The 55,676-nt window shown below is 70.8% G+C and carries 52 protein-coding genes (1 of these 52 only partly in view); 21 read left to right on the forward strand and 31 right to left on the reverse strand.

Annotation, left to right across the window (positions count from 1 at the left end; translation table 11 throughout):
- The 3 genes from ACFYWS_RS06355 to ACFYWS_RS06365 form a co-directional block, all read left to right on the forward strand.
- On the forward strand, nt 1–542 hold the 3' portion of the coding sequence (locus ACFYWS_RS06355) for a Scr1 family TA system antitoxin-like transcriptional regulator (RefSeq protein ID WP_389270178.1). The gene continues 286 nt to the left of window position 1, outside the view; the window shows 542 of its 828 coding nt (coding positions 287–828); its start codon lies beyond the left edge, outside the window; the stop codon is at nt 540–542.
- Entirely contained in the window at nt 526–819 is a 294-nt protein-coding gene (locus ACFYWS_RS06360; RefSeq protein ID WP_389270181.1) for a DUF397 domain-containing protein, read from the forward strand. Before ACFYWS_RS06355 ends, ACFYWS_RS06360 begins: the two co-directional genes overlap by 17 nt.
- Nucleotides 820–1,037: 218 nt before the next feature.
- Nucleotides 1,038–3,515 (forward strand): N-acetylmuramoyl-L-alanine amidase, encoded by a 2,478-nt coding sequence (locus ACFYWS_RS06365; protein ID WP_389270184.1) that lies wholly within the window; start codon nt 1,038–1,040, stop codon nt 3,513–3,515.
- Between the two features lie 83 nt (nt 3,516–3,598).
- Here the strand turns inward: ACFYWS_RS06365 and ACFYWS_RS06370 are convergent, their stop codons facing one another.
- The 3 genes from ACFYWS_RS06370 to ACFYWS_RS06380 form a co-directional block, all read right to left on the reverse strand.
- Entirely contained in the window at nt 3,599–4,165 is a 567-nt protein-coding gene (locus tag ACFYWS_RS06370) for a hypothetical protein (protein ID WP_389270187.1), read from the reverse strand.
- A gap of 94 nt (nt 4,166–4,259) precedes the next feature.
- Complete coding sequence (locus tag ACFYWS_RS06375) at nt 4,260–4,769, reverse strand: hypothetical protein (protein ID WP_389270190.1); 510 nt, start codon at nt 4,767–4,769, stop codon at nt 4,260–4,262.
- Nucleotides 4,770–4,871: 102 nt separating this feature from the next.
- Complete coding sequence (locus tag ACFYWS_RS06380; RefSeq protein ID WP_389270193.1) at nt 4,872–6,464, reverse strand: glycoside hydrolase family 20 protein; 1,593 nt, start codon at nt 6,462–6,464, stop codon at nt 4,872–4,874.
- A gap of 192 nt (nt 6,465–6,656) precedes the next feature.
- On the opposite strand from ACFYWS_RS06380, the gene ACFYWS_RS06385 reads away from it, so the two are divergent.
- The 7 genes from ACFYWS_RS06385 to ACFYWS_RS06415 all read left to right on the forward strand — a co-directional run bounded on the left by ACFYWS_RS06385 (nt 6,657) and on the right by ACFYWS_RS06415 (nt 12,542).
- Complete coding sequence (locus ACFYWS_RS06385) at nt 6,657–7,304, forward strand: 2-oxo-4-hydroxy-4-carboxy-5-ureidoimidazoline decarboxylase (RefSeq protein ID WP_389270196.1); 648 nt, start codon at nt 6,657–6,659, stop codon at nt 7,302–7,304.
- Nucleotides 7,305–7,453: 149 nt separating this feature from the next.
- A complete protein-coding gene (gene sdhC, locus ACFYWS_RS06390; RefSeq protein WP_326016431.1) occupies nt 7,454–7,834 on the forward strand; it encodes a succinate dehydrogenase, cytochrome b556 subunit in 381 nt (126 codons plus the stop codon).
- Between the two features lie 8 nt (nt 7,835–7,842).
- A complete protein-coding gene (locus ACFYWS_RS06395; RefSeq protein ID WP_389270201.1) occupies nt 7,843–8,328 on the forward strand; it encodes a succinate dehydrogenase hydrophobic membrane anchor subunit in 486 nt (161 codons plus the stop codon).
- A gap of 19 nt (nt 8,329–8,347) precedes the next feature.
- Complete coding sequence (gene sdhA, locus ACFYWS_RS06400; protein WP_389270204.1) at nt 8,348–10,102, forward strand: succinate dehydrogenase flavoprotein subunit; 1,755 nt, start codon at nt 8,348–8,350, stop codon at nt 10,100–10,102.
- The gene (locus tag ACFYWS_RS06405; protein ID WP_326016435.1) at nt 10,102–10,878 is read left to right on the forward strand and encodes a succinate dehydrogenase iron-sulfur subunit; all 777 of its coding nucleotides are present in this window, start codon (nt 10,102–10,104) and stop codon (nt 10,876–10,878) included. The genes sdhA and ACFYWS_RS06405 overlap by 1 nt, the downstream gene beginning before the upstream one ends.
- A 90-nt stretch (nt 10,879–10,968) precedes the next feature.
- Nucleotides 10,969–11,370 (forward strand): VOC family protein, encoded by a 402-nt coding sequence (locus tag ACFYWS_RS06410; RefSeq protein ID WP_389270207.1) that lies wholly within the window; start codon nt 10,969–10,971, stop codon nt 11,368–11,370.
- A 44-nt stretch (nt 11,371–11,414) separates the two neighbouring features.
- Entirely contained in the window at nt 11,415–12,542 is a 1,128-nt protein-coding gene (locus tag ACFYWS_RS06415; RefSeq protein ID WP_389270210.1) for a D-alanyl-D-alanine carboxypeptidase family protein, read from the forward strand.
- A gap of 24 nt (nt 12,543–12,566) precedes the next feature.
- Here the strand turns inward: ACFYWS_RS06415 and ACFYWS_RS06420 are convergent, their stop codons facing one another.
- Both ACFYWS_RS06420 and ACFYWS_RS06425 read right to left on the reverse strand, forming a co-directional pair.
- Nucleotides 12,567–13,811, reverse strand: coding sequence for a metallophosphoesterase (locus ACFYWS_RS06420; protein WP_389270213.1), 1,245 nt, complete (start codon nt 13,809–13,811; stop codon nt 12,567–12,569).
- Nucleotides 13,812–13,823: 12 nt separating this feature from the next.
- A complete protein-coding gene (locus tag ACFYWS_RS06425) occupies nt 13,824–14,066 on the reverse strand; it encodes an SCO4848 family membrane protein (protein WP_326016443.1) in 243 nt (80 codons plus the stop codon).
- 109 nt (nt 14,067–14,175) lie between these two features.
- Between ACFYWS_RS06425 and ACFYWS_RS06430 the strand changes: the two genes are divergently transcribed.
- Entirely contained in the window at nt 14,176–15,408 is a 1,233-nt protein-coding gene (locus ACFYWS_RS06430) for a D-alanyl-D-alanine carboxypeptidase family protein (protein ID WP_389270216.1), read from the forward strand.
- On the opposite strand, the gene ACFYWS_RS06435 is transcribed toward ACFYWS_RS06430, so the two are convergent.
- Complete coding sequence (locus ACFYWS_RS06435) at nt 15,395–16,321, reverse strand: YihY/virulence factor BrkB family protein (RefSeq protein ID WP_389270219.1); 927 nt, start codon at nt 16,319–16,321, stop codon at nt 15,395–15,397. The two genes, ACFYWS_RS06430 and ACFYWS_RS06435, sit on opposite strands and share 14 nt — an antisense overlap.
- A 101-nt stretch (nt 16,322–16,422) precedes the next feature.
- On the opposite strand from ACFYWS_RS06435, the gene ACFYWS_RS06440 reads away from it, so the two are divergent.
- On the forward strand, nt 16,423–17,823 hold the full coding sequence (locus ACFYWS_RS06440) for an FAD-binding protein (protein ID WP_389270221.1): 1,401 nt from the start codon (nt 16,423–16,425) through the stop codon (nt 17,821–17,823).
- A 40-nt stretch (nt 17,824–17,863) separates the two neighbouring features.
- Nucleotides 17,864–18,619 (forward strand): decaprenylphospho-beta-D-erythro-pentofuranosid-2-ulose 2-reductase, encoded by a 756-nt coding sequence (locus ACFYWS_RS06445; RefSeq protein WP_389270224.1) that lies wholly within the window; start codon nt 17,864–17,866, stop codon nt 18,617–18,619.
- Nucleotides 18,620–18,642: 23 nt separating this feature from the next.
- On the opposite strand, the gene ACFYWS_RS06450 is transcribed toward ACFYWS_RS06445, so the two are convergent.
- Together ACFYWS_RS06450 and trpS are read right to left on the reverse strand one after the other, a co-directional pair.
- Nucleotides 18,643–19,227, reverse strand: a complete 585-nt coding sequence (locus ACFYWS_RS06450; RefSeq protein ID WP_389270227.1) for a 2'-5' RNA ligase family protein — start codon at nt 19,225–19,227, stop codon at nt 18,643–18,645.
- Nucleotides 19,228–19,275: 48 nt separating this feature from the next.
- Nucleotides 19,276–20,292, reverse strand: coding sequence for a tryptophan--tRNA ligase (gene trpS / locus ACFYWS_RS06455; protein WP_389270229.1), 1,017 nt, complete (start codon nt 20,290–20,292; stop codon nt 19,276–19,278).
- 107 nt (nt 20,293–20,399) lie between these two features.
- Between trpS and ACFYWS_RS06460 the strand changes: the two genes are divergently transcribed.
- Complete coding sequence (locus ACFYWS_RS06460) at nt 20,400–21,101, forward strand: hypothetical protein (RefSeq protein WP_389270232.1); 702 nt, start codon at nt 20,400–20,402, stop codon at nt 21,099–21,101.
- Between the two features lie 107 nt (nt 21,102–21,208).
- Here ACFYWS_RS06460 and ACFYWS_RS06465 read toward each other — a convergent pair whose 3' ends face one another.
- Complete coding sequence (locus ACFYWS_RS06465) at nt 21,209–22,657, reverse strand: glycine hydroxymethyltransferase (protein ID WP_389270235.1); 1,449 nt, start codon at nt 22,655–22,657, stop codon at nt 21,209–21,211.
- Between the two features lie 324 nt (nt 22,658–22,981).
- On the opposite strand from ACFYWS_RS06465, the gene rocD reads away from it, so the two are divergent.
- Nucleotides 22,982–24,166, forward strand: a complete 1,185-nt coding sequence (rocD, locus tag ACFYWS_RS06470; RefSeq protein WP_389271731.1) for an ornithine--oxo-acid transaminase — start codon at nt 22,982–22,984, stop codon at nt 24,164–24,166.
- 16 nt (nt 24,167–24,182) lie between these two features.
- Here rocD and ACFYWS_RS06475 read toward each other — a convergent pair whose 3' ends face one another.
- Genes ACFYWS_RS06475 through ACFYWS_RS06485 form a run of 3 tightly spaced genes read right to left on the reverse strand, consistent with a single transcriptional unit; the run spans nt 24,183 to nt 27,232 of the window.
- A complete protein-coding gene (locus ACFYWS_RS06475) occupies nt 24,183–25,376 on the reverse strand; it encodes a glutathionylspermidine synthase family protein (protein ID WP_389270238.1) in 1,194 nt (397 codons plus the stop codon).
- Nucleotides 25,377–25,391: 15 nt separating this feature from the next.
- Nucleotides 25,392–25,760, reverse strand: a complete 369-nt coding sequence (locus tag ACFYWS_RS06480) for a hypothetical protein (RefSeq protein ID WP_389270240.1) — start codon at nt 25,758–25,760, stop codon at nt 25,392–25,394.
- 47 nt (nt 25,761–25,807) lie between these two features.
- Nucleotides 25,808–27,232 (reverse strand): PLP-dependent aminotransferase family protein, encoded by a 1,425-nt coding sequence (locus tag ACFYWS_RS06485; RefSeq protein WP_389270243.1) that lies wholly within the window; start codon nt 27,230–27,232, stop codon nt 25,808–25,810.
- 46 nt (nt 27,233–27,278) lie between these two features.
- Here ACFYWS_RS06485 and ACFYWS_RS06490 point away from each other — a divergent pair, with 46 nt between their 5' ends.
- Genes ACFYWS_RS06490 through ACFYWS_RS06500 form a run of 3 tightly spaced genes read left to right on the forward strand, consistent with a single transcriptional unit; the run spans nt 27,279 to nt 28,962 of the window.
- Nucleotides 27,279–27,791: a carboxymuconolactone decarboxylase family protein gene (locus tag ACFYWS_RS06490; RefSeq protein ID WP_389270245.1), complete on the forward strand. Its 513-nt coding sequence runs from the start codon at nt 27,279–27,281 to the stop codon at nt 27,789–27,791.
- Complete coding sequence (locus ACFYWS_RS06495; protein ID WP_389270248.1) at nt 27,788–28,240, forward strand: carboxymuconolactone decarboxylase family protein; 453 nt, start codon at nt 27,788–27,790, stop codon at nt 28,238–28,240. The genes ACFYWS_RS06490 and ACFYWS_RS06495 overlap by 4 nt, the downstream gene beginning before the upstream one ends.
- Nucleotides 28,234–28,962 carry an isocitrate lyase/phosphoenolpyruvate mutase family protein gene (locus tag ACFYWS_RS06500; protein ID WP_389270251.1) on the forward strand — a complete coding sequence of 243 codons (729 nt, stop codon included), beginning with the start codon at nt 28,234–28,236 and terminating at the stop codon, nt 28,960–28,962. The genes ACFYWS_RS06495 and ACFYWS_RS06500 overlap by 7 nt, the downstream gene beginning before the upstream one ends.
- A gap of 87 nt (nt 28,963–29,049) precedes the next feature.
- Here the strand turns inward: ACFYWS_RS06500 and ACFYWS_RS06505 are convergent, their stop codons facing one another.
- The 12 genes from ACFYWS_RS06505 to ACFYWS_RS06560 all read right to left on the reverse strand — a co-directional run bounded on the left by ACFYWS_RS06505 (nt 29,050) and on the right by ACFYWS_RS06560 (nt 43,606).
- The gene (locus tag ACFYWS_RS06505) at nt 29,050–30,024 is read right to left on the reverse strand and encodes an ABC transporter substrate-binding protein (protein WP_389270254.1); all 975 of its coding nucleotides are present in this window, start codon (nt 30,022–30,024) and stop codon (nt 29,050–29,052) included.
- A 1-nt stretch (nt 30,025) separates the two neighbouring features.
- Nucleotides 30,026–31,981, reverse strand: a complete 1,956-nt coding sequence (locus ACFYWS_RS06510; protein WP_389270257.1) for an ABC transporter permease — start codon at nt 31,979–31,981, stop codon at nt 30,026–30,028.
- Nucleotides 31,981–33,180, reverse strand: coding sequence for a glycine betaine/L-proline ABC transporter ATP-binding protein (locus ACFYWS_RS06515; RefSeq protein ID WP_389270260.1), 1,200 nt, complete (start codon nt 33,178–33,180; stop codon nt 31,981–31,983). Before ACFYWS_RS06515 ends, ACFYWS_RS06510 begins: the two co-directional genes overlap by 1 nt.
- Nucleotides 33,180–34,721: a GMC family oxidoreductase gene (locus tag ACFYWS_RS06520; protein WP_389270263.1), complete on the reverse strand. Its 1,542-nt coding sequence runs from the start codon at nt 34,719–34,721 to the stop codon at nt 33,180–33,182. Before ACFYWS_RS06520 ends, ACFYWS_RS06515 begins: the two co-directional genes overlap by 1 nt.
- Before the next feature lie 120 nt (nt 34,722–34,841).
- Complete coding sequence (locus tag ACFYWS_RS06525; protein WP_389270266.1) at nt 34,842–36,344, reverse strand: aldehyde dehydrogenase family protein; 1,503 nt, start codon at nt 36,342–36,344, stop codon at nt 34,842–34,844.
- A 201-nt stretch (nt 36,345–36,545) separates the two neighbouring features.
- The gene (locus ACFYWS_RS06530; RefSeq protein ID WP_389270269.1) at nt 36,546–37,388 is read right to left on the reverse strand and encodes a hypothetical protein; all 843 of its coding nucleotides are present in this window, start codon (nt 37,386–37,388) and stop codon (nt 36,546–36,548) included.
- Nucleotides 37,385–37,750 (reverse strand): hypothetical protein, encoded by a 366-nt coding sequence (locus ACFYWS_RS06535; protein ID WP_389270272.1) that lies wholly within the window; start codon nt 37,748–37,750, stop codon nt 37,385–37,387. The genes ACFYWS_RS06530 and ACFYWS_RS06535 overlap by 4 nt, the downstream gene beginning before the upstream one ends.
- Complete coding sequence (locus tag ACFYWS_RS06540) at nt 37,737–39,497, reverse strand: hypothetical protein (protein WP_389270275.1); 1,761 nt, start codon at nt 39,495–39,497, stop codon at nt 37,737–37,739. The genes ACFYWS_RS06535 and ACFYWS_RS06540 overlap by 14 nt, the downstream gene beginning before the upstream one ends.
- Before the next feature lie 195 nt (nt 39,498–39,692).
- Nucleotides 39,693–40,685 carry a malate dehydrogenase gene (locus tag ACFYWS_RS06545; protein WP_267069475.1) on the reverse strand — a complete coding sequence of 331 codons (993 nt, stop codon included), beginning with the start codon at nt 40,683–40,685 and terminating at the stop codon, nt 39,693–39,695.
- A 291-nt stretch (nt 40,686–40,976) separates the two neighbouring features.
- Nucleotides 40,977–42,011: a DUF2690 domain-containing protein gene (locus tag ACFYWS_RS06550; RefSeq protein WP_389270278.1), complete on the reverse strand. Its 1,035-nt coding sequence runs from the start codon at nt 42,009–42,011 to the stop codon at nt 40,977–40,979.
- A 265-nt stretch (nt 42,012–42,276) separates the two neighbouring features.
- On the reverse strand, nt 42,277–42,723 hold the full coding sequence (locus ACFYWS_RS06555; RefSeq protein WP_389270281.1) for a DUF3017 domain-containing protein: 447 nt from the start codon (nt 42,721–42,723) through the stop codon (nt 42,277–42,279).
- 19 nt (nt 42,724–42,742) lie between these two features.
- The gene (locus ACFYWS_RS06560) at nt 42,743–43,606 is read right to left on the reverse strand and encodes a bifunctional methylenetetrahydrofolate dehydrogenase/methenyltetrahydrofolate cyclohydrolase (RefSeq protein ID WP_389270284.1); all 864 of its coding nucleotides are present in this window, start codon (nt 43,604–43,606) and stop codon (nt 42,743–42,745) included.
- A 228-nt stretch (nt 43,607–43,834) separates the two neighbouring features.
- Between ACFYWS_RS06560 and ACFYWS_RS06565 the strand changes: the two genes are divergently transcribed.
- The gene (locus tag ACFYWS_RS06565; RefSeq protein WP_389270287.1) at nt 43,835–44,512 is read left to right on the forward strand and encodes an RDD family protein; all 678 of its coding nucleotides are present in this window, start codon (nt 43,835–43,837) and stop codon (nt 44,510–44,512) included.
- A 67-nt stretch (nt 44,513–44,579) separates the two neighbouring features.
- Here the strand turns inward: ACFYWS_RS06565 and purH are convergent, their stop codons facing one another.
- Nucleotides 44,580–46,163, reverse strand: coding sequence for a bifunctional phosphoribosylaminoimidazolecarboxamide formyltransferase/IMP cyclohydrolase (purH, locus tag ACFYWS_RS06570; protein ID WP_389270290.1), 1,584 nt, complete (start codon nt 46,161–46,163; stop codon nt 44,580–44,582).
- On the reverse strand, nt 46,160–46,831 hold the full coding sequence (gene purN / locus ACFYWS_RS06575; RefSeq protein ID WP_389271734.1) for a phosphoribosylglycinamide formyltransferase: 672 nt from the start codon (nt 46,829–46,831) through the stop codon (nt 46,160–46,162). Before purN ends, purH begins: the two co-directional genes overlap by 4 nt.
- Before the next feature lie 288 nt (nt 46,832–47,119).
- Here purN and ACFYWS_RS06580 point away from each other — a divergent pair, with 288 nt between their 5' ends.
- Nucleotides 47,120–47,905 (forward strand): hypothetical protein, encoded by a 786-nt coding sequence (locus ACFYWS_RS06580; protein WP_389270293.1) that lies wholly within the window; start codon nt 47,120–47,122, stop codon nt 47,903–47,905.
- A 15-nt stretch (nt 47,906–47,920) separates the two neighbouring features.
- Here the strand turns inward: ACFYWS_RS06580 and ACFYWS_RS06585 are convergent, their stop codons facing one another.
- Nucleotides 47,921–49,297, reverse strand: a complete 1,377-nt coding sequence (locus ACFYWS_RS06585) for a DUF6350 family protein (protein WP_389271737.1) — start codon at nt 49,295–49,297, stop codon at nt 47,921–47,923.
- Between the two features lie 122 nt (nt 49,298–49,419).
- On the opposite strand from ACFYWS_RS06585, the gene ACFYWS_RS06590 reads away from it, so the two are divergent.
- The gene (locus ACFYWS_RS06590) at nt 49,420–50,538 is read left to right on the forward strand and encodes a helix-turn-helix domain-containing protein (RefSeq protein ID WP_389270296.1); all 1,119 of its coding nucleotides are present in this window, start codon (nt 49,420–49,422) and stop codon (nt 50,536–50,538) included.
- Between the two features lie 86 nt (nt 50,539–50,624).
- On the opposite strand, the gene sucD is transcribed toward ACFYWS_RS06590, so the two are convergent.
- The 4 genes from sucD to ACFYWS_RS06610 form a co-directional block, all read right to left on the reverse strand.
- On the reverse strand, nt 50,625–51,506 hold the full coding sequence (gene sucD, locus ACFYWS_RS06595; RefSeq protein ID WP_389270299.1) for a succinate--CoA ligase subunit alpha: 882 nt from the start codon (nt 51,504–51,506) through the stop codon (nt 50,625–50,627).
- A gap of 20 nt (nt 51,507–51,526) precedes the next feature.
- Entirely contained in the window at nt 51,527–52,705 is a 1,179-nt protein-coding gene (gene sucC / locus ACFYWS_RS06600) for an ADP-forming succinate--CoA ligase subunit beta (RefSeq protein ID WP_389270302.1), read from the reverse strand.
- 431 nt (nt 52,706–53,136) lie between these two features.
- A complete protein-coding gene (locus tag ACFYWS_RS06605) occupies nt 53,137–54,333 on the reverse strand; it encodes a hypothetical protein (protein WP_389270305.1) in 1,197 nt (398 codons plus the stop codon).
- 90 nt (nt 54,334–54,423) lie between these two features.
- The gene (locus ACFYWS_RS06610) at nt 54,424–55,641 is read right to left on the reverse strand and encodes a hypothetical protein (protein WP_389270308.1); all 1,218 of its coding nucleotides are present in this window, start codon (nt 55,639–55,641) and stop codon (nt 54,424–54,426) included.
- Nucleotides 55,642–55,676: the final 35 nt, after the last annotated feature.

Below are 55,676 nucleotides of genomic sequence, written 5' to 3' on the forward strand. Positions count from 1 at the left end.
CGACGACGATCAGGGTGTACGGGCCGAAGCTGGTGCCCGGCATCCTCCAGACCAGGACATACGCAAGCGAGGTACTGGCCTCCGGCTTCCCGCCGAAGACCCCGGAGGAACGTGACAAGCTCCTCGTCACACGCCTCAACCGGGCCCGAATTCTCGACGATTTCGAGAGCCCGGTCGTGTGGACGCTCCTCGACGAGGCGGTGCTACGGCGCCCCGTCGGCGGCCCGGCGGTGATGTGCGAACAGCTCTGTCACATCGCCGATTTGGGTGCGAGCCACCGTATTCGGGTCCACGTGATCCCCTTCTCGGTGGGCTACCACGCCCTGATGGAGGGCTTCGTCTCGCTGATGTGGTTCGGCGACCTGCCACCAATCGCGTACGTGGAGGGCCTGAAGACGGGCCGAGTACTCGAAGTCCCGTCCGTAGTAAGGCAATGCCAGCTGGCCTACGATCACGCGATGGGCGACGCCCTGTCTCACCGGGAGTCCCTGGTCCTGATCCGATCCATCGCAGAGGATTACGAGCATGCGCTACGTGAGTGAGCAGCCCGCGACGGTCCTGGACGCCTCGACCCTGACGATGTGGCGGAAGTCGAGCTACAGCGGAGGCGACAGCGGCGACTGCCTCGAAGTAAGCGACGCCTGGCGCAAGTCCACGTACAGCGGAGGCGACAGCGGGCAATGCCTTGAGGTCAATGAGGCCGCCTGCCCCGCCCACGTCCCCGTCCGCGACAGCAAGAACCCCGCCGGGCCGGCGATCGTGTTCGGGAGCCGGGCCTGGACCGCGTTCGTCGAGACGGCGAAGGCGTCGGGCGCCTGAGCCCCTCCCACCCCCGAGCCCCACCGCCCCACGCCAGTGACGTGCGCCACACACGCACAACCTGTGACGCATTTCAGCAGTCGTTCGCTGGATAGAGCAACTACCCGCGCGTCACGCGGGGTCCATGTGAACTTCATCAAGGGGTGGGGCAATTGAGCCCGCGACAGAGATCGCACGCGTACAAACCGCTGAGTCTCAAGCGGAGAGCGTGGATCACGATGGGCGCGGTCGTCGTCGGCGGCGCCGGAGTCGTGTCGTACGCGATGGCCGATCCCGGCACCGAGGTGGCCGGGACCGCCGCGTACCGGGCCGCGGCCGTGCACACGTTGGGCCTGGAGACGAAGGCGGACCGGAAGGTCGTTCCGCAGAAGTCGACGAAGCAGTTCAACGCCGTGTCGGTGACGTGGAAGAACCCGGAGGACGCGCTCGACGGCACGGCTCAGTTCCGGGCGCGCAATGCCGGGTCCGGGACGTGGGGGGCCTGGACCACCCTGCCGAAGGAGAGCAACGACTCGGACGGCACCGAGCGCGAGGGCAGCGACATCCGCGGCGGCACCTCGTCCGTGTCCACCGGAGCCGCGTCGAACGGCGTCGAGGTGCGGGTCGTCGACGCCGACGGCAAGGCGTCCGGTCTGCCGTCCGGCATGGACGTCAAGCTGATCGACCCGGGCACCGGAACCCGCAAGGGCGCCACCGAGCCCGCCGCGTTCACCTCCGACGAGACGCCGCCCGAGGCCCTGCCCTCGACGGTCGTGAAGCCCACGATCATCCCGCAGTCGGTGTGGGGCCCGGGCCTCCCGCACGATGGAACTCCCGTGTACGACACGGAGATCAAGGCCGCCGTCGTGCACCACACCGGTGTGGACTCGGACAACCAGGTGCCGTGCGCGCAGAGCGCCCAGCGACTGCGCGAGATCCAGCAGGACCACGTCGCCAAGGGCTACTACGACCTCGGCTACAACTTCGTGGTCGACCGCTGCGGCCAGATATTCGAGGGCCGCACCGGCGGCATGGACCTGCCGGTGCACGGGGCCCACGACTACGGCTTCAACACGGACACCGTCGGCATCTCGTACATCGGCAACTTCGAGAAGGCGAAGCCCACCAAGGCCGCGCTCGACTCCATCGCCCGCGTCACCGCCTGGAAGTTCGGCCAGTACGGCATCAAGGCGACCGACAAAGTGACCCTGACGTCCAACGGTGACCTGGGCACCGACGGCAACAAGGTCGCCAACGGCTCCACCATCACCCTCCCCCGCGTCTTCGGGCACAAGGACACCAACGCCACCGCGTGCCCCGGCACGAACCTGTACCCGAAGCTCGGCCGCATCGCGACGCTCGCCGCCGCCCCCGGCGTCTCGCACGCCCTGGCGTCCCAGAACGTCATCGGTGACGCCACCGACGACATCGTCGCCGGCCTCCCCAAGGGGTCGAGCGGCGGCCAGATCGCCCTCGTGCCCGGCACCATCGACGGGCCCACGACCACCGGCAAGAAGCTGATCTCGCAGTCGACCGCCGACATCCCCGGCGCGGGCGAGAGCGGTGACGAGTTCGGCGCCTCCACCGCCACCGGCGACATCAACGGCGACGGCAACACCGACATCGTCGTCGGCCAGCCCGGCGAGGACGACACCACCGGCCACTCCAACCGCGGCGCCTACACGATCCTGAACGGCCCGGACTTCACCACCGGCACCGGCGTCAACATCGACGGCAGCTACGAGCTGACCAACGCCAGGTACGGCGCGGCCGTGGCCGTCGGCGACTTCAACGCGGACGGCAAGGCCGACGTGTTCGCCGCCTCCACCGGCACCGGCGGCACCTGGAGCGCCCGCTACGGCGACGGCTGGGACACCGACTCCACCATCACCACCACCGAGGACAACCTCTCCTACGCGGACGCCGCGTCCGGCGACTTCAACCGCGACGGCTACGCGGACGTCGCGCTGAACTACCGCGACGGCAGCAGCATCGGCAAGGTCGTCTGGTACAAGGGCGGCGCCGGCGGCCTGCGCAAGGCCGCGACGCTGACCGTCAAGGGCGGCCGCTCCATCGGCGCGGGCGACATCAACGGCGACGGCATCGACGACATCGCCATCGGCCAGCCGTACACCGCCGAGTCCGGCGCGGCGGCGGGCGGCCAGGTCACCTTCGTCAAGGGTTCCCTGCCCACGTCCACGACCGCGGGCGGACTGACCACCAGCGGCGCCAAGACCGTCAGCCAGTCCACGTCGGGCGTCCCCGGCGCCGCCGAGTCCGGCGACGCGATGGGCGCCTCGATCGCGGTCGGCGACTACAACCTCGACGGCTACGCCGACGTGCTCGCGGGCGCCCCGAACGAGGACATCACCCGCACCTCGAACCGCTCCAACGCCGGCAACTCGATCCTCCTGAAGGGGACTTCGACCGGGATCACCGGCACCGGCGCGCTCACCGTCACGCAGGACACCAGCGGCGTCCCCGGCTCCACCGAGTCGAACGACAACCTGGGCTCCGCGGTCGCCCTGACCGACCTCTCCGGCTACGGGCGCACGGACCTGGTGCTCGGTTCGGCGGGCGAGAACACGGGCGAGGGCATGCTGACCTACGTACCGAGCAACTCCAGCGGTCTGGGCCTGTCCTCGACCAAGAACCTCACGAAGGCCACGCTCGGCACCCCGGCGACCGGCCGCCTGGGCACCAACCTGGCTCCGTAGCAAGTGAGTTGAGCAGTACGCCAGTACGCGAGGGCCGTGGGGCAGTCCGCCCCACGGCCCTCGCTCGTACCGCTTCAGTCGCGTCAGCCGCGGCCCCGCGCGCGCCGCGAGACGGCCGCCCGCAGCACCCTGCGTCCCTCCGTCGAGACGACGAGGGCCTGCCGCAGTCCGCCCGCTCCACCGCCCGCGAGCAGTTCCAGGATCTGGGTCTGGCGGCGCAGTTCGGCCGCGACCAGCGGCGACATCCCGTCGGTGCGGCCCTCGCGGCGCGCGCTCACACCGGCCGCCCGGTCCTCCGTCACGTCGAGCATCCGGTGCACCTGGAGCGCGGCCACCGAGCAGGCGTCCGCCCACTCCCGCCACCCCTCGGCCAACGCCCGCTCCGGCGCGGCCCCGAGCATCCGCCGCACCAGCTCCGCGGCCTCGCCCTCGCCCGCGGCGCCGCTCAGCTCACCGCGCGCCGCCACGAGCCGGTCGCCCCAGTCCGCGCCGTCCTCCGCGAGGCTCGCCCACAGCGGGCGCAGCACGTCCTCCTCGGGGTCCCCGGGCCCGCCGACGCCGAGCAGCGGCACACACCGGTCGAGGCAGCCGAGACCGCTCGTGGCAAGGCCGTGTTCATCGGCCTGCGCGATCAGTTCCACCAGGCTCATGGACGTAACGCTCCTCCGGACGCGGACCCAGCAATTCCTCTTGGCACCTACGTAACCAACTGCGCCCGCGGAGCACGGAACGTCACAGTCCGCGTCACAGTCCTCGCACGCCGAGCCGGTCGAGGAAGCGGAAGAACAGCTCCTCCGCCGAGGGCTCCGCTGCCGCGCGCAAGACCTCGTCGAGCGGCTCCAGCGGCACCTCACGGCCGCACTCGGCGGCCCAGCCGACGGACCGCTCCGCGGCGTCGCCCGGCGGCAGGAAGTAGTCCTCCAGGGAGCGTTCGTCCCCGCCGATGTACCCGGTCATCGCGGCGCGCCCCAGGCACGCCGTCCACGCGCCGCTCTCCGGACCCGCCGCCTCGACGACCGCGCAGGCGGAGTCCATGACGTACGCGAACAGGGCGGGCGCCCCGGTCTCCGCCGCCAGCGCGTTCATGCTGCCCACGTCGCGCGCCTGCTCGCCGCCGCCGGGGCACTCCCACACCTGCCAGCCCCCGGCCCGCTCCTCCAGGAGCGTCAGCTCCTCGCGCACCCCGCCCAGGGCCTCGTACTTGTCCAGCGGCCGGTCGCTTCTCGCGACCACGTAGTAGCCCCAGTAACCCATGTCCGTTCCCCCCGTCCCGGTGTGCGGCACACACGTCGTACCTGCGGCCGAATAGAACACAGCCGCAAGGGACTTCGCCACCAAAACGGCGGATCAGGGCCGTCAGCCGTCCAGCTTGTCGGCCAGGTCGACGAACTCCGGCCAGCTCAGCTCCGGCTTCTCCTGGTCCCACAGCTTCTGCGAGGTCGCCCGCAGCGGCATCCGGACGCCCTTGGCGACCTGCTCCGGGGTCTGCGCCGTCGAGATGTCGCACCACACGGCGAAGGAGCCACCCAGGATCTGGTCGTCGTACTTCGCGGGCACCGGACTCGTCTTGCGCAGCACGCGCGGCGTCCAGCTCTTGTAGATCCGCTCACCGGTCGGATAGACGAAGGTGTTGGGCTGGCCGAGGACGTAGTACAGGAACTCGTCGTTGTAGTTCGTCACCTTCCGGCCCTCGTCCAGATACTCCAGGGGCTCGCGCGCGCCGATCTCCTTGCCGGTCCAGTACGCGACCTCGATGCCCTTGTGGGCGTCGACGACCCCGCCCTTGTAGAACCCGTCGTTCCAGGCCTTCAGGTTCCGGTCGAAGGGGGCCATGGTCTTCGCCCGGTCGTTGAGCCAGCCCTGCGCGAGATCCTGCACCTTGGCGTCCGCCCCGTACTTCTTCCTGGCCGCGGCGGCGAGCTGCGGGTAGGAGGCCTCGGGGTTCTCGCTCATCAGCGCCCGGTACTCGTCGGCGCCCAGATGCCAGTGCGCGCCCTTGAACAGCTTCGCGTACTCCTTCAGCAGATCGTCGACGATCTTCGCGGCACCCGGCTTCGAGATGTCGACGGCGCCGCGCGCCGCCACCCCGCTCGTGTCGCGCAGCTGGAGCTCTGGATGCGCGGCGATCACCGCGCCCAGGTGCCCCGGCGAGTCGATCTCCGGCACGACCGTGATGTGCCGCTCGGCGGCGAGCTTCAGGATGTCCCGCACCTGCGTCTTGCTGAGGTGGTCCTTGGAGACGATCTCCGGATGCGAGTCGGACTCGATCCGGAAGGACTGGTCGTCGGAGAAGTGCAGGCCCAGCTGGTTGTACTTGAGGTCCCCGATGTCCCGGATCCGGTCCTTGATCCAGTCGGCCGTGAAGTGCTTGCGCGCGATGTCGAGGTTGAACCCGCGCTGCGGCTTGGCGGGTTGGTCGGCGGTGACACCCTCCGGCGCCTTCGCACCGTCGTGCACCTGCTGCTTGAGGGTGCGCGTCCCGTAGAACACGCCGGTGTCGCTCGGCGCGACGATCCGCACACTCCCGCCGCGCACGGACATCCGGTACGACTCCGGGTTCGCCCCGCGCTTCCCGCCGATCGCCAGCTCGACGTCGCCGGGCCCGGCGTCCTTCCCCGACCCCGCGTACTTCAGGTCCAGCTCTTCGGCGACGAGCCGCCCCTCCCCCGCCAGTTCACCGTCCTTCACGACGACGCTGCCGCCGTCCGGCTTCCAGCCGGGCCCGTGCGCGGGCGTGAAGTCGCGCACCTCGGGGATCGTGTGCGCGGGCTTGGACAGCGGATACGAACGGGTGGGTGAAGGCGCCGCGGACGTCGCCGACTTCCCGTCGGACGGCGCCGACCCGCCACCGTCCGAGCACCCCGCGGCCGCGACCAGCACGACCCCGACGGCCACGCCCCTCAGAGCTTTCCGCTCCTTCTCCACGAACACCTCGCTAGCCCCGTTCACCGATACATACGGCGCCGACGTTAACGGTGGACCTCTAGGGGCGCGGGGAACTGCGCGAACGCAACCAGGACGAGTCGGAACCCGCCATGCGAACAGAACAACCCCGCCACTCGGGCGCACCGTCCACCCACCCATCCCAAACCCTCCCGTCCGAGTGAAATTCACACATCCCTCGGACACCCACCCCAACCCATGACTAACGTTTCGCCACAACCACCACGCCCGCCCCCGCCGGAGGCCCCTCTGCGCCCCCTCCAGACTCCCGGCCGCCCGCCCATACCGGCCCAGGCCACGGCGCCCGGCACCACCGGCGGCCTGGCGCACTTCAACGCGCTGCCGCGGGAGACCGCCGAGCTGACACTGCACACGTGCTGCCGCAGCCACGCCTGGGCGCGCCGCGTGGCCGCCCACCGCCCGTACCCGAACCTCGACGCGCTGCTCGCCGCGGCGGACGAGGCGGCGTACGACCTCACCCCCTCCGACATCGCCGAGGCCCTGGCGGGCGAGGAGCAGGCGCTGCCGCCGTCCCCCGCGGGCTACCCGGCGGCCGCGCGCACCGCGCTGGTCGCGGCCCACAGCGCGTACGAGACCCGCTTCGGCCACCCCTTCGTGATCTGCCTGGACGACATCGCGCCAGGTGAGGCCCTCGATCACCTGCTCGTGAGCCTGCGCACCCGGCTCGGCCACGACCCGCTGCACGAGCGCGAACTGGCCGCCGAGGAGCTGCGGCGACTCGCCCGGGGCCGGCTCGCGCGACTCACCCGCCAGGAAACCGGCAGAGAAACCCGCAGGGAAACCGGCCGGGAAACCGGCATCAATAGCCCGTACGTGCCTGTTTGATTGCCTGTTTGATCACACATAAGGCCCCCGTGCGAGTGTTCCGACAACTCGTCGATACGATGACGAGCGGCCGGTGGACCGTACCCGGCCGGGCCCGCCCGACACTGAAGCCGGCGCGGCTCTAGTCCCCGCTCCCGGAGGGTTCTTCCGTGCCGGCTGGAACGCTGTACCGCGGCCGGGAAGGCATGTGGTCGTGGGTGGCTCATCGAGTCACCGGTGTCCTCATTTTCTTCTTCCTGTTCGTGCACGTCCTCGACACCGCTCTCGTCCGCGTCTCCCCCGAGGCGTACGACGATGTCGTTGGTACCTATAAGACGCCGATCGTCGCGCTTCTGGAATACGGCCTCGTGGCCGCGATCCTGTTCCACGCGCTCAACGGCCTGCGTGTCATCGCCGTCGACTTCTGGTCGAAGGGGCCGCGCTACCAGAAGCAGATGCTCTGGACCGTCATGGGCATCTGGATCGTCCTGATGGTCGGGGCCCTGTACCCCGTCCTCGGCCACGCCGTCCGCGCAATCTTCGGGAGCTGAGGCCAGACATGTCTGCTGACACCACCCCCGCGACGCCCGGCGTCGGCCCCGTGGAGGGCGCGTCCCTCTACGACGTCGACAACCCGGCCCCGTACATCGAGGCTCCCCGCAAGCGCACCTCGAAGACCCCGCGTTCGACGCGCGGCAACTTCGAGATGGCCGCATGGCTGTTCATGCGCCTGTCGGGTGTCGTCCTCGTCGTCCTGGTCCTCGGCCACCTGCTGATCCAGCTCGTCCTCGACGGCGGCGTCTCCAAGATCGGTTTCGCCTTCGTGGCGGGCCGCTGGGCGTCCCCGTTCTGGCAGGGCTGGGACCTGCTGATGCTGTGGCTCGCGATGCTGCACGGCGCCAACGGCCTGCGTACCGTCATCAACGACTACGCCGAGCGCCCCCAGACCCGTATGTGGCTGAAGGGCCTGCTGTACGCCGCGACGGTCTTCACCGTCCTGCTGGGCACGCTGGTGATCTTCACCTTCGACCCCAACATCCGTTAAAGCCGAGGCGAGCGAAACCGTGAAGATTCACAAGTACGACACCGTCATCGTCGGCGCCGGCGGCGCCGGCATGCGCGCGGCCATCGAGTCGACCAAGCGCAGCCGCACCGCCGTGCTGACCAAGCTCTACCCCACCCGCTCCCACACCGGTGCGGCGCAGGGCGGCATGGCCGCCGCGCTCGCCAACGTGGAGGAGGACAACTGGGAGTGGCACACCTTCGACACGATCAAGGGCGGCGACTACCTGGTCGACCAGGACGCCGCCGAGATCCTGGCGAAGGAGGCCATCGACTCGGTCCTCGACCTGGAGAAGATGGGCCTGCCGTTCAACCGCACCCCGAACGGCACCATCGACCAGCGCCGCTTCGGCGGTCACTCCCGTAACCACGGCGAGGCGCCGGTCCGCCGGTCCTGCTACGCCGCGGACCGCACGGGCCACATGATCCTTCAGACGCTGTACCAGAACTGCGTGAAGGAGGGCGTGGAGTTCTTCAACGAGTTCTACGTCCTGGACCAGCTGATCGTCGAGGAAGACGGCGTCAAGAAGTCCGCCGGTGTGGTCGCCTACGAGCTGGCCACCGGCGAGATCCACATCTTCCAGGCCAAGTCGGTCATTTACGCCTCCGGCGGCACCGGCAAGTTCTTCAAGGTGACGTCCAACGCGCACACCCTGACCGGCGACGGCCAGGCCGCCTGCTACCGGCGCGGGATCCCGCTGGAGGACATGGAGTTCTTCCAGTTCCACCCGACCGGCATCTGGCGCATGGGCATCCTCCTTACGGAAGGCGCCCGTGGTGAGGGCGGCATCCTCCGTAACAAGGACGGCGAGCGCTTCATGGAGAAGTACGCGCCGGTCATGAAGGACCTCGCGTCCCGTGACGTCGTGTCCCGCTCCATCTACACGGAGATCCGTGAGGGCCGCGGCTGCGGTCCGGCCGGTGACCACGTGTACCTGGACCTGACGCACCTCCCGCCGGAGCAGCTCGACGCCAAGCTCCCGGACATCACCGAGTTCGCGCGCACGTACCTCGGCATCGAGCCCTACACGGACCCGATCCCGATCCAGCCGACCGCGCACTACGCCATGGGCGGCATCCCGACGAACGTCCAGGGTGAGGTCCTCGCGGACAACACCACTGTTGTTCCCGGTCTGTACGCCGCCGGCGAGGTCGCCTGTGTCTCCGTGCACGGCGCCAACCGCCTCGGCACCAACTCGCTGCTCGACATCAACGTCTTCGGGCGTCGTGCGGGCATCGCGGCCGCCGAGTACGCGCACAAGACCGAGTTCGTCGAGCTGCCGGAGAACCCGGCCACGCTCGTCGAGGAGCTCGTCGAGCGCCTCCGTGACTCGCAGGGCACCGAGAGCGTCGCGGTGATCCGCAACGAGCTGCAGGAGTGCATGGACGCCAACGTGATGGTGTTCCGCACCGAGCAGACGATCAAGACGGCCGTCGAGAAGATCGCCGAACTGCGCGCCCGCTACAAGAACGTGTCCGTCCAGGACAAGGGCAAGCGGTTCAACACGGACCTCCTTGAGGCCATCGAGCTGGGCAACCTGCTCGACCTGGCCGAGGTCATGGCGACCTCCGCCCTGGCCCGCAAGGAGTCCCGCGGCGGTCACTACCGCGAGGACTTCCCGACCCGCGACGACGTCAACTTCATGCGCCACACCATGGCGTACCGCGAGGTCGGCGACGACGGCTCCGAGTCCATCCGGCTCGACTACAAGCCGGTCGTCCAGACCCGCTACCAGCCGATGGAGCGTAAGTACTGATGGCTACCCCGACCATGGACAAGGCGGAAGCGGCGGGCGCGCCCGAGGCCGGCTTCGCCGACACCCCGAACATCACGATCACGCTGCGCGTGCGCCGGTTCAACTCGGAGGTCTCCGACGAGTCGACCTGGCAGGACTTCCAGCTGGAGATGGACCCCAAGGAGCGCGTCCTCGACGCGCTGCACAAGGTCAAGTGGGAGCAGGACGGCACGCTGACCTTCCGCCGCTCCTGCGCGCACGGCATCTGCGGGTCCGACGCGATGCGGATCAACGGCAAGAACCGGCTCGCCTGCAAGACGCTTCTCAAGGACATCAACCCCGAGAAGCCCATCACGGTCGAGGCCATCAAGGGCCTCACGGTCCTCAAGGACCTGGTCGTGGACATGGACCCGTTCTTCCAGGCGTACCGCGACGTCATGCCGTTCCTCGTCACCAAGGGCAACGAGCCGACGCGTGAGCGCTACCAGTCCGACGAGGACCGGGCGCGCTTCGACGACACCACCAAGTGCATCCTGTGCGCCGCGTGCACGTCGTCCTGCCCGGTGTTCTGGAACGACGGCCAGTACTTCGGTCCTGCCGCCATCGTGAACGCCCACCGCTTCATCTTCGACTCGCGTGACGAGGCCGGGGAGCAGCGACTGGAGATCCTCAACGACCGTGACGGTGTGTGGCGTTGCCGCACGACCTTCAACTGCACGGACGCCTGCCCGCGTGGCATCGAGGTCACCAAGGCGATCCAGGAAGTGAAGCGCGCGCTGATCACGCGCCGCTTCTGAGCTTCTGAGCCCCTTGGCTCCGAAGGCCCCGTTCCCTTCCGGGAGCGGGGCCTTCGCCGTTTTCGCCCGGTTGCTCGCTAATCTGCCGCTATGCCACATGAGCTGGAAATCCTCGGGTTCGACAACACCCTGTTCCCCGTCGGCGACCTGGCCGAGGCCGTCGCCTTCTACGAGCGCGTCGGATTCCCCGTGAAGGTCCGCATCGACGAGGCCGGGATCGCGCTGCTCGCCGTCGGCAAGGAGACGCCCGGACTGCTGCTGCGGGCCGAGGAAGGGTTCGGCCACCGGCCGCCCGCCTGGCCCGCCGCGCGACTGTGGCTGGAGGTGCCGGACGCGCGGGCCGTCGCCGACACGCTGCGCTCCGCCGACATCGAGCTGCTCGACCCGCCCTTCTCCACCTCCACCGGCTACGTCGTGGAGTTCGCCGACCCGTGGGGCAACGTCATCGGCTTCACGGACTACCTCAAGAGACCGGAGCTGGCGCGGAGCTGAGCCCCGCCGGTCTTTACCCGCTCTTTGGCCTGTACCTTCACGGGATGCCCGGCACCACCTCCTCCGCTTCCCCGACCCCGCGGTTCACCCGCCGCACCGCCCTCGGCCTCGGGGCGGGCGCGGCCGCGGCGCTCGCACTGCCCGCGCAGACCGCCTCCGCCACCTCGCGCGCGCCGAAGCTGCCGAAGCTCGACGCGAAGGCGTGGCTGATCGCCGACAACGACAGCGGCGAGGTACTCGCCTCGTACAACGGGCACCGCCGGCTGCCGCCGGCCTCCACGCTGAAGATGCTGTTCGCGGACACGGTGCTGCCGAGGTTCGACAGCACGCTGAAGCACAAGGTGACGGCCGAGGACCTCGCGGACATACCCTTCGGCTCCAGCCTCGTCGGCGTCCAGGCCGGAACGACGTACAGCGTGCACCAGCTGTGGCAGGGCGTGTTCCTGCGCTCCGGCAACGACGCGGTGCACGTACTCGCGAACATGAACGGCGGCGTCGACAGGACTGTCGCGCAGATGCAGGCCCGCGCCAAGGACCTCCAGGCCAACGACACCCACGTCGTCAGCCCCGACGGCTTCGACCACCCCGGGCAGCTCTCCTCCGCGTACGACCTGACGCTGTTCGCCCGCGCCGGCCTCAAGAACGACGACTTCCGTGGCTACTGCGCCACCAAGGTCGCCGACTTCCCGGCGAGCGGCTCCAAGACGTTCCAGATCCAGAACACCGACCGACTCCTCACCGGGCAGGGCGTCACCCCGTACGAGGGCCTCATCGGCGTCAAGAACGGCTACACCTCGCACGCGGGCAACACCTTCACCGGCGCCGCCACCCGCGGCGGCCGCACCCTCCTGGTCACCGTCATGCACCCGGAGTCCGGCTACGAAGCCGTGTACGAGGAGACGGCCGCGCTGCTCGACTGGGGCTTCGCGGCCGCCGACAAGGTGCGCCCCGTAGGCGAGTTGGCCACGCCGCTGAGCGAGCAGCCGAAGTCGCCGTCGACGCGCGAGCCCCACGTGGCGGGCGCGGGCCCCGCCGCCTCCGGCACGTCCACCGGCTCGCACGGGGACGACCTCGCGCTCGGCGGGTCCATGGCCCTCGCGGCCCTCGCCGGCGGCGGCCTGCTGGCCCTGCGCCGCCGCGCGAAGCCGACGGGACGCCGCAGGAAGGCCTGACGTCCTCAACCGGGCCGACCGGGCTCAGGCCTGCTTGGACGCCAGCTGCACCACGGTGATGTCGGACGGCGCGCCCACACGCACCGGCGGCCCCCACGCGCCCGCGCCCCGGCTGACGTACAGCTGGGTGTCGCCGTACCGGTCGAGGCCCGCGAGGGTCGGATTGCTCGCGGCCGCGACGAGGTTGCCCGGCCACAGCTGGCCGCCGTGGGTGTGCCCGGAGAGCTGAAGGTCGACGCTGTGCTTAACCGCCTCGTGGATCATCACGGGCTGGTGGGCCATGAGGACGGAGGCGCGGGAGGTGTCGCGGTCGCCGAGCGCCTTCGCGTAGTCGGGCCCTTCGCCGTAGTTGTCACCGGCGATGTCGTTGACCCCCGCGAGATCGAAGGCCCCGATGTCGACGCGCGCGTTCTCCAGCGGCCGCAGCCCGAGCTCGCGCACGTGCTCCACCCACGGGTCGGCGCCGGAGAAGTACTCGTGGTTGCCGGTGACGAAGTACGTACCGTGCCGCGCGCTCAGCCGCGCGAGCGGCGCCACGGCGGGCGCCAGGTCCTCCACGCTCCCGTCGACCAGGTCACCGACCACGGCGATGAGATCGGGCTGCGTCGCGTTGATCGTCTCGACGACCCGCTCGGCGAAGCCCCGCCCGAGCACGGGCCCGAGGTGGACGTCGCTGACCACGGCGATCCTGAACCCGTGGGCCGCGCGCGGCAGTTTGGCCAGCGGCACAGTGACCCGCTTCACCGTCGGCCCGCGCAGCACCCCGTACGCGCCACCGGCCACGACGCCCGCGGCGGCCAGGGTCGCGGCGGCGCCGACGGTCCGGGCGAGGACGAGCCTCCGGGTGGGCGCGGGGGCGGGCGCGAGCCCCGGAACCGGCTCCAGCTCCCGCAGCTCCGGCACCGGAACCCGCACCGGGGCCCCCTCCGCAGCGACGGCGGAGGGCTTCCCCCGCTCAAGGAACCGCCGCAGCAGGGGCCGCACGACCTCCCCCACCAGCAGCGCGAGCAGCAGATACAGCGCGAACGCCAGCCACAGGAACCCGGGCCAGGCCAGCACCTGCTGCAACACGAACGGCGCCCCACCCCGCTCCGCCCCCAGCGCCGCGAACACCAGCACGGGCCCGGCCACGAACACCAGCGTCCCGATCCGCCTGGGCCACCCGCCCTTGGCGGTCGTCTCGCGCACGAGACGGCGCCACGCGTAGTAGTGCAGTGCCGCGAAGGCCGCGAGGACGGCGGCGGCGATGAGTACGAAGACGACGATCATCGGCCCGGTCGCCTATGAGGTCCGACGCAGTGTGCGTACGGAACGCAACCCGATGCCCCCGACAACCGTCCCCAATACGAAGGAGACGACGGCGAGCGTCAGATGCACCCAGAAGTACGCGGTCGGATCCCCGGCGTCGTCGAAGGCGAGGCCGCTGCCGTCCTTGACGAGATTCTTGATGAAAGTGATCCAGATGACCCAGCTCCACACCCCGAAGGCGAGCAGGAACCAGGAAACGGGGCGGCTGAGCTTCATACCCTCAGTATCGCCGCGCGGCCTCGCGCACCGCCGCCGGGGTGGGTCAGGACGAACACCGGACGCAGCGGTGGAGACTTACGGGGTAGGTACAGGTATTTTCACCAGCGTGTCCGACTCCCACGCCGCGCGACCGACGTCGCACTTGAAGAAGGCCGCGGTGCTGTTCGCCGCCTCCGCCCTGACGTTCGCCGGCGCGCTGCCCGCCGCCGCCGCGGACAAGGACAAGAAGGACGACAAGCCGCCCGCGTCCATGTCCCGGGTCGGCGGCGCCCAGTTGGGGAAGCCGGGGACGCAGGTCAACCTTCAGGGGGGCGCGCCCGTTCTGCCGAAGGATCTGACGGCGAAGTCCTGGCTCGTCGCGGACGCCGAGTCGGGTGAGGTGCTCGCCTCGCACAACGCGCACTGGAAGCTGCCGCCGGCCTCCACGCTGAAGATGCTGTTCGCGGACACCGTGCTGCCGAAGTTCCCGAAGACGACGACGCACAAGGTGGTGCCCTCGGACCTTGCGGGGATGGGCGCCGGGTCGAGCCTCGTCGGCGTCAAGGAGGGCTTCACGTACTCCGTGCACGATCTGTGGCTGGGCGTCTTCCTGCGGTCGGGCAACGACGCGGTGCACGTCCTTTCCGCCATGAACCAGGGCGTCGCACAGACCGTCAAGGACATGCAGGCGCACGCCGACGAGCTCCAGGCGGGCGACACCCACGTCGTCAGCCCCGACGGCTACGACATGCCGGGGCAGCACTCGTCCGCGTACGACCTGACGCTGTTCGCCCGTTCCGGGCTGCACAAGAAGGACTTCCGGGAGTACGCCGCCACGCCGACCGCCGAGTTCCCCATGAAGCAGAAGAAGGGGAAGACCACCGAGCACTTCGGCATCCAGAACACCAACCGGCTGCTCACCGGCTCCCTCGGCCTGCCCGCGTACAAGGGCATCGCGGGTGTGAAGAACGGCAACACGACGAACGCGGGGTCCACGTTCACGGGAGTCGCCGAGCGCGGCGACCGGGTGCTGCTCGTCACCGTCATGAACCCGAAGGCGAAGGAGAGCCAAGCCGTCTACAAGGAGACCGCGCGGCTCTTCGACTGGGGGTTCAAGGCCGACGGCAAGGTCTCCCCCGTCGGCCATCTCGTCGGGCCGAAGAGCGAGACGCCCGCGGGCGCGGCGTCCCCGAGCTCCGGTGACGCGGGCCCCGCCAAGTCGGCCGCGCACGCCGCGGTCACCGGCGGCTCCAGCGGGGTCGGGATCGCGCTGGCGATCGTGGGCGGGGTGCTCGTGGTGCTGGCGGGTGCGGTGTTCGTGGTGCGCAAGAAGTGGCCGCTGAGGATCACGAAGGGCTGATCTCCTCGGACTCGCCCTTGGTCTGCGCTTCCGATTCGGCCTCCGCCTCTTCCGTCTTGCGCAGGCCCACCCGGCCCGTCGCCGTCCACGCGGCGCAGAACAGCAGCAGTTTCGCGGTGAAGTTGATCCACAGGAGCAGGGCCACCGGCGTGCCGAACGCGCCGTACATGCTCTTCGCCGCCACGTCCTTCATATAGCCGCTGAGCACCAGTTTCAGCAGCTCGAAGCCCGCCGCCCCGATCAGCGCCGCCGTGATCAGATCGCGGCGGCCCGGCTGTACTCCGGGCAGCAGGGCCAGGACGTAGAGCAGGATCAGGAAGTCGGCGAGCACCGCGATCCCGAAGGCCGCGGCCTGGAGCAGGATCCCGCCCCAGCCCCCCTTGTCGATGCCGATCTGGTCGGCCGTCCAGTCGACCGCCGTGTTCGCGAGGGCGGACGCCGCGATCGACACGATGCCCGCGAGGCCGAGCCCGATCAGCACCCCGGCGTCCTTGAGCTTGCGCAGGATCGCGTTCTCGTCGGGGTCGGGCAGCTCCCACACGTCCCGCAGGCACTGCCTCATCGAACCGACCCAGCCGACGCCCGTGAACAGCAGCAGCGCTCCGGCGACCAGCCCGATCGTGCCCGCGTTGTCGACCAGCGACCCGAGGTCCAACTGGTCCGCGATTCCCGGCACTTGGTCGCTGAGCGTCTTCTCCAGCTTCTTCTGCTGGTCCGGGCCCATCGTGCCGGCGGCGATCGCGGCGGCCACGGTGAGCAGCGGAAACAGCGCGAGGAAGCTGATGAACGTCATCGCCGCGGCAAGCTGTGACCAGCGGACCTCGTCGAGCCGCTCGTAGGCGCGCCAGGCGTGCGTCCGCATCAGCCGGGCGAACAGCGGCCCGACGACGGGGAGTTTCTTCAGCCAATCCATGATCCCAGCCTGCCCTCCATCCCCATCTCGATCACCCGTTCTGGTGAGGGCTCGCTAGGTTTGCGACAAACTTCGCACCTTCGGGCGATACGGTCACCGTCATGGTTGCCGACCCCGCTACCGACCCCGTACCCACTCTCCCCTCCGTCCCGCACTCCGTACCGGTCAGCGGCTGGGGCCGCACCGCCCCCACCTCGGCCCGCGTGATCCGCCCCCGCTCCTACGAGGACGCGGTCCTCGCCGTCCGGGACTGCGCCGCCACCGGACACCGCGGCGGCATCGCGCGGGGACTCGGCCGGGCGTACGGGGACGCGGCGCAGAACGCGGGAGGGGCCGTCCTCGACATGACGGGGCTCGACCGGATCCACGCCATCGACGCCGCCGGCGGCACCGTACTGTGCGACGCGGGCGTGTCGCTGCACCGCCTGATGGAGGTACTGCTCCCCCTCGGCTGGTTCGTACCGGTCACCCCCGACACCCGCTACGTCACGGTCGGCGGGGCGATCGGCGCCGACGTCCACGGCAGGAACCACCCCGTCTCCGGCTCCTTCGCCCGCCACGTCCCCATGCTCGAACTCCTCACCGCCGACGGCGGGGTACGCGTCGTGGAGCGCGGCAGCGAACTGTTCGACGCGACGGCCGGCGGCATGGGCCTGACCGGCATCATCCTCACGGCCACCGTCCAACTCCAGCGCGTGGAGACGTCGCTGATGTCGGTCGACACCGAACGGGCCACCGACTTCGACGACTTGATGGCCCGGCTCACCGCCACGGACCACCGCAACCGCTACTCCGCCGCCTGGATCGACCTGCTCGCACGCGGCGCCGCGACGGGCCGCGGCGTCCTCACACGCGGCGAGCACGCGCCGCTCGACGCGCTGCCCGCACGCGCCCGCAGGACCCCGCTGGAGTTCCGCCCCGCCCACCTCCCCGCGGCCCCGGACTTCCTCCCCGAGGGACTGCTCGGCAGCACGAGCGTCGGCCTGTTCAACGAACTCCGCTACCGCAAGACGCCCAGGGCCCGCACCGGCGAACTCCGCAAGCTCTCCGCGTTCTTCCACCCGCTCGACGGCGTCCCGCACTGGAACCGCGTCTACGGGCGCGACGGCTTCGTGCAGTACCAGTTCGCCGTCGGACACAGTGAGACGGAGGCGCTGCGCCGCATCGTGCACCGCGTCTGCGAGCGCCGCTGCCCGTCCCTCCTCGCCACCCTCAAGCGCTTCGGCGAAGGGGACCCGGGCTGGCTCTCGTTCCCGGTGCCGGGCTGGACCCTCGCGCTCGACATCCCCGCGAACCTGCCCGAACTGGGCGTACTCCTCGACGAGTTGGACGAGGAGGTGGCCACCGCGGGCGGGCGCGTCCACCTCGCCAAGGACTCCCGGCTGCGGCCCGAGCTGCTCACCGCCATGTACCCGCGCCTCGACGACTTCCGCTCCCTGCGGGCGCGCTGGGACCCGCGGCGGGTGTTCCGCTCGGACCTGTCACAGCGCCTGAACCTGTGACAGGCCGCCCGCCGCCCGCCCCCTCTCCCAGGAGCCCCCGTTGAAAGACGCCTTCGGCACTCCCCAGTCCCTGCTCGTCCTCGGCGGCACCTCCGAGATCGCGCTGGCCACCGCCCGCCGCCTCGTCGCCCGGCGCACCCGCACCGTGTGGCTGGCGGGCCGCCCCTCCCCCGCGCTCGACGAGGCCGCCGCCGGACTGCGCGCCCTGGGCGCCGACACCCGTACGGTCCCCTTCGACGCGCTGGACCCCGGCGCGCACGAGGAGACGCTCGGCAAGCTCTTCACCGAGGGTGACATCGACATGGTGCTGCTCGCGTTCGGCATCCTCGGCGACCAGGCCCTCGACGAGGACGACCCGATGGCGGCGGTCCGCGTCGCCCAGACCAACTACACGGGCGCCGTCTCCGCGAGCCTCGTCTGCGCGCGGGCGCTCCAGTCGCAGGGCCACGGCTCGCTCGTCGTCCTGTCGTCGGCGGCGGGCGAGCGGGCCCGCCGCGCCGACTTCATCTACGGCTCCAGCAAGGCGGGCCTCGACGCGTTCACGCAGGGCCTCGGGGACGCGCTGCACGGGACGGGCGTGCACGTCATGATCGTCCGCCCCGGATTCGTACGGTCGAAGATGACGGCCGGGCGCGCCGAGGCCCCCATGGCCACGACGCCCGGAGCGGTGGCACTGGCCATCGAGACGGGGCTGCGGCGCAGGTCGGAGACGGTGTGGGTGCCGGGGACGCTGCGCGTGGTGATGTCGGCGCTGCGGCATGTGCCGCGGCCGGTGTTCCGCAGGCTGCCGGTCTGATCCCGTCCGATCCCTACGTAGGGTCAGCGGGTGGGCAGCCGGGGCCCGCGCGTCGTGCGGCCCGAGGTCTGCGCGGGCAGCGACGACGTGCCGAAGGCGAAGTCCCGCAGCTTGCGCCACACCCCGTCGGCGCCCTGCTCGTAGAGCGCGAACCCGGTGCACGCCCACGCCGCCTCGTACTCGGCGAGCTGAGCGAACGCACGGTCCATCGCCTCCTCGGCGATGCCGTGCGCCACGGTCACGTGCGGGTGGTACGGGAACTGCAACTCGCGGGAGACCGGGCCCGACGCGTCCCGCACCTGCTTCTGGAGCCAGGTGCAGGCCTCGGCGCCCTCGACGACCTGCACGAACACGACGGGTGACAGCGGCCGGAACGTGCCCGTGCCGGACAGCCGCATCGCGAACGGGCGCCCCCCGGAGGCCACTTCCTCCAGATGCGCCTCGATCGCCGTGAGGTCGGAGCCGGCGACCTCGGTCGGCGGGAGCAGGGTGATGTGCGTGGGAATACCGTGCGCCGCGGCGTCGCCGAAGCCCGCGCGCCGCTCCTGGAGCAGGCTGCCGTGAGGCTCCGGGACCGCGATCGAGACACCGATCGTTACGGTCCCCACGTCATACTCCTGTCGTCGTGTGGCGGGCGGGTGGCGGCGCTTGAGATGTCAGTGCTTGGCGGGCAGGAAGCCGACCTTTTCGTAGGCCTGGGAAAGGGTCTCGGCGGCGACCGCCCGCGCCTTCTCCGCGCCCTTGGCCAGGATCGAGTCAAGCGTCTCGGGGTCGTCCAGATATTCCTGGGTGCGGGTCCGGAACGGTGTCACGAAGTCCACCATCACCTCGGCCAGGTCCGTCTTCAGCGCACCGTACATCTTGCCCTCGTACTTCTTCTCCAGTTCCGGGATACCGGCACCGGTGAGGGTGGAGTAGATGGTGAGCAGGTTGCTGACGCCCGGCTTGTTCTCCGCGTCGTAGCGGATCACGGTGTCGGTGTCGGTGACGGCGCTCTTGACCTTCTTGGCGGTCGCCTTCGGCTCGTCGAGCAGGTTGATGAGGCCCTTCGGCGTCGACGCCGACTTGCTCATCTTGATCGACGGGTCCTGAAGGTCGTAGATCTTCGCCGTCTCCTTCAGGATGTACGGCGCCGGGAGCGTGAACGTGTCGCCGAAGCGGCCGTTGAAGCGCGTGGCGAGGTCGCGGGTCAGCTCGATGTGCTGACGCTGGTCCTCACCGACCGGGACCTGGTTCGCCTGGTAGAGCAAAATATCCGCGACCTGAAGAACCGGATACGTGAACAGACCGACGGAGGCCCGCTCCGCACCCTGCTTCGCGGACTTGTCCTTGAACTGCGTCATGCGGGAGGCCTCGCCGAAGCCGGTGATGCAGTTCATGATCCAGGCCAGCTGCGCGTGCTCGGGAACGTGGCTCTGCACGAACAGCGTGCAACGCTCCGGGTCGAGCCCCGCAGCGAGCAGCTGCGCGGCGGCGAGCCGGGTGTTGGCCCGCAGCTCCTTCGGGTCCTGCGGAACGGTGATCGCATGCAGGTCCACGACCATGTAGAAGGCGTCGTGCGACTCCTGCAACGCCACCCACTGGCGGACCGCACCGAGGTAGTTGCCGAGGTGGAACGAGCCGGCGGTGGGCTGGATACCGGAGAGCACACGAGGGCGAACATCAGAGGCCATGTGCCTCATTGTCTCAGGTGCGCCACACAGCTCAGCAGCGGCCAAAGGTCCTTTGCCGGGGGGACGGCGACCTGGTCGTTGTCAGTGGGCGCCGGTAGCTTGTCGATGTGGCGGGAGTCACGCGGGGTGTGTCGACGGGGGTGGCGATGCGGTACGTACGAGGGCCTGTCCGGGTCGTGCTCGTGGTGGTGGCGCTGCTGCTCACCGCGGCACCGCTCGCGCACGCGCGGCCGACGCATCCCGGCTCCGGGATGGACGCGCCGGACCTGGCGGTGGTGATCGCGCCCGGCGCGGCGGCGGGCCCTTCGGTGGCCGTGCACTACGAGGACCGGAACTTCGCCCGCCTGGAGCTCCTGACCACGGGGTTCGACACGGTGACGGAGCGGGTGCCGCAGTCCTGGCAGGAGGGACATTTCCCGCCCGTGGTGGCCACGGTCGTGTGGGGGCTGACCGGCGTGGCGGGCTGGCCCCAGACCCACCGGGCACCCGGCACGGACACGGCCATCGAACGCCAGGACCAGCTGATCATCGCGGAGGACGGCACGCCGTGGATCCGCACGGACCCGATGGTCGACGTGAACGACGACGACCTCCGCTGGCACCACGCCTCCCCCACCCTCGTCGACCAGCTGACGAAGGCGGGGGTCTTCCCCACGACCGAGGCCCCTGCGGAGCGGCCCACCCAAAACCCGTGGTGGTGGGGCCTCGCGGGCCTGTCCGTGGGTCTCGCGGCGGCGGGCGCGGTATGGCGGATACGCATACGCCCCCGGGACCCACGGGAACCGCGACAGCAACTGGTCGACCTGTGACCACCAAGCGGTTGGCCAAATCAAGCCCCTGCGGCGTTTGAGCAGCGGGGTCCGGGGCGGAGCCCCGTGACGTGAGGACGGTCACCCGCCCCCCGCCACGGAGTGGCTCAGCCCAGGTCGATCCGCCCGTACAACGGGAACCCGGCCAACAGATCCGTGGCCCGGTGGGCAACCTCGTCCGCGACCTTCGGCTCAAGCACGTGACTCGCCTTCGACACCGCCCCGGACTTCGTGGTCCCCGGCTCGGAGGCCGTCAGCACACGGTCCATGAGCGCCGCGATCTCGTCCATCTCACCGGTGCCGAGACCACGCGTGGTCAACGCCGGCGTGCCGATCCGGATGCCGGAGGTGTACCAGGCCCCGTTCGGGTCCGCCGGAATCGCGTTGCGGTTGGTGACGATGCCGGAGTCGAGCAGCGCGGACTCGGCCTGCCGCCCGGTCAGACCGTAGGAACCGGCCACGTCGATGAGGTTCAGGTGGTTGTCGGTGCCGCCCGTGACCAGGGTCGCGCCGCGCCGCATCAGGCCGTCCGCCAGCGCCCGCGCGTTGTCCACGATGCGCTGCGCGTAGTCCTGGAACGCGGGCTGCCGCGCCTCGGCGAGGGCGACCGCCTTCGCGGCCATGACGTGCGGCAGCGGCCCGCCGAGCACCATCGGGCAGCCCCGGTCGACCTGGTCCTTCAGCGAGTCGTCGCACAGCACCATGCCGCCGCGCGGCCCGCGCAGCGACTTGTGCGTGGTCGTGGTGACGATCTGCGCGTGCGGCACCGGGTCGAAGTCGCCGGTCAGCACCTTGCCGGCGACCAGACCGGCGAAGTGCGCCATGTCGACCATGAGCGTCGCGCCGACCTCGTCGGCGATCTCGCGCATGATCCGGAAGTTCACGAGCCGCGGGTACGCGGAGTAGCCGGCGACGATGATCATCGGCTTGAACTCGCGGGCCTGCGCGCGCAGCGCCTCGTAGTCGATGAGGCCGGTGGTGGGGTCGGTGCCGTACGACCGCTGGTCGAACATCTTTCCGCTGATGTTGGGCCGGAAGCCGTGCGTGAGGTGGCCACCCGCGTCCAGGGACATGCCGAGCATCCGCTGGTTGCCGAAGGCGCGCCGCAGCTCGGCCCAGTCGGCCTCGGTGAGGTCGTTGATCTGGCGGACGCCGGTCTTCGCCAGGAACGGCGCCTCGACGCGGTCGGCGAGCACCGCCCAGAACGCGACCAGGTTCGCGTCGATCCCCGAGTGCGGCTGCACATACGCGTGCCGGGCCCCGAACAGCTCACGGGCGTGCTCGGCGGCGAGCGACTCGACGGTGTCGACGTTGCGGCAGCCCGCGTAGAAGCGGCGGCCGACGGTGCCCTCGGCGTACTTGTCGCTGAACCAGTTGCCCATGGTCAGCAGCGTCGCCGGGGACGCGTAGTTCTCCGAGGCGATCAGCTTGAGCATCTCGCGCTGGTCGGTGAGCTCCTGCGCGATGGCGTCGGCGACGCGCGGCTCCACGGCGCGCACGACGTCGAGGGCGGCGCGGTAGGCGGTGGATTCGGGGGTGAGCGGGGATTCGGTCATGGGGCAGCCTCCGGACACGGTCGGTTCACGGTTCGGCCCAGGCGCACGGCACACACTGCTCGGGCCGCTCCCTGATGGTCGATCCCATCCCAGCGCGCCAGTCACGGCCCTGCCCTCACAGTACCGGGCGCGCCGCTCGGCGAGGTTTCCACGTCCTGGATCCGAGCCACGATAGGAACGGGCCACAAGCCCGTCCCACACCCAGTGCCATCAGTGCCATGAGTGCCATGAGCCGCGACGAACGGAGATCCCGTGACTTCTGTGACTCCATCCACCAGTCCCGTCAGTCCCGCCGGCCCCGCAGGACACGCCACGCAGGACTTCATCGCCGCCTCCGAGGAGCACGGCGCACACAACTACCACCCCCTCCCCGTCGTCGTCGCCACCGCCGAGGGCGCGTGGCTGACGGATGTCGAGGGGCGGCGCTATCTCGACATGCTCGCCGGGTACTCGGCGCTCAACTTCGGGCACGGCAACCGGCGGCTGATCGAGGCCGCGAAGGCGCAGCTGGAGCGGGTCACGCTGACGTCGCGGGCCTTTCACCACGACCGGTTCGCCGCGTTCTGCGCGGAGCTCGCCGAGCTGTGCGGCATGGAGATGGTGCTGCCGATGAACACGGGCGCGGAGGCCGTCGAGACCGCCGTGAAGACCGCCCGGAAGTGGGGCTACCAGGTGAAGGGCGTGCCGGACGGGCGGGCCAGGATCGTGGTCGCGAGCGACAACTTCCACGGGCGTACGACGACCATCGTCAGCTTCTCCACCGACGAGGAGGCGCGCGCCGACTTCGGTCCGTACACGCCGGGCTTCGACATCGTCCCGTACGGGGATCTGGAGGCGCTGCGGGCGGCCGTCACCGACGAGACCGTGGCCGTGCTCCTCGAACCGATCCAGGGCGAGGCGGGCGTGCTCGTCCCGCCGCCCGGATACCTCGCGGGTGTAAGGGAGTTGACGCGCGAGCGCGACGTCCTCTTCATCGCCGACGAGATCCAATCGGGGCTCGGCCGCACCGGCCGTACGTTCGCGTGCGAGCACGAGGGCGTGGTGCCGGACGTGTACGTGCTGGGCAAGGCGCTCGGCGGTGGGGTCGTGCCGGTGTCGGCGGTGGTGTCGAACAAGGACGTGCTCGGGGTGTTCCGGCCCGGCGAGCACGGGTCGACGTTCGGCGGGAACCCGCTCGCGTGCGCCGTGGCGCTTGAGGTGATCGCGATGCTGCGTACCGGGGAGTTCCAGCAGCGGGCCACCGAACTCGGCGAACATCTCCACGCCGAGCTGGGCCTTTTGACGGGGACCGGGAAGGTGACGCAGGTGCGCGGGCGCGGCCTGTGGGCGGGCGTCGACATCGATCCGTCGTACGGGACGGGCCGGGAGATCTCGGAGAAGCTGATGGACCGCGGGGTCCTGGTGAAGGACACCCACGGGTCCACCATCCGGATCGCCCCGCCGCTGGTGATCAGCAAGGACGATCTGGACTGGGGCCTCGATCAGCTCCGGACGGTGCTGGGCGCGTAAGCGTCTTCCGTGCGGCTCACAGGATGACGTGGGGCAGGAAGCGGGCGTACTCGTCCGTGACCAGGCCCGCCGACTCCCGGATGCCGAGGCCTGCCGCCTCGTCCTCGACGACCCACGCGCCGAGGACGACGCGGTTGCCGTCGAAGTCGGGCAGCTCGCTCAACTGCTGGTAGCAGCAGGGCTCTTCGGGCGCCTTGGCCATGGTCCCAGGCGCGTGGATCGTGACGCCCGCGCCCTCGCGGCCGAGCAGCGGCTTCGATACGTAGCCGGGGCCGTTGGTGTCGGTCGCGAGTTCGCGCGGTCCGTCGAGGTAGGCGGGCAGCAGGTTCGGGTGACCGGGGTACAGCTCCCAGAGCACCGCGAGCAGCGCCTTGTTGCTGAGCAGCATCTTCCAGGCGGGCTCGATCCACATCGTCGTACCCGTGCCGCCGCCGTTGTCGAGGCCGGCGAGGACGTGCGGGGCGAACGCGTCGGAGGTCAGCCACTCCCACGGGTACAGCTTGAAGCAGCTGCGGATGAACCGGAGTTGGTTGTCGACGAAGCGTTCGGACAGGCTGTCCCAGCCGATCTCCTCCATGGAGATCCAGCCGGTGTCGAGGCCCGCCTGTTCGGCGGTCTCCTTCAGGTAGCCGACGGTCATCAGGTCCTCGCCGAGTTCGTCGGCCGAGGAGTGCGCGAAGTAGAGCGGGCTGCCGGGCGGGAGCAGGGCGGCCTGCTTCTTCCAGGCGTCGACGAGCCGTTCGTGGAGCGAGTTCCACTGGTCGGCGCCGGGGAACCGCTCCTCCATCCAGAACCACTGGGGACTCGCGGCCTCGACGAGCGAGGTGGGGGTGTCCGCGTTGTACTCAAGGAGTTTCGCGGGTCCTGTGCCGTCGTACCGCAGGTCGAACCGGCCGTAAATGGAAGGGAGTTCGGTTCGCCGCTCCCAGGCCTCGGCGACCGCCGCGGCGACCTGCGGGTCGGTGATCCCGAGGTCGGCGAAGCGGTCGGTGCGGACGATGTGCTCGGCCGCGGCGAGGCACATGCGGTGCAGTTCCTCGACGACGTCTTCGAGCGCCTCGACCTCGGGGAGGGAGAACTCGTAGTAGGCGCTCTCGTCCCAGTAGGGGCGCAGTGAGTCGTCGGGGTAGCGGGTGAGCGGGTAGATGAGCCCCTGCTCCTCGACGGTCTGCTGCCAGCCGGGACGCGGGGTGATGGTGTGTCGCTTCATCAGTGTCTCCGGGGCTCAGCCGCCGGAGCTTCCGCCCTTGCCGCCGCTTCCGAAGCCGCCGCGTGTGACGCCGCCACCTGAGGACTTGGTGAAGGAGCCGCTGCCGACGTGGCTGCCCTTCTTCTTGCCGCCGTAGTACCAACTGCCGTTCACCGAGGACTTGGTGGACGTGGACTTGCAGTACTTGTCGGAGACGACCTTGTAGCCCTTGCCGGCGTTGTAGCTGTTGCGGTCGATGCACCGCTTGTCGACGTCGGAGTCCGATGAGCAGGCGGTGAGCGCGGCGGCCAGCAGGCCCACGCCGCCGAGCGCGACGGTGCCGGAGCGCAGCCGTCGTCGAGTGGCCGCCTTGTTCGCGGCGTCCGTGCGGTCGCTGTCGTTCATGGTGATTCCCCCGTGATTCGCCGTACGTTTCTGCTTTTGCGCCCGCCCTAGGGCAGGACCCGGCACAGGGTATCCAACGCGCCGGGCCACGCGTGGTCGGGCGGTGTCCCGTATCCGACGACGAGGGCGTCCATCGGGTTCCCCGCCTCGGGAGCGTCCTCGTGCCGGAATTCGGCCAGGCCCGCGATGCCGAGGCGCTGCCAGGCGGCGGCCTGGACGACGGATCGTTCGGTGCCGGGCGGGAGTTGGAGCACGGCGTGCAGTCCGGCGGCGATGCCGGTGGCGCGTACGGCCGGCGCGCGCTCGGCGAGGGCGGCGACGAGCTGGTCGCGGCGGCGCCGGTAGCGCAGCCGTGCGGCGCGCACATGACGGTCGTACGCGCCCGATTCCAGGAATTCGGCGAGGGTGAGCTGGTCGAGGACGCCGCAGGACCAGTCGGTGTGCCCCTTGGCCGCGACGACCTCGTCGACGAGCGGCGCGGGCAGCACCATCCAGCCGAGCCGCAGCCCGGGGGCGAGGGACTTGCTGGCGGTGCCGAGGTAGACGACGCGGTCCGGGTCGAGGCCCTGGAGGGCGCCGACGGGCTGGCGGTCGTAGCGGAACTCGCCGTCGTAGTCGTCCTCCAGGATCAGTGAGCCGGTGCGGCGCGCCCAGTCGACGACGGCGGCGCGACGGCGGGCATGCAGGGCGACACCGAGGGGGAACTGATGGGCCGGGGTGAGCAGTACAGCCCCACCCCCTCCACCCAACTCCCGTACATCCGCGCCCAGTTCGTCGAACGGAAGCGGCCGAGTCCGCATCCCGGGAGGCCGCGTCAGATACCCCCAGTGAAGATCGAGCCCGTACGACTCCACGGCGATGTCGCGCACGCCCCTGCCGTGCAGCACCTCACCGAGCAGGATCATGCCCTGCACGAACCCGGCGCAGACGACGATCCGCTCCGGCGAGGCCTGGACGCCGCGGGCGCGGGCCAGATAGCCGGCGAGGGCGGCGCGCAGTTCGGGGCGGCCGCGCGGGTCGCCGTAGCCGAGGGCCTCGTTCGGGGCGGCGGTCAGGGCGCGGCGTGCGGCCTTCAGCCATTCGGCGCGCGGGAAGGAGGCGAGGTCGGGGCGGCCGGGCATCAGGTCGTAGCGGTACCCGCCGAAGGGGACGCGGTTCGTGACGGGGGCCGGGCTCGGCGCCCGCCCCGGCCGCTCGGCCACCCGGGTGCCGGAGCCCTGCCGGGCGGTGAGCCAGCCCTCGGCGACGAGGTCGGCGTAGGCGTCGGCGACGGTGTTGCGGGCGAGGCCGAGGTCGGCAGCGAGGGTGCGGGAGGCGGGCAGCCGGGTCCCGGGGGCGAGCCGCCCGCCGCGCACGGCCTCACGGAGCGCGTCGATGAGCCCGCGACGCACGCCCCCGGAGGGCCCGGGGTCGAGATGCAGATCGATACCGAGCGCACGCCGGGACACAGAATTGGCCCAAGATTCTTCCACGTAAATGGACCATACCCCTGGGCCACTTCCCTCGTAGGCTCAAACCATGACGAACACGAACACGAACCCGAACACGAACCCGGAATACGTCCACGAGCACACCCCCCGCCTCGACTGGCACCGGCACGCGCCCGAGGTCTTCAAGGCGATGATCAGGCTCGACGCGGCCGCCCGCGCGGGCGTGGACCCCAAGATCGCCGAACTGGTCAAGGTCCGCGCCTCGCAGATCAACCGCTGCGCGCTCTGCCTCGACATGCACACGAAGGACGCGCTGGCGGCGGGCGAGAGCGTGGAGCGGATCATCCAGCTCAGCGCCTGGGAGGAGTCGAAGCACTTCTACACGGAGAAGGAGATCGCGGCCCTCGAACTGACCGAGGCGATCACGGTCCTCACCGACGGTTTCGTCCCCGACGAGGTCTACGAAAAGGCCGCGAAGGCCTTCGACGAACAGGAACTGGCCCAGCTGATCGCCGCGATCACGGTCATCAACGCGTGGAACCGCTTCGGCGTCTCGACCCGCCAGTCGCCGGGCCACTACACGCCGGGCGACTTCAAGTGACCGTTCGTACGCGGCAGTTGGACGCCGGGGTCCGTACGGCGATGCAGGCACTGAGCGTCGCCGCCAAGAAGGGCCTCGGCGACCCGGTCCTCACCGAACTGGTGTCGATCCGCGCCTCACAGCTGAACGAGTGCGCGTTCTGCCTGGACATGCACGTGGACATCGCGGTGAGCAAGAACGGCGAGTCCGCGAAACGCATCGCGCTCCTGAATGCGTGGCGCGAGTCCGGCGACACCTTCGACGACCGAGAAAGGGCTGCACTCGCCCTCACGGACGCCATTACGCTCCTGACGACGGACGGCTACGTCCCGGACGAGGTGTACGAGGAGGCAGCGCACCACTTCACCGACCCGGAACTCGCCCACCTCATCGCCTCGATCACGGTCATCAACAACTGGAACCGGCTGATGGTGAGCCGGCGCATCGAACCAGGAGGCCCCGCATGGTGAGTCCGAGCGCTGCCGATACGTTCCGCGCCCTGCACCACGACCGCTCCCCCGGCGACCCGCTCGTCCTACCGGGCCCATGGGACGCGGCGAGCGCCCGCGTCTTCGAGGAGGCCGGCTTCCCGGCGCTCGCGACACCGTCCGCCGGGGTCGCCGCCTCCCTCGGCCACGAGGACGGTTCCACGCCCCCGGACGAGATGTTCGCGGCGGTCCGCCGGATCGTGCGCGCAGTGTCGGTGCCGGTGTCGGCGGACATCGAGGCCGGCTACGGGCTCGCGCCGAAGGAACTGGTGGAACGCCTCCTGGAGACGGGAGCGGTCGGCTGCAACCTGGAGGACTCCCTCCCCGACGGGTCCCTCAACTCCCCGCACACACAGGCGGATTGGCTGGCCGAGGTGCGGGCGGCAGCCGGTGACCGGGTGTTCCTGAACGCCCGCGTCGACACGTTCATCCGCGGCGCCGCGGACCCGATCGCCGAGGCGGTGGAACGCGCCCGCCTGTACATCGCCGCGGGCGCCGACTGCGTCTACCCGATCGGCGCCCCACCGGACGCCGTCCCGGCGCTGCGCTCCGCGATCGAGGGCCCGATCAACGTGGGCGCGCCCCCTGGCGGCCCGTCCCCGCGCGAATGGGGCGAGCTGGGCGCGACCCGCATCACGTTCGGCCCGGGCTTGCAGCGGAGGGCGATGGGAGCGGTGCGGGAGATCGCGGAGGGGTTGCGGTAGGCGGATGGGTGGGGGCGGGACTGTGACGCCTGTCGACGATGTCGTCGTCGACAGGCGTCACAGTCCCGCCCCCACCGCCCCCTCAACTCACTTCGGCAGCCACGCCTTCCACGTGGAGCGATGCGTGTCGATCCACTTCTTGGCCGCGGCCTCCGGCGTGAGCTTCTTGTCGGCGATGAGGAGGGAGACCTCGTTCTGGTCGCTCGTCGTCCACTTGAAGTTCTTCAGGAGCTGCGCCGCCTCGCCGCCGTTCTTGGCGAAGCCCGTGTTGAGGTACTTCTGGAGCGGCGTCGTCGGGTAGGCGCAGGTGATCTTCTTCGGGTCGGCGTCGCAGCCCTCCTTGTACTTGGGCAGCTTCACCTCCGTCATCGGCACCTGCTTCGTGAGCCACTGCGGGGTGTACCAGTACGAGAGGAAGGGCTTCTTCTGCTTCGCGAACTGCTTCATCTGCGTGATCTGGGCGGCTTCCGAACCGGCGAAGACGACCTGGTAGTCCAGGTTCAGGTTCTTCACCAGCGCCTTGTCGTTCGTTACGTACGACGGGGAGCCGTCGAGGAGTTGGCCCTTGCCGCCGCTCTCCGGCGTCTTGAACTGGTCCGCGTACTTGTCGAGGTTCTTCCAGTTCGTGACGTCGGGGTGCTTCTTCGCGAAGTACGTGGGGACGAACCAGCCGATGTGGCCCGTGACGCCGAGGTCGCCGCCGGGCTCGATCAGCTTCTTGTCCTTGACGTAGCGCTGCACCTGGTCGGGGTGGCCCCAGTCCTCCAGGATCGCGTCGACGCGGCCCTGGCTGAGGGCGTCCCAGGCCGGGACCTCGTCCACCTGGACGGTGTCCACCCGGTAGCCGAGTTCGTGTTCCAGGAGGTACTGGGCCACGGCGACATTGGCCTGGGCGCCCACCCACGACTGGACCGAGAGGGTCACCGTCTTGGCGCCCTGCGCGTTGGCGTACGGGGAGGCCTGCTTGGTCATGTCGGCGGCGCCGCAGCCGGTGGCCGCGAGCAGGACGCCGACTCCGGCAACTGCCTTGAGCGTCATACGAGTTCGGATACGAGTACGCATGTCACGCCCCCTTTCCCGTGCGGTCGCGGCGTTGCGTCGGCTGCGTCACCCGGTCCAGCATCAGGCCCAGGCAGACGATCGCCGCGCCCGCGACCAGGCCAGTGGCCAGATCACCTTGCGCGAGGCCGAAGACCACGTCGTAGCCGAGCGCGCCACCGCCGACCAGACCGCCGATGATGACGACGGCGAGGACCAGGACGACGCCCTGGTTGACGGCGAGCAGCAACGCCGGGCGTGCGAGCGGGAGTTGGACCTGTCGCAGTTGCTGCCACGTGGTCGCGCCCATCGAGCGGGACGCCTCCATCGCGGCCGGGTCCACCTGCCGTAGGCCTTGTGTCGTGATGCGTACGACGGCGGGGAGCGCGTAGACGACCGCCGCGGCGACGGCCGGGGCGCGGCCGACGCCGAAGAGGGCGACGACCGGGATCAGGTACACGAACTGCGGCATGGTCTGGAAGACGTCCAGGACCGGGCGGAGCAGTCGTTCGAGGCGTTCGCTGCGGGCCGCCGCGATGCCGATCGCGACGCCGAGGACCAGCGTGACCAGGACGGCCGCGATGACCTGCGAGAGCGTGTCGAGCGACGGCTTCCATACGCCCAGTACGCCGATCGCGGCCATCGCGAGGACCGCGGTGAGCGCGGTGCGCCAGGTGCCGATCAGCCAGGAGAGCGCGGCGACGATCAGCAGCACCGACCACCAGGGCAGCCAGGTGAGGCCGTCACGCACCGGGTTGAGGATCCCCGTGGTGAAGTGCGCGGCCCAGTCGGCGGTGCCGCCGATGTACGGGACGCCGGTGTAGAGATGGTCCGTCATCCAGTCGACCGCGTCGTTGACGGGTGTCGCGATGGTGACTACCCAGGCGTCGGGCCAGTCGAGGCGGTCCAGGAAGCGGGCCGCCAGAGCGACCACGCCGGTGCCGACGACGACGGCGAGCACGTCCCACCGCCAGTGCACGGCGGACGTGTCGTGCGAGCCCATCCGTGCCCCGGCCGCGGCCGTGACCCGGTCGAGGATGACGGCGAGCAGCACGATCGGGATGCCGGCCGCGAGCGCGGCGCCGACGTCGACGGAGGCGAGCGCCTGGTAGACGCGGTCACCGAGGCCGCCCGCGCCGATCACGGAAGCGATGACGGCCATGGAGAGCGCCATCATGATCGTCTGGTTGAGGCCGAGGAGGAGTTCCTTGCGGGCCAGCGGCAGGCGCGCGGAGAGCAGTCGCTGGCGGGCCGTGGCGCCCAGCGAGGTGACGGCCTCCATCACGCCGCCGTCCGCGGAGCGCAGGCCGAGCGCGGTGAGGCGGGCCATCGGCGGGGCGGCGTAGACGACCGTGGCGAGCACGGCGGCCGGGACGCCCATGCCGAAGACGAGGACGACCGGGAGCAGATACGCGTACGCGGGCAGCACCTGCATGGTGTCGAGGACCGGCCGCAGCGCCCGGTACATGGTGTCGCTCAGGCCCGCGGCGAGGCCAAGGGCGGCGCCGAGGACCACCGAGGCGAGCACGGCGATCACCATCAGCGCCAGCGTCTGCATGGTGGGCACCCACATGCCGAGGGCGCCGCACGCCAGGAACGCGACGACCGCGGACGCGGCGAGGCGCCATCCGGCGACCCGCCAGGCGATGAGGCCCGCCGCCGCTGTCACGCCTGCCCAGCCCATGGCCAGCAGGACCAGGTAGACGGCGCGCACGGAGAGGACGACACCGTTGCTGATGTAGCCGAAGAAGTACAGGAACAGCGGGTGGCTGTCCCGGTTGTCGATCACCCAGTCCGTGGCGTCGCCGAGGGGTCCGGTGAGGTCGACGGTGAGGGCGTGCGGCCACGTGCCGCTGGACCACTTGGCGTGGGCCAGGGGGATGAGGATCGCGGCGACGACAGCGAGCAGGGCGATCTTGCCCAGGGAACGATTCCGCCGGATACCGCCGCCTGCCGGAGCGAGGGTTATGGCAGCAGCCATCAGCGGCTCTCCTCGTCCCCAGATTTGTCCGCTACGGCGGGCAAATCAAGCCCCTGCGGCGATTGAGCAGCGGGGTCCGGGGCGGAGCCCCGAGACGTAGGCACGGCTCCCGCGCCAGGACTCACACCGGCCACCACCGCAAGCAACCGCTCATGATCGACTACGCCGACACACTCCCCCGCCTCCACGACCCGCACCGCGAACCCGCTGGAAGCAACCGCCTCGATCGCCTCCGAAACCGTCGCGTCGGGCGCGATCGAAGGCCCCCGGTCCGCCTCGTCCGCGTCGGCGGGCCGCATGGCCCTGCGTACGGTCATGACCTGCTCGCGCGGCACGTCACGGACGAACTCGCGGACGTAGTCGTCGGCGGGCGCGCCCACGATCTCCTCGGGCGTGCCGAGCTGGACGACCTTGCCGTCGCGCATCAGCGCGATGCGGTCACCGAGGCGCAGCGCCTCCTGGAGGTCGTGGGTGATGAAGACCATCGTGCGGCCCTCCTCGCGGTGCAGGCGCACGACCTCCTCCTGCATGTCCCGCCGGATGAGCGGGTCGAGCGCGCTGAACGGCTCGTCGAAGAGAAGAACCTCCGGGTCGACTGCCAGCGCCCGCGCCAACCCCACCCGCTGCTGCTGGCCGCCGGAGAGCTGGCCGGGGCGGCGCTGCTCCAGGCCGTCGAGGCCGACCTTCGCGACGACCTCCATGGCCTTCGCGCGGCGCTCGGCGCGGCCCATGCCCTGGATCTCCAGGCCGTACGCGACGTTGTCGAGGACCGTGCGGTGCGGGAGGAGGCCGAAGTGCTGGAAGACCATCGCGGCGCGGTGGCGGCGCAGTTCGCGCAGGCGGGACCTGTCCATGCCCAGGACGTCCTCGCCGTCGATCTCCAGCTTCCCGGACGTCGGCTCGATGAGCCGGGTCAGGCAGCGTACGAGGGTCGACTTGCCGGAGCCCGACAGGCCCATGACAACGAAGACCTCGCCCCGCTTCACGTCGAACGACACGTCACGCACGGCGGCCGTGCAGCCCGTCCTCTCCCGCAGTTCGGCGGCGCTCAGGTCCGCCAACTCGGTCTGGTCCGGCACGCTTTCGGCCTTCGGGCCGAAGACCTTCCACAGGTTGCGCACGGCGAACACGGTCTCGGACCCCGAATCGGTCCGCTTCTCTTCGTTCGGGGGAACCACAGAAGACACGGTCGCGCTCATCACGCATCACCACCCAGCAGTTCGGCGCACTTCTCCCCGACCATGAGCACCCCGATCATCGGGTTCACCGCGGGCATCGTCGGGAAGACGGACGCGTCGGCGATACGGATGGACTGCAGCCCGCGGACCTTCAACTGGGGGTCTACCACGGCGAGTTCGTCGTCCGCAGCACCGATGCGGCAAGTTCCCGCGGGGTGGTAGACGGTGTGCGCGACCTTGCGCGCGTACTCGCTGAGCGCCTCGTCGTCCGTGACGTCGGGGCCGGGGCACACCTCGCGCTTCAGCCAGCCGGCCAGCGGCTCGGTCTTCGCGATCTCGCGGGCGATCTTGATGCCGTCGACGAGGGTCCTGCCGTCGTAGTCGTCCTCGTCCGTGAAGTACCGGAAGTCGAGGGCGGGCTTGACCTCGGGGTCCGCGCTGGTCAGGTAGACACGGCCGCGGCTCTTCGGCTTGGGGATGTTCGGCGTCATGGACACCCCGTGCTCCGGCTGCTCGTAGCCGAGGCGCTCCGGGTTGTCCGTGAACGGGATTTGGTAGAAGTGGAACATCAGGTCCGGCCCCGATGCCTCCGGGTCGCGCTGGATGAACAGGCCCGCGTCGCTGTCCATGGCGCTGTTCTCGGGGATCGGCCCGTTCGTCTCCCAGACGATGACCGACTCCGGGTGGTCGAGCAGGTTCTCGCCGACGCCCGGCAGATCGTGCAGGACCGGGATGCCGAGGGCTTCCAGGTCCGCCTTCGGGCCGATGCCGGAGTGCATCAGCAGGCGCGGGGTGTCGACGGCGCCCGCGCACACGAGGACCTCGGTGCGCGCGGATATGAGCTTCTCCACGCCGTCCTTGCCGCGCACGCGCACGCCGCGCGCGGTCAGCCCTTCGTCCGACGCGTCGAACTCCAGCTTGTACGCCCAAGTCTCCAGCAGCAGCGTGAGGTTGGGGCGGTCACCGGCCTCCATGTGCGGGTGGAGGTAGGCCACCGAGGCGGAGGACCGCTTGTTGTTCTCGGGGTGGTACGCCAGGTCGAAGAAGCCGACGCCGTCCTTGAACGGGCCCTTGTTGAAGCCCTCGACGCGCGGCACGCCCGTCGCGGCGCGCGCGGCCTGCACGAAGTCGCTCGCGATCGCGTTCCGGTCCTTCTCGTCGACCGGGACGATGTTGTTGCGCAGCTTGCCGAAGTACGGGTCCATCGCCTTGTGGTCCCAGCCCTCGGCGCCCGCGGCCGCCCACTCGTCCCAGTCGCCGGGCAGCGGCTTGAACGAGATGAGCGTGTTGTGCGACGAGCAGCCGCCCAGCACCTTGGCGCGGCTGTGCAGGATGTGCGAGTTGCCGCGCGGCTGCTCGGTGGTGGTGTAGCCGTAGTCCAGGTCGCCCCCGAGCAGGCCGAGCCAGCGGCGCAGCGTCAGCACGTCGTCGCGGTCGATGTCGCTGGGGCCACCCTCGATGACGGCGACGGTGACGTCCGGGTTCTCGGTGAGCCGGGAGGCGATCACCGATCCCGCGGTGCCGCCACCGACGATGACGTAGTCGTACGTGTTTTCAGACATGACTCAACTCCAAGACCAACTCAAGCCCCTGCGGCGATTGAGCAGCGGGGTCCGGGGCGGAGCCCCGAGGCGTTCACAACGCTTACGTGTACGGGCGCGAGGCCCAAGAGAACGACGACGTCAGCCCGCGAACCACCGGACGGGCTTGGGCGCCAGGTTCTGGTACACGTGCTTGCTCTCGCGATACTCGGCGAGCCCCGCAGGGCCCAGCTCGCGGCCCACGCCGCTCTTGCCGAAACCGCCCCACTCGGCCTGCGGGAGGTAGGGGTGGAAGTCGTTGATCCAGACGGTGCCGTGGCGCAGGAGGCGCGCCATGCGGCGGGCGCGGCCCGCGTCGGTGGTCCACACGCCGCCCGCGAGGCCGTACTCCGTGTCGTTGGCGAGCGCGACGGCCTCGTCCTCGGTGCGGAACGTCTCGACGGTGAGGATCGGACCGAAGGTCTCCTCGCGGACGACGCGCATCTCGCGGTGGCACTGGTCGAGGACGGTCGGCTCGTAGAAGTAGCCGGTGGCGGGCCGCACGTCGGAGGCCTCGGGGCGCTTGCCGCCGCAGCGCAGCACGGCGCCCTCGGCGAGCGCGGAGGCGACGTAGTCCTCGGTCTTGTCGCGCTGGGGCTCGCTGACCAGCGGGCCGCACTCGACGTTGTCCTCGGTGCCGCGGCCGAGGCGGATCTTCTCGGCGCGGCGGGTGAGTTCGGCGACGAAGCGCTCGCGCACGGACTCCTCGATGATGAGGCGGGAGCCGGCGGAGCAGACCTGGCCGCTGTGGATGAAGGCGGCGTTGAGCGCCTGGTCGACGGCGGTGTCGAAGTCCTCGTCCGTCTCGCACGCGTCGGCGAAGACGACGTTCGGGTTCTTGCCGCCGAGTTCGAGGGCGACCTTCTTGACGGAGACGGCCGCGGCCTGCGCGACCTTGGTGCCGCTGATCAGGCCGCCGGTGAAGGAGACGAGGTCGACGTCGGGGTGGTCGGCGAAGCGGGCGCCGACGGTGGCGCCGGGCCCGGTCACGATGTTGGCGACGCCCTGCGGCAGCCCGGCCTCGACCAGCAGCTCGATCAGCACGACCGTCGTCAGCGGCGTGATCTCGCTCGGCTTGATGACGAAGGTGTTGCCCGCGGCGAGCGCCGGGGCGATCTTCCAACTCGCTTGCAGGAGCGGGTAGTTCCACGGCGTGATCATGGAGCAGACGCCGACGGGCTCGTGCACGACGACACTGTGGATGTCGTCGGACCCCGCGTCGACGACGCGGCCCGCGCCCTCACCGATGACGAGATCGGCGAAGTAGCGGAAGGCGTCGGCGACGCAGTCGACGTCGACGCGGCCCTCCTCGACGGTCTTGCCCGCGTCCCGGCTCTCCAGGAGGCCGATCTTCTCCCGGTCCCGGACGAGGAGGTCGGCGACACGGCGCAGCAGCGCGGCGCGCTCGGCGACGGGCGTCGTCGGCCACGGGCCCTCGTCGAAGGCCTTGCGGGCGGCGGCGATCGCGGCGTCCGCGTCCTCGGTGCCGCCCTCGGCGATCACGGCGAACGTCTTGGCATCCGCAGGGTCGAGGATCTCGCGCGTGGCCCCTGCTGCGGCTGCGCGCCACTCTCCGTCGACATGGATGGTGTTCTGTACTGACACGACCTGCTTCGCCTTCCGTTCCGGGAATGTCCCCCGACCACCGCAAACGCCCTGTCGGCGCTCTCTACGGTGACGTCGGAAGCCCCTGCCCCGACGTATGGCAAGCATGCTCGTACGGGGACGAAAGTGCGCTGTGTCACGACACTGTGTGAGCGCGGGCGGCGACACTGCGTGAGAGCAGTGCGGGCCGCCCGCGCCCTGTCACTCCTGCGCGAACCGCGACAGCGCGGTGGCGAGCCGGTCCCGCTGCTGGGGCCACTCGGTCTCCGGACCGGCGACGAGCATCGCGTACTGGGTGCCGTCCTGCGCGGTGAACGAGAAGTCGACCACCTGTCTGCGCGCGCCCAGCTTCTCGCTGTCGTACGCGTAGACAAGCTCGGCCGCGTCGTCGGTGACCTCTTCCGAGGCCTCCTCGGGAGCCGACGTCTCCTCCAGGGAGATCTCCTCGTACCCGTCCTTCGAGAGCTCGTTCGAAAGGTTTCCGGATGCGGCCTGGAGCGATTCGAGCGGGGTGGTGTCCGGCTCCGTGATGGTGAAGACCTGGATGAGCGAGGCCTCGTCCGGGGACGTGTAGAACACGCCGTTCTTGGTCTGGCTGCGGTCCCAACCCTCGGGCACCGCGAGCGCGAAGCCCGCCTCGTCCGCCGCCTGCCGGTACCCGGCGGGAAGCTCGCCGGTCGACGAAGGCGTGGGCGTGGGGGTGGGAGTGGACGTGGACGTGGACGTGGGCGCCGGGGCGGAGCTGGTGGCGGCCGCGGACGCCCCGGTCGGCTTCGCATCGGGCCGCGGGTCGTCCCCGCGTCCGAGCAGCACCACGGTCGTCGCGACGGCGGCGCCGAGCACGGCCGCGCCCAGCACCACGAGGGCGAAACGCCGGGTCCGGCCGGGCGGCGGGGGCGGAGTCGGCTCCAGGTCCACGGGCCCGGGCCAGGGCGCCGGCGGGGCGAACTCCGGCCGCGGCGGGGGCGGCGACGACACCGCCCCTGGGCCCGAGCCCGCCTCCTCCCAGCGCTGGGTCTCCTCGTTCCAGTGGCGCCCGCTCATCTCATGTTCCCCAGCATCGCGGCCACCGTGCCGGCCGACGCGAGCAGCGAGACGACCGCCTGCGAGTCGCCGAGCAGCGCCCGCAGCCGCTCGATCCGGGTCGCCGGGGCGCGTCCCGTGCGGGTGATCTCGCCCTCCGTCTCGGCGAGCTCGGCGTCGAGGGTGCTCAGCTGCCCGTCGTCGTCCCGCAGCCGGGGCAGGTCCGCGCGCAGCGCACGCACCGCCTCCAGCAGCTCCCGCATCGCCTCGTCGCTCTGCGGCGCACTGTTCGTGTGGCTCTCCGCGCGCGCGTGGCTGCCGATGGCGAACGTGCTGCCGTGGACGTCACCGATGGAGACCGAGGGCTCGTCATTCGCTGCCATGGTCGTCGGATCCCTTCTTCTTCGGGGTGCCGTCGGCCGCTCCCGAGGTCGCTCGGGCGTGCGAACCGACGGCGAAGGTGGAGTCCTCGACGCGGTCGATGTTCACGCCGCCGCTGCTGATGTTCACGATCTTCTGGACGAACTCGCCGGTCTGGTAGCCGGATTCGGCGAGCGCGTGGAGCACGCCGTTCGCGATGCGGTCCTGGATCGACTTGAGGTAGCGCTCGACATCCATCTGCTGGAACAGCGAGCCGGGGCCCTCCGAGCCGAGCTCACGCACCGACACGGCGGGGCCGTCCGGCAGCGCGCCACCGTACCCGCCGGTGAGCACGTGCCAGCCGTAGCCGGCCCAGCGGCCGATGGTGACGAAGGAGCGCACGGGGGAACCCGCCACCCGCGCGAAGGCCCAGGCGGCCTTGCCGAGCGGGTTGTTGTGGCGGAACTGGTGGGCGGCACGGTCCGCGTTCTGGAACGGCTCGCGCACCGGAGCGAGGACGTGCGGCGCGATCTCCAGCATCAGCATCCGGCCCTGGGTGTGGACGCGGACGAAGACGGTGACGACCAGCTCCTCCTCCCAGCCGCCGACCCGGATCCGCAGGAAGTGCCGGCGCTTCTCCGCGCCCTCCTCGACGGACCGGTCCCGGTGCTCCTCGAACGCGTCCGGCCGGTAGGGGGCGTCCTCCCGGTGTTCGAGGCCCTCGACGGGCAGGAAGACGCACTCGTCGATCTCCAGCCGGCGCAGCCGGTCGCGCACGGTGGTGCCCGCGAACTCGGCGGGCAGCCGCAGCTGTTCGAGCAGCGGCCGGATCTGCTCCAGGATCTTCCGGTTGTTGAGCGGCTGCTGCTTCTTCATCCCGTCGGGACGCAGCTCGACGGCGAGGGTCCAGGTGTCGACCGGTTCACCCGCCCCGCAGAACGGGCGGACCGCGTGGTACATGATCAGCGGTGCGTGCTGCTCGACCCTGATCCGCCGCTTCACACGCTGGAAGCGGGCCCCCTCGGCGCTCTCCGCCGGGTCGGCGGTCGCGTCCCCGAACCGCGCCTCGGACAGCTCGCCGCCGAGCGCGCGGGCGAACTGGCTGCGCTGGGCGCCCACGCACCCGGCGATCAGGGCGAGCAGGAGCAGCGTGAGCCAGCCGTGCAGGGCGTCACTGGAACCGGTGCCGCCCTCGGGGACCAGCCAGCTCAGTACGTCGGGCAGGATGTCACGCAGGGTCGATCGGGTCTCGTAGGAGAAGCTGTCGTAGTCGTACTCGTCGCCGCCACTGGTGACCATGCCCACCGTGGAGAGCAGCAGCAGCGCCAGCAGGATCCGGCCCCACCAGCGCACGTACCAGGCGATCACCCGGCGGTAGACCGGCTGCTTGCCGGGCCCGCGGATCCAGACGCCGAGCGCGAGCATCGCGGACGGCAGCAGGAACGCGAGGATCCAGTAGTCGGTCAGCGGCAGCCCCACGGCCCACAGGCCGAGCACGGCCCAGGACCAGGCCACTTCGATCCGCCGGGCGCGTAACGCGTGCGCGAGGACGCGGGCCGCGTCGAAGCCGAGCGAGGGCGCCACGATGCGCTGCTCGTGCAGATGCAGCTGCTCGATGACCCGGTCCCGGTACCCCTGGTCGAGATAGGCGCCTGCGCAGAGCAGCCGCGTGGCCTCGCTGGCGTGCGGCGGTTTCGCCGGCGGGGGCGGTCCCACCGCTCCGACGTCGGCCCCGGATGACGACTGCTGCGGTACATAGGCGGTGCTCACACCACTCCCCCGATGCCATCGATGATGACTGTTCGAACTGCCCGTGTTCGTGCGGCAGTTGGTGAAGGAGAAGCATAAGACGTCACGCTGACATCCAGAACTGGATACTCCGCATGACGTGTGGTGCGACCACAGAAAAGCGGCTGCCCCTCGGACACCGGAGTGTCCGAGGGGCAGCCGCCCAGAGTGTGCGGATCAGATGAGGCCCAGGCCGCGCACGGCCTCGCGCTCGTCCACGAGCTCCTGCACGGACGCGTCGATGCGCGTACGCGAGAACTCGTTGATCTCCAGGCCCTGGACGATCTCGTACTTGCCGTCCTTCGTGGTGACGGGGAAGGACGAGATGATGCCCTCCGGAACGCCGTACGAGCCGTCCGACGGGATGCCCATGGAGGTCCAGTTGCCCTCGGCCGTGCCGTTGACCCACGTGTGGACGTGGTCGATCGCGGCGTTGGCGGCGGAGGCGGCCGAGGACGCGCCACGGGCCTCGATGATCGCGGCACCGCGCTTGGCGACGGTCGGGATGAAGTCCTCGGCCAGCCACTTCTCGTCGTTGCCGATGGCCTCGATGGCGGGCTTGCCGGCGACCGTGGCCTGGAAGATGTCCGGGTACTGGGTCGCCGAGTGGTTGCCCCAGATCGTCAGGCGCTGGATGTCGGCGACCGTGGCGCCCGACTTCTTCGCGAGCTGGGTCAGCGCGCGATTGTGGTCGAGGCGGGTCATCGCGGTGAAGCGCTCGGCCGGTACGTCCGGGGCGGCGGCCTGGGCGATCAGCGCATTGGTGTTCGCCGGGTTACCGACGACGAGGATCTTGACGTCGTCCGCGGCGTTGTCGTTGATGGCCTTGCCCTGCGGCTTGAAGATGCCGCCGTTGGCCTCAAGGAGGTCACCGCGCTCCATGCCCTTCGTACGCGGGCGGGCGCCGACGAGGAGGCCGACGTTGGTGCCGTCGAAGGCGACGTTCGGGTCGTCGGTGATCTCGATGCCCTGAAGCAGCGGGAAGGCGCAGTCGTCGAGCTCCATGGCGGTGCCCTCGGCGGCCTTGAGCGCCGGGGTGATCTCCAGGAGACGCAGCTTGACCGGCACGTCCGCGCCGAGCAGCTGGCCGGAGGCGATGCGGAAGAGCAGTGCGTAGCCGATCTGGCCGGCGGCGCCGGTGACGGTGACGTTCACGGGAGTGCGGGTCATGGCGTTCTCCGTAGGACAGCAGGTCATTTGATCGATCTCTTGGTATCAAGAGATCCGTTCGTCAGGCTATCGCGCCCGGCCCGCACGGGAACCACAGGTCCATGTGGATCGCCCCACAGCCCTCCCGCCCGTGCCACGGTCCGGACACAGAGACGGCCGCCGAGCCCGGGAGAGTATGGCTCAGGCGGCCGCCGTGGGGGTGTCCCATGGGGGTAGTGCTGCGCCTTCCCCGAAGCGGCGCGCCCATGCCTCGCCCCTGCCCCGTCCGTGCGGAGATCCGCCGGAAGGGCCCTACTCGGTGCAGCCCTTCTGCCCGCTCGCGAGCGTCGCGCACGCCTTGACGTCGGAGGCCGCGTCCACGGACATCATCGGCGTGTACGCGTCCGTGTCCGAGGCCCTGACCGTGCCCTTCTTCGAGAACGCGGACCCCTTCTGCAACTGCACGGCGTCACCGGGCGCCGCGCCCTGGATCCGGGCCCAGGCCGCCTTGCACGTCTTGCTGTAGCGGACCTGGACGGTGACCGTGCCGATCACGGCGTCCTTCGAGTTCAGCGCGAGGTCGCCGCCGCAGTTCATGGCCTCCGGGTCCTTGCCGCCGCAGCCCGCGCCCACGCACTTGACGCCCTCGGGCAGCTGGGTGGCGCTCGCGCTCGGCGACGGCGACTTCCTGGCCTCGTCCCCGCCGCCCCCGGTCCCCCTGAGCGCGAAGAAGCCGATGGCGACGATCAGGGCCGCGCCCAGGGCCCCGGCCCCGAACATCAGCAGCCGGCGCCTGCCGCCCCCGCCGCCCGGCACCGCGCCCCGAGGCGGCTCCTGCGGCGGCAGCACGGGAGCGGGACCGAACTGGTCCACGCTCGGCGCCTTCGCCTGCGGCGGCACGGACGGGCTCCGCACCCCGTCCTGCCTGGCCGGTCCGGTCTGCTTCGCCGGTCTGGTCTGCTTCGCCGGCTTGGCGGGTTTGGTCTGTGTGGCCTGTGCGGGCCCCCCGAACTCGCCCAGCGCGGCCCGCGCCTGGGATATCCGGATGGCCTCCATGGTCATGTCGTGGCGCATCTCGGAACGGCTCCACGCGCGCTCCGCGAGCTCCCACATCGTCGTCAGATGCACGGGATTGGTGCCGGTCACCTCGGCGAGCGCGACGATGGCGCCCTTGGGCGCGAGCAGCCGCCCGTTCAGATACCGCTCCCACGACGTCCTGCTGTACCCGGTACGGTCCGCGAGTGCGGCGATCCCCAGGCCGCTGCGGTCCACAAGTCGGCGCAGCTGCCCGGCGAACTCCCTGACCTGTGGGTCGAGTTCATCCGGAAGCGCCTTCCAACGAGGCATATCGCCCTTCCCCCTATTCCCCCCGCGAGCCCTGTTCCCCCGCGCCGCGCGTCGCGCTTCGGCCCCCAGTGGCTACCCATTGGGATGCGGGAAACCAGGATGTCAGTTCCCGGTCCGGGGGCGTATGGGGTCATTCGACAGCGTGCACCGGGCCTTGTGTACGGAAAACCCCGAGAACGTGCCGGAGATCACCACAAAAGGAGGCGGGGCCTCCATCATGGAGGCCCCGCCTGTCACTTGGGGTCGTCAGTGGCTCACCGACGGCTCACCGCACCGTGAAGTGCAGGGTGTCCTGAAGAAACGGAATCGTCAGCCACGGGTCGGGCTGCGCCATCATCGCCAGCAGCACGATGACGATGCCGAGGCCCGCGCACGTGATCATGTCGGTGAAGCGCGAGCGCACGGCCAGCATCCCGACGTCCGGCAGCAGCCAGCGCAGCACGGCCCCGCCGATCAGCGCGACGCCCACCAGCATCGTGCCGACGCGGAACAGACCGAAGGCGGTCAGCAGCAGCCCGAGCGCGGTCACCGTGAGAACGGCGATCAGCGGCCACTGGCGGGCGGGCGCGGGCGCGTCCCCGCCGGCCGCCCGGCCGCCGCCCTCCGGGCGCGCGGTGTCGCGCGTGATCCGCGGGAAGCGCCGGCTGCCGGCCTTCTTCGAGTCCTGGGAGGCGTCTTCGGGCGAGGCCGGGGCGCCTTCGGCGGCGCCCATCGCCGCGCTCCCGGCCGCCTCAGCCGACACCGTTCGCGTCCCGTTCGGCGGCCTCGACCACGTTCACGAGGAGCTGGGCACGGGTCATCGGCCCCACACCACCGGGGTTCGGCGAGATCCAGCCCGCGACCTCGGTGACGCCGGGGTGCACATCGCCGACGATCTTGCCGTTCTCGTCGCGCGAGACGCCGACGTCGAGCACGGCGGCGCCCGGCTTGATGTCCTCGGGCTTGATCAGGTGCGGCACGCCCGCGGCGGCCACGACGATGTCGGCCCGCTTGAGGTGCGCGGACAGGTCACGGGTGCCGGTGTGGCACTGCGTCACCGTGGCGTTCTCGGACTTGCGGGTGAGCAGCAGCGGCATCGGCCGGCCGATGGTGACGCCACGGCCGACGACGACGACCTCGGCGCCCTTGATCTCCACGCCGTGCTTCCGGAGCAGCGTGATGATGCCGTACGGGGTGCAGGGCAGCGGCGCCGGCTCGTTGAGGACGAGGCGGCCGAGGTTCATGGGGTGCAGGCCGTCGGCGTCCTTGTCCGGGTCCATCAGCTCCAGGACGCGGTTCTCGTCGATGCCCTTGGGCAGCGGCAGCTGGACGATGTAGCCGGTGCAGGCCGGGTCCTCGTTGAGCTCGCGGACGACGGCCTCGATCTCGCCCTGCGTGGCCGTCGCGGGCAGCTCGCGCTGGATCGACGCGATGCCGACCTGCGCGCAGTCACGGTGCTTTCCGGCGACGTACTTCTGGCTTCCGGGGTCCTCCCCTACGAGGATCGTGCCGAGCCCCGGCATGACCCCCTTCTCCTTCAGCGCCGCCACGCGGGCGGTCAGATCGGACTTGATCGCGGCTGCGGTGGCCTTGCCATCGAGAATCTGGGCGGTCATGCCGCCATTGTTTCAGGGCGGCGGTGATTCACCCAAGTTGCACTTGCACAACGGCCTGCGGCGCCCACTGGACAGGAGGGTGTCCGGTTTACGAGCATGATCCCCGCAGTGTGCCGCGGGCAGCGGCAGGGGGGAAGATCCGCTCAGGCGGCCGCATCACGACGCATGGCTGTTCACTCCTCCGTCAGTCCGCGTCGTCCCCGTTTGCCATCACCGGAGGAACCCGCCATGAGTTTCGGCGACCCGAACAACCCGTACGGCCAGCAGCAGCCGCCGCAGAACAACCCGTACGGCCAGCAGGCCCCGCAGGGCGTCCCGCCGCAGAACTACGGCTACCCGCAGCAGCAGCCGCCCGGCCAGCCGTACGGGCAGCAGCAGCAGTACGGCGGCTACCCGCAGCAGCCCGCGGGCCCGGCCGGTGTGCCGCCGCTCGCGTCGATGGGCCGCCGCTTCGGCGCACGCCTGATCGACGGGCTCATCTTCTCGGTGATCTACGCGATCGTCCTCGGGGCGAAGATCCCCGACCTGATGGACTCCGTCGAGGCCTGCTCCTCGACGGACAGCACCTGCGTGAACGACGCGGTGATGGACTGGTACTCCGAGATCCTGCCGATGGCGGCCGTGTTCATGGTGCTCGTGCTGCTCTACGAGGTCCTGATGATCGGCCTCGTCGGCGGCACGCTCGGCAAGCTGGCGGTCGGCATCCGCGTCCTGAAGCTGGAGACCGGTGCGAAGCCGGGCGTCGGCGCGGGCTTCCTGCGCTGGGTGATCCCGATGGTCGGCGGGCTCTTCTGCGGCATCGGCGCGCTGCTCGTCTACCTGTCCCCGTTCTGGGACGGCAACAAGCGCAACCAGGGCTGGCACGACAAGGTCGCGGGCACGGTCGTCGTGAACGTGAAGGGCTGACGCCGAGCGGACATACGGAGAGGCGGGGTCCCGTACACGTGCGTACGGGACCCCGCCTCTCCGTCGATCAGTGGAAGAAGTGGCGCGTGCCGGTGAAGTACATCGTCACGCCCGCCTTCTTCGCGGCCTCGACGACCAGCTCGTCGCGGACCGAACCGCCCGGCTGGACCACGGCCTTGACGCCCGCGGCCGTCAGGATCTCCAGGCCGTCCGGGAACGGGAAGAACGCGTCGGACGCGGCGTACGAGCCGCGCGCCCGCTCCTCGCCGGCCCGCTCGACGGCGAGCTTCGCGGAGTCCACGCGGTTGACCTGGCCCATGCCGACGCCGACGGACGCGCCGTCCTTGGCGAGCAGGATCGCGTTGGACTTGACCGCGCGGCAGGCCTTCCAGGCGAACGCCAGCTCGTCCAGCTCACCCTGCGACAGGGCGTCGCCGGTCGCGAGCGTCCAGCTCGCCGGGTTGTCCCCGTCGGCCTGGAGACGGTCCGTCACCTGAAGGAGCGCGCCGCCGTCGATCTGCTTCGTCTCGACCTTCGCGGACGGCCCGTTCGGGGCGCGCAGCACGCGGATGTTCTTCTTCTTGGTGAGGGCTTCGAGGGCGCCGTCCTCGTAGTCGGGCGCGACGATGACCTCGGTGAAGATCTCGGCGACCTGCTCCGCCATCTCCTTGGTGACCGGCCGGTTCACGGCGATGACACCACCGAACGCGGACAGGGGGTCACAGGCGTGGGCCTTGCGGTGCGCCTCCGCGACGTTCGAGGAGACCGCGATGCCGCAGGGGTTCGCGTGCTTGATGATCGCGACGCACGGGTCGGCGTGGTCGTACGCGGCACGGCGCGCGGCGTCCGTGTCCGTGAAGTTGTTGTACGACATCTCCTTGCCGTGCAGCTGCTCGGCCTCGGCGAGGCCGCGCGTGCCGTCTACGTAGAGGGCCGCGCCCTGGTGCGGGTTCTCGCCGTAGCGCAGGACGTTCTTGCGCTCGTACGTGGCGCCGATGAAGTCCGGGAAGCCGGAGTCGTCGGCGGCGGCGTAGTCGTCGGCGAACCAGCTGGCCACCGCCACGTCGTACGACGCCGTGTGCTGGAACGCCTCGGCGGCGAGGCGCTTGCGGGTGGCGAGGTCGAAGCCGCCGTCCTTGACGGCCGCGAGGACACCCGCGTACCGCTCGGGGCTGGTGACGATGGCGACCGACGGGTGGTTCTTGGCGGCGGCGCGGACCATCGAGGGGCCGCCGATGTCGATCTGCTCGACGCACTCGTCCGGGGTGGCGCCCGAGGCGACGGTCTCCCGGAACGGGTACAGGTTCACGATCACCAGGTCGAAGGGCTTCACGCCGAGGTCGGCGAGCTGCTTCTGGTGGTCCTCCAGGCGCAGGTCGGCGAGGATCCCGGCGTGGACCTTCGGGTGCAGGGTCTTCACGCGGCCGTCGAGACACTCGGGGAACCCGGTGAGCTCCTCCACCTTGGTGACCGGCACCCCGGCGCCGGCGATCTTCCCAGCGGTGGAGCCGGTGGAGACCAGCTCGACGCCCGCCTCGTGGAGCCCGCGCGCGAGCTCTTCCAGACCGGTCTTGTCGTAGACGCTGACGAGCGCCCGGCGGATGGGTCGCTTGTTGGTTCCGGCGGTTCCGGCGGTGTTTTCCGCGGTCACGGGGTGACTACCTTTCGTCCCTCAATGCTGAAGCCGTTACGGGCGAGCCGCCCCACGACATCGACGAGCAGCGTGCGCTCGACTTCCTTGATGCGCTCGTGCAGAGCGCTTTCGTCGTCCTCGTCCCGGATCTCGACCACGCCCTGGGCGATGATCGGGCCGGTGTCGACGCCGTCGTCGACGAAGTGAACGGTGCATCCGGTGACCTTGGCGCCGTACGCGAGCGCGTCCCGCACACCGTGCGCACCGGGAAAACTGGGCAGCAGGGCCGGGTGCGTGTTCACGAACCGCCCGCCGAAGCGGGCCAGGAACTCCTTGCCCACGATCTTCATGAACCCCGCGGAGACCACGAGGTCCGGCTCGTACGCGGCCGTGGCCTCGGCGAGCGCGCGATCCCACTCCTCGCGGGTGGCGTGGTCCTTCACGCGGCACACGAACGTGGGCAGACCCGCGCGCTCGGCGCGCTCCAGGCCGACGATGCCCGTCCGGTCCGCGCCGACGGCCACGATCTCGGCGCCGTACGCGTCGGCCCCCCGCACCGCGATCTCATCGAGGAGTGCCTGCAGATTCGTTCCTGATCCGGAGACCAGCACGACGAGGCGCTTGGCCTTGGCCACGACGGGGCCCTTTCTAGGGGAGCTACGTTGCGCGGTCGGCGCGCGGCGCATCTTGTGCGTTCGCACGAACGCTTCGCCTTCCCCGATACGGGGAACCCTACGAAGCGGCCGACCGGCTGCAACGATACCGGCACGGCCGACGGCCCCCACGGGACGGGGGATCGGGAGGGGCATTGCGCAGCAATACTTTGCAAGGGCGGCGGCGGGAGACGGGCGGGTCTACAGGTAGCGTCGGCGGAACGGAACGCTGAGCGGCCATCGGACGTTGACGTGAAGAACGCCACGCCGGGCCGCGTCAGCGGCCCCGTGACCGACGACCTAGGGGAAGACGCACATCTGATGCCGGACCGAAGCCTTCGCCTCACGCTGCCCACCGGCGCCGTCCTGCCGCGCGAAGGCCGACCCACGCCGCCGTCGCCGCCGTCCAAGGAATCGGACGACACCAGGGACAGCAATCCGTTCGCACCGCCGGCCGAGGACGCGCCCGACAGGCCGTGGCAGCCGCGCCACCCGGAGGGCTCGGACTCCGACTCGGGATCCGGTTCCGGAAAGGGCGGGGGCAGCGCGCCCTGGGGCGGCCAGTGGAGCGACCGTCAGCCGGGCCGCGCCAAGGGGGGCGGCCGCTTCGGCGACCGGCCGGGCAGCGGCGGGAGCGGCGGCCCCGAGGGGCAGAACGGCGGGCAGGGCCCCGGCCCCGGCGGCATGCGCTGGGACCCGACGGACCCGGTCCAGCGCCGCGCGCGCTACGCGCTGCTCTCCGGCATGTGGGGCTTCTTCTTCGCCCTGTTCAGCTGGCCGTACGTGGCGCTGCTGCTCGGCGTACTCGCCCTGTACTGGGGCGTCAGCGCGCTGCGCATGAAGTCCCGCCCGGCGGACCCGGACGCCCCGGCCCCCGCGACACCCCGCCCCGCGGGCTCCGACACCACGCGCCCGCAGACGACGGCGGCGATCAGCGGTCTGGTCACGGGTGCGCTCGCGCTCGCGATGGTGGCGTCACTGTTCACGGCGAAGATGGTCTACAGCGACTACTACGAGTGCCGCACGGACGCGTTGACCAGCGCGGCGCAGAAGGGCTGTGAGGACCTTCTGCCGAAGGAGCTGCGGCCCCTCCTCGGCGAGCGCTGATCCGGACCCCGTTCGTCAATCGCCGGCGGGGCTCGAAGAACGCGGCTCGTCGTCGAAGAAGTCGTAGAGGGCGAAGGACTCGTCCTTCCGTGCCTCCGCCGCTTCCTCCGTCCTCACCGCCGGTGCCGGCTCCTCCGTCGGCACCGGTTCGGCTTCGACCGCAGCCGCCCGGTTCCTCCGCTCCCGCCACCACCACACCGCCGACCCCACCGGCACCCCCACCGCGCAGACCCATCCCGCGGCCACCGCCCCGGTCACCCACCCCACAGGCCCGAACTCCGCGAGCGCCGACCGCCCGAGGGCCCCACCTGCGGCCCCGGCGAGGCACCCCATCGCCACCCCGCACAGCACTCCGGCCACGGCCACCCCGCCCGCGATCCGCCGCCACGTCCACCCGGTTCCCGCCGCCACGACGAACCCCGCGACGACCACCGCCGCCACGAAGGGGACCGCCCCCACGGCCCAGGTGAGCGGCGCCCCGTCCCCGGCCTTCGGCACCGCGACGAGCAGCGGAAACGCGGGCAGCATCGCCGCCCCCGAGCTCCCCAGCGGCCCCACGGTGTGCCCGACGCCGAGCACGACCCCGGGCCCGAGCGCGTACGCGGCCCCCCAGATCGCGGCGTTCGGCACAAGCCCCGCGCAGAGCAGCAGCACCGCGAGCCGCCCCGACCAGGCCCCCGTGAGCTGCAGGAACGACTCCCGCACCGCTTCCCCGTGCCACACGAGCATCCCGGCCACCAGCAGCGCCCCGCCCGCGACCAGCGCCAGTACCCCGGCCACCGCCGCCCGCACGGCGACCGGCGCCACCTCCCGTACGAACCCCTCCGGGAGCAGTCCCGACAGCCGCCCCGGCAGCGGACCGTACGGCCGCCCGTGCGCCGTCCACACCCCGAACCCGGCCGCGGCCACCGCGAGCACGAGCAGATGCGCCACGCAGCTCACCCACGAGGGGCGCAGCTCACCGCCCGCGCAGTAGTACGCCGCCGCGGCCGCCACCGACAGATAGCCGACCGCGACCCCGGCCCAGACGCCCGCCACGGACTCGGACTCCTCCGCCGCGTCCCGCGCCGCCCGGTGCACCAGCCACGCGGGCAGCGCGAGCAGCAGCAGTGGTCCGACTCCCAGCGGGGCGGGCACCCCGGACAGGGTGTCCGTTCTGATCACTTCGGCGCCGTGCGCCAGGATCCACAGCGCGGCGGCGGTGTGCAGTGCGCCGCCGGGCCCGCTGTCGGGGAACGGCGAGCTGATCCACAGCACCATCACGAGCACGGCGCACGCCCCGAGCCCGAGCCCCGCGGCGAGGGCCCCGCGCAGCGCGGCCCCGACGGGGCCCGGGGCCCGTTCCCGCAGCCGGGTCAGAAGCAGGGGCAACGACAGTCCAAGGCCGGTCATTTGGGTCACCGGACCATGCTCCCAACGACACGCCCTTACCTCGCGCAACAGGCGAAGCCCGGATGTGTCGCACAAGATACGTTTATGTTCTTTTTCGCACGAAAGGGTGTGTGGAGTTCACGATGACGCAGGGCGCTGCCACCCCACTGCCGCCGCCCAAGGAGCGCCGCAGGCTCCGCGAGGCCGGCTCGCTCTCCCGGGACCAGGTCGCCGAGCTGGTCGGCGTGACACCCGAAACCGTCCGCCGCTGGGAATCCGGCCGCACCACTCCAAAGGGTCAGAAGCGGGAGGCGTACGCACGCCTTCTGGCGGAGCTGACCACGACGGAGGAGCCGGCCCCGGTGGCGACCACACCGAGGGCTGCCGCGATACAAGAACCCGCGCCGCCGACAGCAGGGACAGCGGGGGGCACAGCCACCGCCACCGCCACCGCGCCACCCCGCGCCCGTACCGCCGCCGAGGCCTTCGACGCGCTCTACACGCACGCCGCGCCGTTCCTCGTCCGGCAGACCTATCTGCTCACCGGTCGCAGGATCCTCGCCCGCGAGGCCGTCGAGCGCGCCTTCCAGCAGGCCTGGCAGAACTGGCCCGAGGTGGCGGTCGACCCGGACCCGGCGGGCTGGGTGCGCGCGGCGGCGTACGAGTACGCGATGTCGCCGTGGCACAGCCTGCGTCCGGGCAAGCGCCAGCCGGAGGCCCCGCCGGCCACCCCGGAGGACCGCGAGCTGCTCGGCGTCCTGCTCGGCCTGCCGCCCGTCTACCGGCGCACGCTGCTGCTGTACGACGGGGTGGGCCTGGATCTGCCGGACACCGCGGCGGAGACGGAGGCCAGCACACCGGCCGCCGCCAACCGCATCCTGCACGCCCGTGAGGCGGTCGCCCAGCGGCTGCCCGACCTCGGGGTTCCCGAGCAGCTGCACCGGCGGCTCACGGAGCTGGCGGGCTCGGAGAAGCTGGACGCGCCGGTCTCCACGGTGGTGCGCAGCGGCAGCGAGCGGCGCACCCGGTTCTGGACGCGGGCGGCCGTCACGTTCACGGTCTTCATCATCGGCGCGACGGCGCTGACCGTGCGGGTGGCGCCCACGCACTACGAGCCGGTCCCCGCGCCGGGCTCGCCGATCGCCGGCGTACCACCGCTGACCGGTCCCGAGCCGCTGACGCCCGCGGATCTGGAGCTGCGCAAGGAGCTGCGGGAGCGGCTGGGCGGAGGGCCCGAGCGGCTCGCGCCGAGAACCGAATAGCGCGCGTGGCGCAACGCCAGTGGGCCCGCACCGTCACCGGTGCGGGCCCACTGAGCTGCGTAGAACAGCTGGTGAAGAACAGCTGGTTACGAGAGGATCCCGCGGGCCAGCTCCGCCGTCTCGGTCGGCGTCTTGCCGACCTTGACGCCGGCGGCCTCAAGGGCCTCCTTCTTCGCCTGCGCGGTGCCGGAGGAGCCGGAGACGATGGCGCCGGCGTGGCCCATGGTCTTGCCCTCGGGCGCCGTGAAGCCGGCGACGTAGCCGACGACCGGCTTCGTCACGTTGGCCTTGATGTAGTCGGCCGCGCGCTCCTCGGCGTCGCCGCCGATCTCACCGATCATGACGATCAGGTCGGTGTCGGGGTCGGCCTCGAACGCGGCGAGCGCGTCGATGTGCGTCGTGCCGATGACCGGGTCGCCACCGATGCCGACGGCGGACGAGAAGCCGATGTCACGGAGCTCGTACATCATCTGGTACGTCAGCGTGCCGGACTTCGAGACCAGGCCGATGCGGCCCGGCTTCGTGATGTCGCCCGGGATGATGCCGGCGTTCGACTGGCCCGGCGTGATGAGGCCGGGGCAGTTCGGGCCGATGATGCGGGTCTTGTCGCCCTTCGACTTCGCGTACGCGTAGAACGCGGCGGAGTCGTGGACGGCGATGCCCTCGGTGATCACCACGGCGAGCGGGATCTCGGCGTCGATCGCCTCGACCACGGCGGCCTTGGAGAAGGCCGGCGGGACGAAGAGCACGGACACGTTGGCGCCCGTCTTCTCGATCGCCTCGGCGACCGAGCCGAAGACCGGGATGTCATTGCCGTCGATGTCGACCGACGTACCGGCCTTGCGCGGGTTCACGCCGCCGACGATGTTCGTGCCGTCGGCGAGCATGAGCTTGGTGTGCTTCATGCCCGTGGCACCGGTCATGCCCTGGACGATGACCTTGCTGTCCTTGTTGAGGAAGATAGCCATGGCTGTTTAGTCCCTCGTCCTTACTTCGCGGCCGCGAGCTCGGCGGCCTTGTCGGCCGCGCCGTCCATGGTGTCCACGCGCTGCACCAGCGGGTGGTTGGCGTCGGAGAGGATCTTGCGACCCAGCTCGGCGTTGTTGCCGTCGAGGCGGACGACGAGCGGCTTCTCGACCTTCTCGCCCTTCTCCTCAAGGAGGGCAAGCGCCTGGACGATGCCGTTGGCGACCTCGTCGCAAGCGGTGATGCCGCCGAAGACGTTGACAAAGACCGACTTGACGTCGGTGTCGCCGAGGATGATCTCCAGGCCGTTCGCCATCACCTGGGCGGAGGCGCCGCCACCGATGTCGAGGAAGTTGGCCGGCTTCACGTTGCCGTGGTTCTCACCGGCGTACGCGACGACGTCCAGCGTCGACATGACCAGACCGGCACCGTTACCGATGATGCCGACCTCGCCGTCGAGCTTGACGTAGTTGAGGCCCTTCTCCTTGGCAGCGGCCTCGAGCGGGTCGGCCGCGTCCTTGTCCTGAAGCGCCTCGTGGTCGGAGTGCCGGAAGTCGGCGTTCTCGTCCAGCGACACCTTGCCGTCGAGGGCGATGACCTTGCCGGAGGCGACCTTCGCGAGCGGGTTGACCTCGACGAGGAGCGCGTCCTCGGCGATGAAGGTCTTCCACAGCGTCTGAAGGATCTCGGCGACCTGGTCGGCGACCTCGGCCGGGAACTTGGCGTCCGTGACGATCTTGCGGGCGACCTCGGGGGTCACGCCCTCATTGGCGTCGATCGGCGTCTTGGCGACGGCCTCCGGGCGGGTGGCCGCCACCTCCTCGATCTCCACGCCGCCCTCGACGGAGGCGATGGAGAGGAAGGTGCGGTTGGTGCGGTCCAGGAGGAAGGAGACGTAGTACTCCTCCGTGATCTCCGGAGCCGTCTCGGCCATCATCACCTTGTGGACCGTGTGGCCCTTGATGTCCATGCCGAGGATGTTGGTCGCGTGCTGCACGGCCTCGTCGGGGGTGGCAGCCAGCTTCACGCCGCCGGCCTTGCCGCGGCCGCCGACCTTCACCTGCGCCTTGACGACGGACTTGCCGCCAAGACGCTCGGTCGCCTCGCGGGCCGCCTCAGGCGTGTCGATGACTTCACCGGCCAGCACCGGTACACCGTGCTTGGCGAAGAGGTCCCTCGCCTGGTACTCGAACAGGTCCACGCGCGTCCGTCCCTATCAGTGATCTCGCGGTTCGTTATCTGCGTGGGCGTGCCGCGAGGGGCAACGTGACTCCGCTGTCACACGTGACGAACGCTGTCGCTGACGCCACTTCGCTGTCACTAGGGAGGCGTACACGGTGACCGAGTACGCGGCATGTCCGTCTCGCAGGTTATCGCCGCTCAGCGGCGGCTTCTAAATCGCAGATCACACCTGAGCGGTGATACCCATCACAGAGCGCCCCTTTTGTGGCGCTATCTGCGGCACTGCCAAAGCTCCTGGCATACGGAAGCGGCCTCACCGAGCGGGGGTGCGCTCGGTGAGGCCGCAGGTCAGCGGGTGGTCACGTCCCCAAGCGGACCACCCGCCGTCATGCACGGAAAGCGACCCGGTCCGGCCGATGGCTTTCGGCCGACCGGGCACGACTCCGTCGGTCAGACGCCGGGCAGGTAGCTGGGCGCGACGGAACCGGTGACACCCTGCACGCCGGAGACGGCGTTGCCCGCGAGCGGCTGGGCGTCGGCGCGGACGGTGCCGGTCAGGTCCTGCGCGAACGGGGCGACCTCGTGGGTCACGCCACCGGCCAGCGGCGTCACGTTGTCGCCGACCACGGACTGCGCGAACGGGGCCACGTTGTCGCCGACGACACCCTGCGCGAACGGGGTGACATCGCCGGTGACGCCCTGCGCCAGGCCGTGCGCGCTGGTGCCGACACCCTGCACGACGGGCTGCACGTGGTCGACGACCGTCTGCACGAGCGGCTGGACCGCGTCGACGACGCCGCCCGCGAACGGGGTGACGTCGTTGCCGACCACGCTCTGCGCGAACGGCGCCACGTTGTCGCCGGCCACGCCCTGGGCCAGCGGCTGGACCTGGCCGGTGACACCGATGGCGAAGGGCGCGACGTTGTCGCCGACCACGGTCTGCGCGAACGGCGTCACGTCGCCGACCGCGCCGCCCGCCAGGGTGGTCACGTCGCCGACGGCCTGGCCGGCGACCGGGAGCACGCCCTGCACGGCGGTGTTGGCGAGGGGCGGGAGCACGGCGTCGGCGGTCTCGCCGACGGCCGGGCCGGTGTTCGTACGGACGTTGTCGACTGCGCCCTGGGCGGTGCCCTGCGCGTTGTCCTGTACGTAGGCGGGGGCCTGGGCCGCGGCCTGCGTCAGCTGCTGCTGGAGCTGCGGGGCGAACGCTTCGAGCGGGCCGAACAGGTAGTCGACACCCTCCTGGGCGTCGGCCACGCGCTGCTGGGCGTCGGCGACGTGCCCGGCGGCCTTGCCGGCCTCGTCCTTGACGTCGGCGACGGTCGGGGCCTGGACCTGGTGGGCCTTCGACTGGACCTGCGCCTTGGCGTGCTGGGTGGCGGCCTTGGCCTTGTTGGCGACCTGGGCGTGGCCGACCTTGTCGGTGACACGGTCGGTGACCTGGTTGCCGGTGACCTGGTTGTCGGTGACCTTGTCGGTCACCTGCGAGGTGGTGTCCTGCACGTCGGAGACGGTGTCGCCTGCGACGTCCGGCACGGACAGCGAGTGCGCGGGCAGCTCGTCGGCGCTGGCCACGGCGGAGCCGAGGGCCCAGGCGCCGGAGACGCCGGCGGCTATCACGATGGAGCGGCGGATGTTCTTGTTCATGGGTACGTCAGTTCCTTCGAATTCACTTCACGACTGGGCAGACCTGTTCCACCCCCGCGTGGCAGGTCACGAGCGGGGAGCTGGTCCGCCCTAGCCGGGGAATTCGGGAATGTCGCGAAGCCGGTCGACCACCGGCGAGGTGCCCGCGGACGCCGTGGCGCCGGACGCGAGCAGTACGGGCGCACGGCCGCCGAACGCCGCCGCGTGCAGATCACCGTGGCGCGACGAACCGCCGTCGCCCGCGCTCGCGCCGGCCGACGGCACACCGTCGGGACGCTGCGGCACGACGGGCGACTCGGGCCCCGCCTCGGCCCGCGCACCCGCTTCCGCCTTCTCTACGTCGCCGAACCGCGCGACGTCGTACGCCTGCGGGCCGCTCACCACGGCGTGGGCCCGGTCCTCGGCCGTGACGGCGGGCCGGTCGCCGTGCGCCGCCGGGGCGTCCGACTGCTGCGGTGCGGTCGCGGCGGGCGACTCGGGCCGGGGGTCGGCGGGGTCCACGATGCCGATGATCCCGCCGAGTCGACCGTGCGTCAGCTGCTCCGGCACCGCACCGACGAGCTCCGCGACGGCACGCGTCGCCAACTCCTCGACGGGCCCCGCCACCTGGCGCACGGTGGCACCGACCGGCGCCGTCAGATACCGCAGCGCGTCGACGGCGGAACGCAGGCGCCCTTGGTCGCCCCCGAGCGCCTCGATGTGCTGCCGCAGCGGATCAGCGAGGTACGCCCGCACGGGTGTGGTGGGGGTGGCGGGATCGGCGGGGTGGGTGGGGCCGGCGGGGCCGGTGGGCTCGCCGGGAGCGTTGGGTGTGGCGGGTGTGGTGGGTGCGGCGGGCTTGTCGTGCAGCGGCCGCGCCAGGCGCTTCGCGCCGGACGAGTGCTGCACGCCAGACGAGTGCTGCACGCCAGGTGCGGGCTGCGCGTCGACCGAGGTCGGTGTCGGCTCGGCGGGCCGAACCGGTTCCGCTGTAGGCGCAGGTGCGGGGTCGACAGCGGGCGCCGCCTCCCGAGCCTGCGCGGGAGCGGTCGGCTTCGCCGGTTCCGTGGGAGTGGGAGCAGGGGCCTCGTGGGAACCCGCCTCGCGCAACTTCTGCGCGGAATCGGCGACATGCTCCCGCACCGCCACGTGCCCCGCCCGGAGGGAACCGGCACCTGAGGCAGCCGCGTCGGACAACCCGTCCGCCTGCGCCCGGCCGCCGCACACGATCCCGAGGACGAACAACCCGCCGAACAGCAGCGCCAGTTGCAGCGCACGCCGTCCTGCCGTCGCGCGCACCAGGCGCGCGACGGGGTCGGGAAGTGCCATCGGGGAAGTCACGGTGGCCGAATCCTCGCATGGGG

Source organism: Streptomyces sp. NPDC002795 (assembly GCF_042888725.1).
Classification (GTDB): Bacteria; Actinomycetota; Actinomycetes; order Streptomycetales; family Streptomycetaceae; genus Streptomyces.

Bases quoted from the DNA above. Each gene is read 5' to 3' on its own strand.
- ACFYWS_RS06360 (WP_389270181.1), top strand. From the start codon at position 526: ATGCGCTACGTGAGTGAGCAGCCCGCGACGGTCCTGGACGCCTCGACC.
- ACFYWS_RS06365 (WP_389270184.1), top strand. From the start codon at position 1,038: ATGGGCGCGGTCGTCGTCGGCGGCGCCGGAGTCGTGTCGTACGCGATG.
- ACFYWS_RS06370 (WP_389270187.1), bottom strand. From the start codon at position 4,165: ATGAGCCTGGTGGAACTGATCGCGCAGGCCGATGAACACGGCCTTGCC.
- ACFYWS_RS06375 (WP_389270190.1), bottom strand. From the start codon at position 4,769: ATGGGTTACTGGGGCTACTACGTGGTCGCGAGAAGCGACCGGCCGCTG.
- ACFYWS_RS06385 (WP_389270196.1), top strand. From the start codon at position 6,657: ATGACTAACGTTTCGCCACAACCACCACGCCCGCCCCCGCCGGAGGCC.
- ACFYWS_RS06395 (WP_389270201.1), top strand. From the start codon at position 7,843: ATGTCTGCTGACACCACCCCCGCGACGCCCGGCGTCGGCCCCGTGGAG.
- ACFYWS_RS06405 (WP_326016435.1), top strand. From the start codon at position 10,102: ATGGCTACCCCGACCATGGACAAGGCGGAAGCGGCGGGCGCGCCCGAG.
- ACFYWS_RS06410 (WP_389270207.1), top strand. From the start codon at position 10,969: ATGCCACATGAGCTGGAAATCCTCGGGTTCGACAACACCCTGTTCCCC.
- ACFYWS_RS06415 (WP_389270210.1), top strand. From the start codon at position 11,415: ATGCCCGGCACCACCTCCTCCGCTTCCCCGACCCCGCGGTTCACCCGC.
- ACFYWS_RS06420 (WP_389270213.1), bottom strand. From the start codon at position 13,811: ATGATCGTCGTCTTCGTACTCATCGCCGCCGCCGTCCTCGCGGCCTTC.
- ACFYWS_RS06425 (WP_326016443.1), bottom strand. From the start codon at position 14,066: ATGAAGCTCAGCCGCCCCGTTTCCTGGTTCCTGCTCGCCTTCGGGGTG.
- ACFYWS_RS06435 (WP_389270219.1), bottom strand. From the start codon at position 16,321: ATGGATTGGCTGAAGAAACTCCCCGTCGTCGGGCCGCTGTTCGCCCGG.
- ACFYWS_RS06440 (WP_389270221.1), top strand. From the start codon at position 16,423: ATGGTTGCCGACCCCGCTACCGACCCCGTACCCACTCTCCCCTCCGTC.
- trpS (WP_389270229.1), bottom strand. From the start codon at position 20,292: ATGGCCTCTGATGTTCGCCCTCGTGTGCTCTCCGGTATCCAGCCCACC.
- ACFYWS_RS06465 (WP_389270235.1), bottom strand. From the start codon at position 22,657: ATGACCGAATCCCCGCTCACCCCCGAATCCACCGCCTACCGCGCCGCC.
- ACFYWS_RS06475 (WP_389270238.1), bottom strand. From the start codon at position 25,376: ATGAAGCGACACACCATCACCCCGCGTCCCGGCTGGCAGCAGACCGTC.
- ACFYWS_RS06480 (WP_389270240.1), bottom strand. From the start codon at position 25,760: ATGAACGACAGCGACCGCACGGACGCCGCGAACAAGGCGGCCACTCGA.
- ACFYWS_RS06490 (WP_389270245.1), top strand. From the start codon at position 27,279: ATGACGAACACGAACACGAACCCGAACACGAACCCGGAATACGTCCAC.
- ACFYWS_RS06500 (WP_389270251.1), top strand. From the start codon at position 28,234: ATGGTGAGTCCGAGCGCTGCCGATACGTTCCGCGCCCTGCACCACGAC.
- ACFYWS_RS06505 (WP_389270254.1), bottom strand. From the start codon at position 30,024: ATGCGTACTCGTATCCGAACTCGTATGACGCTCAAGGCAGTTGCCGGA.
- ACFYWS_RS06510 (WP_389270257.1), bottom strand. From the start codon at position 31,981: ATGGCTGCTGCCATAACCCTCGCTCCGGCAGGCGGCGGTATCCGGCGG.
- ACFYWS_RS06515 (WP_389270260.1), bottom strand. From the start codon at position 33,180: ATGAGCGCGACCGTGTCTTCTGTGGTTCCCCCGAACGAAGAGAAGCGG.
- ACFYWS_RS06520 (WP_389270263.1), bottom strand. From the start codon at position 34,721: ATGTCTGAAAACACGTACGACTACGTCATCGTCGGTGGCGGCACCGCG.
- ACFYWS_RS06530 (WP_389270269.1), bottom strand. From the start codon at position 37,388: ATGAGCGGGCGCCACTGGAACGAGGAGACCCAGCGCTGGGAGGAGGCG.
- ACFYWS_RS06535 (WP_389270272.1), bottom strand. From the start codon at position 37,750: ATGGCAGCGAATGACGAGCCCTCGGTCTCCATCGGTGACGTCCACGGC.
- ACFYWS_RS06545 (WP_267069475.1), bottom strand. From the start codon at position 40,685: ATGACCCGCACTCCCGTGAACGTCACCGTCACCGGCGCCGCCGGCCAG.
- ACFYWS_RS06550 (WP_389270278.1), bottom strand. From the start codon at position 42,011: ATGCCTCGTTGGAAGGCGCTTCCGGATGAACTCGACCCACAGGTCAGG.
- ACFYWS_RS06555 (WP_389270281.1), bottom strand. From the start codon at position 42,723: ATGGGCGCCGCCGAAGGCGCCCCGGCCTCGCCCGAAGACGCCTCCCAG.
- ACFYWS_RS06560 (WP_389270284.1), bottom strand. From the start codon at position 43,606: ATGACCGCCCAGATTCTCGATGGCAAGGCCACCGCAGCCGCGATCAAG.
- ACFYWS_RS06565 (WP_389270287.1), top strand. From the start codon at position 43,835: ATGAGTTTCGGCGACCCGAACAACCCGTACGGCCAGCAGCAGCCGCCG.
- purN (WP_389271734.1), bottom strand. From the start codon at position 46,831: ATGCGCCGCGCGCCGACCGCGCAACGTAGCTCCCCTAGAAAGGGCCCC.
- ACFYWS_RS06580 (WP_389270293.1), top strand. From the start codon at position 47,120: ATGCCGGACCGAAGCCTTCGCCTCACGCTGCCCACCGGCGCCGTCCTG.
- ACFYWS_RS06585 (WP_389271737.1), bottom strand. From the start codon at position 49,297: ATGACCGGCCTTGGACTGTCGTTGCCCCTGCTTCTGACCCGGCTGCGG.
- ACFYWS_RS06590 (WP_389270296.1), top strand. From the start codon at position 49,420: ATGACGCAGGGCGCTGCCACCCCACTGCCGCCGCCCAAGGAGCGCCGC.
- sucD (WP_389270299.1), bottom strand. From the start codon at position 51,506: ATGGCTATCTTCCTCAACAAGGACAGCAAGGTCATCGTCCAGGGCATG.
- ACFYWS_RS06605 (WP_389270305.1), bottom strand. From the start codon at position 54,333: ATGAACAAGAACATCCGCCGCTCCATCGTGATAGCCGCCGGCGTCTCC.
- ACFYWS_RS06610 (WP_389270308.1), bottom strand. From the start codon at position 55,641: ATGGCACTTCCCGACCCCGTCGCGCGCCTGGTGCGCGCGACGGCAGGA.